General features: G+C 49.5%; 52 protein-coding genes and 2 tRNA genes (1 of these 54 running past the window's edge). 14 read left to right on the top strand and 40 right to left on the bottom strand.

Going from position 1 to position 57,671, the window contains the following annotated elements; all coding sequences use genetic code 11:
* The 6 genes from L4C36_RS07645 to L4C36_RS07620 form a co-directional block, all read right to left on the bottom strand.
* Positions 1-1,366, bottom strand: partial view of a coiled-coil domain-containing protein gene (locus tag L4C36_RS07645; protein WP_428477204.1) — the start only. Its footprint begins 1,574 nt before the window's first position; the window shows 1,366 of its 2,940 coding nt (coding positions 1-1,366); it begins with the start codon at positions 1,364-1,366; the stop codon falls past the left edge of the window.
* Between the two features lie 12 nt (positions 1,367-1,378).
* On the bottom strand, positions 1,379-2,149 hold the full coding sequence (locus L4C36_RS07640) for a Wadjet anti-phage system protein JetD domain-containing protein (protein ID WP_428477203.1): 771 nt from the start codon (positions 2,147-2,149) through the stop codon (positions 1,379-1,381).
* Between the two features lie 2 nt (positions 2,150-2,151).
* Positions 2,152-2,370, bottom strand: coding sequence for a hypothetical protein (locus L4C36_RS07635; RefSeq protein WP_428477202.1), 219 nt, complete (start codon positions 2,368-2,370; stop codon positions 2,152-2,154).
* 82 nt (positions 2,371-2,452) lie between these two features.
* A complete protein-coding gene (locus L4C36_RS07630) occupies positions 2,453-3,250 on the bottom strand; it encodes a hypothetical protein (protein ID WP_428477201.1) in 798 nt (265 codons plus the stop codon).
* A gap of 422 nt (positions 3,251-3,672) precedes the next feature.
* Positions 3,673-3,749, bottom strand: a tRNA-Asp gene (locus L4C36_RS07625).
* A gap of 44 nt (positions 3,750-3,793) precedes the next feature.
* Positions 3,794-3,884 (bottom strand) — tRNA-Ser (locus L4C36_RS07620).
* A 397-nt stretch (positions 3,885-4,281) separates the two neighbouring features.
* Between L4C36_RS07620 and L4C36_RS07615 the strand changes: the two genes are divergently transcribed.
* From L4C36_RS07615 to L4C36_RS07605, 3 genes are all read left to right on the top strand, one after another.
* Complete coding sequence (locus L4C36_RS07615; RefSeq protein WP_047876308.1) at positions 4,282-4,479, top strand: hypothetical protein; 198 nt, start codon at positions 4,282-4,284, stop codon at positions 4,477-4,479.
* 140 nt (positions 4,480-4,619) lie between these two features.
* Complete coding sequence (gene trxC, locus L4C36_RS07610; protein ID WP_428477200.1) at positions 4,620-5,054, top strand: thioredoxin TrxC; 435 nt, start codon at positions 4,620-4,622, stop codon at positions 5,052-5,054.
* A gap of 103 nt (positions 5,055-5,157) precedes the next feature.
* Positions 5,158-6,366, top strand: a complete 1,209-nt coding sequence (locus L4C36_RS07605) for a YcbX family protein (protein WP_428477199.1) — start codon at positions 5,158-5,160, stop codon at positions 6,364-6,366.
* A 164-nt stretch (positions 6,367-6,530) separates the two neighbouring features.
* Here L4C36_RS07605 and L4C36_RS07600 read toward each other — a convergent pair whose 3' ends face one another.
* Positions 6,531-7,082, bottom strand: coding sequence for a copper resistance protein NlpE (locus L4C36_RS07600; protein WP_428477198.1), 552 nt, complete (start codon positions 7,080-7,082; stop codon positions 6,531-6,533).
* Between the two features lie 552 nt (positions 7,083-7,634).
* On the opposite strand from L4C36_RS07600, the gene L4C36_RS07595 reads away from it, so the two are divergent.
* Both L4C36_RS07595 and L4C36_RS07590 read left to right on the top strand, forming a co-directional pair.
* A complete protein-coding gene (locus L4C36_RS07595; protein WP_428477197.1) occupies positions 7,635-7,835 on the top strand; it encodes a hypothetical protein in 201 nt (66 codons plus the stop codon).
* Positions 7,836-8,447: 612 nt separating this feature from the next.
* Positions 8,448-9,767 (top strand): peptidoglycan DD-metalloendopeptidase family protein, encoded by a 1,320-nt coding sequence (locus L4C36_RS07590; RefSeq protein ID WP_428477196.1) that lies wholly within the window; start codon positions 8,448-8,450, stop codon positions 9,765-9,767.
* Positions 9,768-9,848: 81 nt separating this feature from the next.
* Here L4C36_RS07590 and L4C36_RS07585 read toward each other — a convergent pair whose 3' ends face one another.
* From L4C36_RS07585 to L4C36_RS07520, 14 genes are read right to left on the bottom strand one after another with little or no spacing between them, the layout of a single operon-like run.
* Entirely contained in the window at positions 9,849-10,520 is a 672-nt protein-coding gene (locus tag L4C36_RS07585) for an OmpA family protein (RefSeq protein ID WP_428477195.1), read from the bottom strand.
* Between the two features lie 19 nt (positions 10,521-10,539).
* Positions 10,540-12,066 (bottom strand): TadE/TadG family type IV pilus assembly protein, encoded by a 1,527-nt coding sequence (locus tag L4C36_RS07580; protein WP_428477194.1) that lies wholly within the window; start codon positions 12,064-12,066, stop codon positions 10,540-10,542.
* A 1-nt stretch (position 12,067) separates the two neighbouring features.
* Entirely contained in the window at positions 12,068-12,637 is a 570-nt protein-coding gene (gene tadF / locus L4C36_RS07575; RefSeq protein WP_428477193.1) for a tight adherence pilus pseudopilin TadF, read from the bottom strand.
* Positions 12,624-13,148 carry a TadE/TadG family type IV pilus assembly protein gene (locus L4C36_RS07570; RefSeq protein WP_428477192.1) on the bottom strand — a complete coding sequence of 175 codons (525 nt, stop codon included), beginning with the start codon at positions 13,146-13,148 and terminating at the stop codon, positions 12,624-12,626. The genes tadF and L4C36_RS07570 overlap by 14 nt, the downstream gene beginning before the upstream one ends.
* Positions 13,135-13,920, bottom strand: a complete 786-nt coding sequence (locus L4C36_RS07565; RefSeq protein WP_428477191.1) for a tetratricopeptide repeat protein — start codon at positions 13,918-13,920, stop codon at positions 13,135-13,137. The genes L4C36_RS07570 and L4C36_RS07565 overlap by 14 nt, the downstream gene beginning before the upstream one ends.
* A 5-nt stretch (positions 13,921-13,925) precedes the next feature.
* Entirely contained in the window at positions 13,926-14,771 is an 846-nt protein-coding gene (locus tag L4C36_RS07560; protein WP_428477190.1) for a type II secretion system F family protein, read from the bottom strand.
* Entirely contained in the window at positions 14,771-15,679 is a 909-nt protein-coding gene (locus L4C36_RS07555; protein ID WP_428477189.1) for a type II secretion system F family protein, read from the bottom strand. Before L4C36_RS07555 ends, L4C36_RS07560 begins: the two co-directional genes overlap by 1 nt.
* Positions 15,680-15,684: 5 nt before the next feature.
* Positions 15,685-16,950, bottom strand: a complete 1,266-nt coding sequence (locus L4C36_RS07550; RefSeq protein WP_428477188.1) for a TadA family conjugal transfer-associated ATPase — start codon at positions 16,948-16,950, stop codon at positions 15,685-15,687.
* Positions 16,947-18,191: a CpaE/TadZ family protein gene (locus L4C36_RS07545; RefSeq protein ID WP_428477187.1), complete on the bottom strand. Its 1,245-nt coding sequence runs from the start codon at positions 18,189-18,191 to the stop codon at positions 16,947-16,949. Before L4C36_RS07545 ends, L4C36_RS07550 begins: the two co-directional genes overlap by 4 nt.
* Before the next feature lie 3 nt (positions 18,192-18,194).
* A complete protein-coding gene (locus L4C36_RS07540; RefSeq protein WP_428477186.1) occupies positions 18,195-18,695 on the bottom strand; it encodes a hypothetical protein in 501 nt (166 codons plus the stop codon).
* The gene (locus tag L4C36_RS07535; RefSeq protein WP_428477256.1) at positions 18,692-20,062 is read right to left on the bottom strand and encodes a type II and III secretion system protein family protein; all 1,371 of its coding nucleotides are present in this window, start codon (positions 20,060-20,062) and stop codon (positions 18,692-18,694) included. Before L4C36_RS07535 ends, L4C36_RS07540 begins: the two co-directional genes overlap by 4 nt.
* 59 nt (positions 20,063-20,121) lie before the next feature.
* Positions 20,122-20,976, bottom strand: coding sequence for a Flp pilus assembly protein CpaB (gene cpaB, locus L4C36_RS07530; RefSeq protein ID WP_428477185.1), 855 nt, complete (start codon positions 20,974-20,976; stop codon positions 20,122-20,124).
* Positions 20,977-20,986: 10 nt separating this feature from the next.
* On the bottom strand, positions 20,987-21,418 hold the full coding sequence (locus L4C36_RS07525; RefSeq protein WP_428477184.1) for an A24 family peptidase: 432 nt from the start codon (positions 21,416-21,418) through the stop codon (positions 20,987-20,989).
* A 30-nt stretch (positions 21,419-21,448) separates the two neighbouring features.
* Positions 21,449-21,673 carry a Flp family type IVb pilin gene (locus tag L4C36_RS07520; protein ID WP_428477183.1) on the bottom strand — a complete coding sequence of 75 codons (225 nt, stop codon included), beginning with the start codon at positions 21,671-21,673 and terminating at the stop codon, positions 21,449-21,451.
* Between the two features lie 481 nt (positions 21,674-22,154).
* On the opposite strand from L4C36_RS07520, the gene L4C36_RS07515 reads away from it, so the two are divergent.
* Positions 22,155-23,009, top strand: coding sequence for a LysR family transcriptional regulator (locus L4C36_RS07515; RefSeq protein ID WP_428477182.1), 855 nt, complete (start codon positions 22,155-22,157; stop codon positions 23,007-23,009).
* A 139-nt stretch (positions 23,010-23,148) separates the two neighbouring features.
* Here the strand turns inward: L4C36_RS07515 and L4C36_RS07510 are convergent, their stop codons facing one another.
* The 8 genes from L4C36_RS07510 to L4C36_RS07475 form a co-directional block, all read right to left on the bottom strand.
* Positions 23,149-23,640 carry a GreA/GreB family elongation factor gene (locus tag L4C36_RS07510; RefSeq protein ID WP_428477181.1) on the bottom strand — a complete coding sequence of 164 codons (492 nt, stop codon included), beginning with the start codon at positions 23,638-23,640 and terminating at the stop codon, positions 23,149-23,151.
* A gap of 62 nt (positions 23,641-23,702) precedes the next feature.
* Positions 23,703-24,341, bottom strand: coding sequence for a pyroglutamyl-peptidase I (pcp, locus tag L4C36_RS07505; protein ID WP_428477180.1), 639 nt, complete (start codon positions 24,339-24,341; stop codon positions 23,703-23,705).
* 211 nt (positions 24,342-24,552) lie between these two features.
* Complete coding sequence (locus L4C36_RS07500) at positions 24,553-25,128, bottom strand: TerD family protein (RefSeq protein WP_428477179.1); 576 nt, start codon at positions 25,126-25,128, stop codon at positions 24,553-24,555.
* Positions 25,129-25,226: 98 nt separating this feature from the next.
* Positions 25,227-25,805 (bottom strand): TerD family protein, encoded by a 579-nt coding sequence (locus L4C36_RS07495; RefSeq protein WP_428477178.1) that lies wholly within the window; start codon positions 25,803-25,805, stop codon positions 25,227-25,229.
* A 32-nt stretch (positions 25,806-25,837) separates the two neighbouring features.
* A complete protein-coding gene (locus L4C36_RS07490; protein WP_428477177.1) occupies positions 25,838-26,884 on the bottom strand; it encodes a TerC/Alx family metal homeostasis membrane protein in 1,047 nt (348 codons plus the stop codon).
* Positions 26,885-26,900: 16 nt separating this feature from the next.
* Entirely contained in the window at positions 26,901-27,356 is a 456-nt protein-coding gene (locus L4C36_RS07485; RefSeq protein ID WP_428477176.1) for a tellurite resistance TerB family protein, read from the bottom strand.
* Positions 27,357-27,366: 10 nt separating this feature from the next.
* Positions 27,367-28,608 carry a TerD family protein gene (locus tag L4C36_RS07480; protein ID WP_428477175.1) on the bottom strand — a complete coding sequence of 414 codons (1,242 nt, stop codon included), beginning with the start codon at positions 28,606-28,608 and terminating at the stop codon, positions 27,367-27,369.
* A 6-nt stretch (positions 28,609-28,614) separates the two neighbouring features.
* Positions 28,615-29,205 (bottom strand): TerD family protein, encoded by a 591-nt coding sequence (locus L4C36_RS07475; RefSeq protein WP_428477174.1) that lies wholly within the window; start codon positions 29,203-29,205, stop codon positions 28,615-28,617.
* Positions 29,206-29,511: 306 nt separating this feature from the next.
* On the opposite strand from L4C36_RS07475, the gene L4C36_RS07470 reads away from it, so the two are divergent.
* From L4C36_RS07470 to L4C36_RS07455, 4 genes are read left to right on the top strand one after another with little or no spacing between them, the layout of a single operon-like run.
* Positions 29,512-30,666 (top strand): phosphoribosyltransferase domain-containing protein, encoded by a 1,155-nt coding sequence (locus L4C36_RS07470; RefSeq protein ID WP_428477173.1) that lies wholly within the window; start codon positions 29,512-29,514, stop codon positions 30,664-30,666.
* A complete protein-coding gene (locus tag L4C36_RS07465) occupies positions 30,659-31,429 on the top strand; it encodes an HAD family hydrolase (RefSeq protein ID WP_428477172.1) in 771 nt (256 codons plus the stop codon). The genes L4C36_RS07470 and L4C36_RS07465 overlap by 8 nt, the downstream gene beginning before the upstream one ends.
* A 4-nt stretch (positions 31,430-31,433) precedes the next feature.
* Positions 31,434-32,504: a cysteine protease StiP family protein gene (locus L4C36_RS07460; RefSeq protein ID WP_428477171.1), complete on the top strand. Its 1,071-nt coding sequence runs from the start codon at positions 31,434-31,436 to the stop codon at positions 32,502-32,504.
* The gene (locus tag L4C36_RS07455; protein ID WP_428477170.1) at positions 32,501-33,436 is read left to right on the top strand and encodes an HpcH/HpaI aldolase/citrate lyase family protein; all 936 of its coding nucleotides are present in this window, start codon (positions 32,501-32,503) and stop codon (positions 33,434-33,436) included. The genes L4C36_RS07460 and L4C36_RS07455 overlap by 4 nt, the downstream gene beginning before the upstream one ends.
* Before the next feature lie 85 nt (positions 33,437-33,521).
* On the opposite strand, the gene L4C36_RS07450 is transcribed toward L4C36_RS07455, so the two are convergent.
* Positions 33,522-33,749 carry a hypothetical protein gene (locus tag L4C36_RS07450; RefSeq protein WP_428477169.1) on the bottom strand — a complete coding sequence of 76 codons (228 nt, stop codon included), beginning with the start codon at positions 33,747-33,749 and terminating at the stop codon, positions 33,522-33,524.
* Positions 33,750-34,200: 451 nt separating this feature from the next.
* On the opposite strand from L4C36_RS07450, the gene L4C36_RS07445 reads away from it, so the two are divergent.
* Entirely contained in the window at positions 34,201-34,947 is a 747-nt protein-coding gene (locus L4C36_RS07445; protein ID WP_428477168.1) for an Npun_F0296 family exosortase-dependent surface protein, read from the top strand.
* A 110-nt stretch (positions 34,948-35,057) separates the two neighbouring features.
* Here L4C36_RS07445 and L4C36_RS07440 read toward each other — a convergent pair whose 3' ends face one another.
* Positions 35,058-36,491 carry a pyridoxal phosphate-dependent decarboxylase family protein gene (locus L4C36_RS07440; protein WP_428477167.1) on the bottom strand — a complete coding sequence of 478 codons (1,434 nt, stop codon included), beginning with the start codon at positions 36,489-36,491 and terminating at the stop codon, positions 35,058-35,060.
* A gap of 250 nt (positions 36,492-36,741) precedes the next feature.
* On the opposite strand from L4C36_RS07440, the gene L4C36_RS07435 reads away from it, so the two are divergent.
* Complete coding sequence (locus L4C36_RS07435; protein WP_428477166.1) at positions 36,742-39,318, top strand: YncE family protein; 2,577 nt, start codon at positions 36,742-36,744, stop codon at positions 39,316-39,318.
* A gap of 504 nt (positions 39,319-39,822) precedes the next feature.
* Positions 39,823-42,813 carry an LVIVD repeat-containing protein gene (locus L4C36_RS07430; protein WP_428477165.1) on the top strand — a complete coding sequence of 997 codons (2,991 nt, stop codon included), beginning with the start codon at positions 39,823-39,825 and terminating at the stop codon, positions 42,811-42,813.
* A 115-nt stretch (positions 42,814-42,928) separates the two neighbouring features.
* Here the strand turns inward: L4C36_RS07430 and L4C36_RS07425 are convergent, their stop codons facing one another.
* Positions 42,929-44,734: an SgrR family transcriptional regulator gene (locus tag L4C36_RS07425; RefSeq protein ID WP_428477164.1), complete on the bottom strand. Its 1,806-nt coding sequence runs from the start codon at positions 44,732-44,734 to the stop codon at positions 42,929-42,931.
* A 285-nt stretch (positions 44,735-45,019) separates the two neighbouring features.
* Here L4C36_RS07425 and L4C36_RS07420 point away from each other — a divergent pair, with 285 nt between their 5' ends.
* Positions 45,020-46,414 (top strand): glycoside hydrolase family 1 protein, encoded by a 1,395-nt coding sequence (locus tag L4C36_RS07420; protein ID WP_428477163.1) that lies wholly within the window; start codon positions 45,020-45,022, stop codon positions 46,412-46,414.
* Positions 46,415-46,452: 38 nt separating this feature from the next.
* On the opposite strand, the gene L4C36_RS07415 is transcribed toward L4C36_RS07420, so the two are convergent.
* The 8 genes from L4C36_RS07415 to L4C36_RS07380 all read right to left on the bottom strand — a co-directional run bounded on the left by L4C36_RS07415 (position 46,453) and on the right by L4C36_RS07380 (position 57,501).
* Positions 46,453-47,871: a BatD family protein gene (locus L4C36_RS07415; RefSeq protein WP_428477162.1), complete on the bottom strand. Its 1,419-nt coding sequence runs from the start codon at positions 47,869-47,871 to the stop codon at positions 46,453-46,455.
* Positions 47,871-49,661 (bottom strand): vWA domain-containing protein, encoded by a 1,791-nt coding sequence (locus L4C36_RS07410; protein ID WP_428477161.1) that lies wholly within the window; start codon positions 49,659-49,661, stop codon positions 47,871-47,873. The genes L4C36_RS07415 and L4C36_RS07410 overlap by 1 nt, the downstream gene beginning before the upstream one ends.
* Positions 49,654-50,748: a vWA domain-containing protein gene (locus L4C36_RS07405; protein WP_428477160.1), complete on the bottom strand. Its 1,095-nt coding sequence runs from the start codon at positions 50,746-50,748 to the stop codon at positions 49,654-49,656. Before L4C36_RS07405 ends, L4C36_RS07410 begins: the two co-directional genes overlap by 8 nt.
* Complete coding sequence (locus tag L4C36_RS07400; protein ID WP_428477159.1) at positions 50,745-51,368, bottom strand: DUF4381 domain-containing protein; 624 nt, start codon at positions 51,366-51,368, stop codon at positions 50,745-50,747. The genes L4C36_RS07405 and L4C36_RS07400 overlap by 4 nt, the downstream gene beginning before the upstream one ends.
* A complete protein-coding gene (locus L4C36_RS07395) occupies positions 51,365-52,330 on the bottom strand; it encodes a DUF58 domain-containing protein (RefSeq protein ID WP_428477158.1) in 966 nt (321 codons plus the stop codon). Before L4C36_RS07395 ends, L4C36_RS07400 begins: the two co-directional genes overlap by 4 nt.
* Before the next feature lie 9 nt (positions 52,331-52,339).
* A complete protein-coding gene (locus tag L4C36_RS07390; protein WP_428477157.1) occupies positions 52,340-53,353 on the bottom strand; it encodes an AAA family ATPase in 1,014 nt (337 codons plus the stop codon).
* A 79-nt stretch (positions 53,354-53,432) separates the two neighbouring features.
* A complete protein-coding gene (locus L4C36_RS07385; RefSeq protein WP_428477255.1) occupies positions 53,433-55,778 on the bottom strand; it encodes a cytochrome c3 family protein in 2,346 nt (781 codons plus the stop codon).
* Positions 55,779-55,941: 163 nt separating this feature from the next.
* Entirely contained in the window at positions 55,942-57,501 is a 1,560-nt protein-coding gene (locus L4C36_RS07380) for an arylsulfatase (RefSeq protein ID WP_428477156.1), read from the bottom strand.
* Positions 57,502-57,671: the final 170 nt, after the last annotated feature.

Genomic DNA, 57,671 nt, shown 5'->3' with positions numbered 1-57,671 from the left:
ATTTTAGCCAGACCGGCTCAGATAACTGATTAAACAGCTTATATTCCTGATTATCCACCGACGCCTGATAACGCTGCACCAGCGTATCGCTGTGACTGATCGCCTGATTGAGCGCTTGTAACTCTTCTTGGCGCTTTACCGCATCCTGTTTAAGTGCCAGCTCCCGCTCTTTTTCCGCCAAATGCTCGCGGTGGCCATCAATGATGATCTCCAGGGTATCGGCTTCATCATACTGACTCACTAAAAGCTGCGTTTTCTGTACCACCTCATCAAGATGCTTTTGCTGCCGACGCAACGTTTTGCGCTGCCCTTCTAGGCGGTCCTGCTCTTTTTCTGTTTCTCGACACTCACGGCGCAAAGACTGGATCCGATTATCCTTCAGCTTGAGCTGGCTTTCCTCCAGCCCTACGTCTGTGGTTTCCTTCTCGATCCGACTTTGCGTCATCATCGCGAACTGCWTCAACGCCTCTTCGGCATTTTTATTTCGCATCAATGCCTGATGGCTGGCTGCCAACGCTTCAAATTCCGGGCGCAGACTGTCAATCTTTTTCAACAAACGCTCCCGACGGGCGAGCGCATCATTGTGTTCAATAAAGGCATCAATATCGAAATTAAGCGCATCTTTGCGCTCTTTTTTCTGAGATTCGATAATATTCGCCACTGCTAAACGTACAGTGTCCGATCCCGTTTTCATATCAAACAACAAACGAACCAGTGCGCGGAAAGCATCAACATTGGCATCATCTGTCGCGTTAAGCGGGAACAGACAAAAGCGCATCGCATCAATATCAAGCAGTTGATTGGCGTAAATCAGCTCTTTGATCGCTGCAGAGCGCACTAACGTCTTAAAGTACTTATCTTCGCGCTTTAAGAAAGCTTGTACTTTGGTGGGGCTAAGGCCTTCTGCTCGACCACCGACACCGTCTTCGCCAGCATTTGCATCCCAGAAGTGATGGCGGATCTGCTCATAGCGCAGGGAGGTGAACATCCGACGATAATCCAACTTATCAGCACTGCCACGATAAAGGATCTGACAATGCGGCAAGCGCCCGCCAAGGTAGTTATCACACTCAAGGATCAAAAAACTGCTGGCGCTGGGAAAATAGTGTTCAAAGCTTTCATCATCGGAAAAGAACTTGCCTTCTTTATCTGAAAAACCAAATTTCTTTGCTGAATTTTTGAAATTCTCTTCCGGCAGCAAAAATAGCCGAATGGCATTAAGCAACGAGGTTTTTCCGATATTCCCCCCACCAATTAATATCCCGCCCTCACGAAGGTCAATTTCAGCGATAGCAACACCGGCCGAGTCTACGGCAACCAGACGTGAAATACTGATCAGCAGGTTATCGATAGCGTCATTTGGCATGGTTTCATTCCATTATAATACTGGCAGAAAAGCTTCCTGCTCTAAAAAAGCGCGGGTTTGATTCATCAAATCCGCTTCCTGTGTGAGTGCCAACACCCTCGCCAGTTGAATGGCCTTGGCTAATTGCGTGGCATCTTTGGGTACCAGCCTAAATTTATCTCGATGCTGCTCCCACTCTGGCGGCGCTAACCATTGGCATTGTGGCAGGGATTTTTTAAGCGTCTGATAAATAGTCAGCCCGCCTAAATCGAGATCTTGCGCGCAGTAGATAATCTCATAGCCCGCAAGAAAGGGAAGATTGAGCCGATCACAAATTTGATTGCCAGACCCCAGCAAAATATCACAACTGTCAATGAGACTCTCATGCTCTATCGCCGATAAAAAGGCCTTATAGCGATAAAAGTTTTCAAGATTTTCGATGATCACAGCCTGCTTACCGACCCGTTTCTCTACAGTTTTAAATCCCCCCGCTTCAGACACCACCACAAACGGGATACCCATCTGACAGTGTTGATTTAGCAGCAAAATATGGGCAAAGCCAGTGGCGACATCATGTGAGCGCCCCTGCTTAGCTGCACTCACTCTGTCTTCGACTATCGGCGTATACAGTGCCTGATGACGGTCGGCATCAATAATCGTCAATTGATATCCACCACGGACACGCACTGCCTGATAGATTTTTCGCCACTCAAGGGGGTCTGAAAACGGCAGGCAGTCAATGAAACGGCTCAGGTTTATTGACTCCCCCTGTTCAATTTTCTGCAGATAGTGATTCAGCCTCATGACTATTCATCATTCCTTTCTCTGTCTGGTGATTCATCAATGTGTTCCCACATTTCATTTTCATGAAGCCAAATGGCACCAGCATTTTGATTTATAAATTCATCGACCGGTATTCCGTCTATCCATTCTTGACGCTTTACTCTTACCTGTTTGCCATTCATAAATACCATTTTGTATTTTTTCTGACGTTCAAGCTTTGCGCCTCTTCTTGCTTTCTTCATACGCTACCACTACACATACTCGACGCACACACTTCGGACAGGTATTGGCTGCGCAACACATATTCTTATCTGTTACCTGCGACTATTGTTGGCCTATGTGGAGATTTTCAAACTTCTCTGCATGTGTACCCATCGCTGCTAGTTTGAATGATATTTCAGATATGATTTCAGAAACAACATCGCCTTCAGGTAAATCACGAGCTTCATTCCAATAGCTATCAGAAATACCACCTTCTACATTTCTTCGAATGACTTCACGAGCTCGTTGCGGCACTTGTAAATAAAGTTCAAAAGCACTATTGAATAACTCATGCCAACACTTATCATTTGAGAAATACTTCATTAGAGCATCTTCAAGCCTTGCTGATATAAAATCAACACCTTCAACATCCCTTTCATAACGATCAAATATTTGTTGATTATCACTGATAAAAGCCCCCAATTTTCTTTTAGAAGCAAGAATCTCATAACTTAAATCGATATCTAATAATTCAGCGATCTTTAGCGCAAGAGTTCGTTGTTTTGACGTTGATGGTTGTAAATCCCCTGGCATAGCCGTACTGTAGGTTTTTTCGARGTCACTCGATAAAAATGAGTCTGTAACTAAATCATCAATTTCACTCTGAGAGTACATAGACAAAGTCGAAAGCGCTAAAGCTGGAATTTCAATATCAGCCTCCTTTCCATCAACTCGCAACGTCACAAATGCCGTTTTCTTTAACCTACTTTTTAAGTGAATCTCGCGGATAATAGATGTAATATTAATTTCTTTTTCACGACCGTGAATAAGAGCTTCTTTATAATTATGCATAACAAACTCAGAAACTGGAATCTCCTTTGTCAAACCGGTTTCAGGATCAACTATTTCCAACTTACTCAATTTGTCCTCCTAGCACGTAGCAGCGTATAAAGCACGACGACAACTCCCCTATTCGCCGTACGAATTCTCAGGCCAATCCTTTAAAGTCAGTACTTTAACATTGGTGCATATCATCGTGAACCCTTATTTTTCCGGGCACAAAGTAAGATCGCGGATTTAACGACACCTTATACATGAACAGAGAAATAAAATTAGATCAATAGCTTACGTATTACTCATCTGGATTAACGCGCTTCAGGGTCTCATTACATGCACTGTCGGTTATTGTTTTTTGAGGGAAATCATTATGCCGATGTACACACATCGCTATATTGTTTTGACGGGGATATTAAAACGCAAAAAGCCCGATGTTTTCGCATCCGGCTACTCAAATTCAACACATGCAAAAAAGCCCCGTCATTTCTGACGAGGCTTCGTTGTGTTGGCGGAGCGGACGGGACTCGAACCCGCGACCCCCGGCGTGACAGGCCGGTATTCTAACCAACTGAACTACCGCTCCAATTCTGTACGACACTCGGTTTTTACAACCCAACGTCTAGAATGTGGCGGAGAGATAGGGATTTGAACCCTAGGTGGGCTATAAACCCACGCCGGTTTTCAAGACCGGTGCTTTAAACCACTCAGCCATCTCTCCTGAGTGCGGCGATAATACGAGAGATCCGCAGGGCTGTAAATGCTTTTTTTTACGCACTGAATGCGTTTGTACATTATCCGCTCAACACGCACCGTTCTGTGACAAATCGTTCTATAAGTAACTGTTTGTAAACTTATTATCACATTAAGAAAGAATGACGATACGCGAGAAAAAATGGGAATGTTTCGTTGAGCAAAATATCGCCAACAAAGGGCGTATTTATTAGAGCGGGGAACCATCAACACTACTCCTGTTTGTGGCCCGCGCAAAGCAACATTTCATCGAAATTGCACTATTTTGCGACAAGTCACAAAGTGGAGTTTATCACCTTAACGCGGTGAATTTCGTTTGGTACACATAGATGGAATTCGATGCAAGGTTTCTTTAGGAGGTAATTGTGTCTATCAACTCTATCGACCATAACGAGATTGCAGATGTGTCCTCAAAATGGGACTTCAAAGATGAAACAGCATCCAATATCTCTCAGTACAAGCGCCAGCAGGCTGAAGCCCGCCGCCGTATTGAAATGCTTCGTGATATCAGAGCCAGCGGCCTGACCATTGAAGAAGCGAAAGAACTTGGGCTTATCCACTGATTGTGGCTGAGTGGCGTTATCTTACAGAGGAGTGGTTGAACGATAGATTATCTCTATCAATACAATCTATATTTCCGACTTTTTTATTCATCGGGTAGTCGTTACAGTAGTGCGTAATAACACTGAAATGGAACGCTACTATGACCACAATGACTACCCGTTGCCCACACTGCAAGTCGATGAACCGTATTCCGACCGAGCGCGTAAACGAGATTGCGACCTGTGGTGTATGTAAAGATCGTCTGCTAGACGGTATGCCTGTCGAAGGCACAACAGAGAATTTTCTCACCTTATTGCAGGGCGACAAGCCGGTGGTTGTCGACTTCTGGGCCCCATGGTGTAATCCATGCGTCGGTTTTGCCCCTGTGTTTGAGGATGTCGCAAAAGAGCGAAACAGCGATGTGCGCTTCGTGAAAATTGACACCGAAGCCCAACAGGCGTTGGCGGCACAGTACCGCATCCGTAGCATTCCTACCATTATGGTGTTCAAAAATGGCCAACTGGCCGACACCATTAATGGCGCCTTACCAAAAAGCCAATTTGATCAGTGGCTCAACCAAGCCTTGAGCAAGTAAATGTGATGCCACCACTGTGACCCACAGCGTGTGATAAAAAGGTGCCTTGGGCACCTTTTTTGTTATGCTGCGTGTCATCACATAATAAGAAAGGAAGAATCTTGTGAGTCACGCTACACCTCCAGCCCAGCTCAGTCAGATCAATGTATTCCCAATCAAATCCATCGCCGGTTTAAGCCAGTCGCAAGCCTGGGTTGAAAAGCAAGGGATCTGTTTTGATCGCCGCTTTATGGTCGCCAACCTTAACGGCAGAATGATCACTGCCCGTCAGTATCCGCAATTGGTCAAGGTGGCGGCCGCGTTACACCCCCATGGATTAGTTCTGACCCACCCAGACTGTGCGCCGCTTATCCTGCGCTATGCCGATTTTTCCCTACAACCGGCCAATGCCACCGTCTGGAACGACACCTTTTCCGCCCTGCAAACCACCGAGGCTGCTAACCACTGGTTCAGCACAATACTGAATGAAACGGTGCAGTTGCTGTTTACGGGCGAGCAATCGCAACGTGTGCGCCCGAAAATTCAGCAAAATGTGAGTTTTGCCGATGGTTATCCGTTATTGGTGATCAGCGAGGCCTCGCTTGAGGCATTAAATGCGCGCAGCCCGCAGCAACATACCATGGCGCAATTTCGTACCAACTTGGTGGTGACCGGTACTGAGGCATTTGCTGAAGACGGCTGGAAACGGATCCGCATTGGCGAAGTGACGTTTGAGATTGTAAAACCTTGCGCCCGCTGTGTCTTAACCACGGTTGACCCAAAAACCGGCACATTCAATCCACACAAAGAGCCGCTGCAAACCCTGACAACATTCCGCGCTGATGCCAATGGCAATGTGTTTTTTGGCCAAAACTTGGTGGCATTAAATGAGGGGATGATCCGCGCGGGTGATACGGTGGAAGTGCTCGAAATCCAAACGCCTGCTCACTACCCTGATCGCGCCATGAAAACAGAAGCGGCGACACGGGAAGCGGCACGGGAAGCGGCACAAGAAGCGACCCATCAAGAAACGAGCCCTCAAAAAGCTATCCCTCAAGAAACGAGCCGCCCAGCCACGCCAGTGATTATCCGTATCGATGGTGAGCAGTTTACGGGGGATAACCAATCTTCGTTGCTTGAACAGGCGGAAGCGGCTGGCTTTACACTGGCTCACCGTTGCCGTGCGGGGTTATGTGGCGCATGCAAAATCACACTGACAGCTGGTACGGTTGACCAGCCTGATATGCCCGCGTTACGTCCAGATGATCGCGAAGCCGGGAAAGTCTTAGCTTGTTGCTGTATTCCGCAATCGGATGTGGTGTTACAGCGTTAATGTTTCTGGGTGATGGATTCACAACCCAACATTAAAAACGGGGCTGTCGATAAGACAGCCCCGTTTCGTTTTTTATCGCCGTTTTATCGCATCACTGCCGCATTGATATCGCAGCAAAACGCACTTACTCAGCGAGTACGACCCGTTATTAACGACGGTGGGTATTATTGTTTTTTCAAGATGTAATGCTCAGCCAACTCACCCGTAACACGGTTACCGTCTTGATCTAAGCGGAATAGCTGACTTTCACCCACAAAGAATTTCGCCCCAGCACTACCTACCGCGGGTAACGCAATGGTATTGCCCGCAGTGTTCCAGTTGAACGTGCCTTCATATTCAAATGCATCGCCCGCTTCACCCAAGTAAAGCTCCGTCAGGGTGTAGGTGCCGTTTTTGTGTAACACGACTTCAGTTTTAATCCCTTCACAACTGGCACACGGTAAAATCCCGGTATAGGTGCCATTCCAATCTAAGGCGTTGCGACTGGTATGATCCGGATCGGCGACGACCTGATCTTGTTCAGTATTGGCCTGAACTGTATTGCCCTGATCGTCGGCGTTCTCATCCAACTGTGACAACATGCCATTATTCTTTGCTGGCGTGGCCTCGGTATGTGGCGCTTGCGCAGAATCGGGGGCCGATGGAGACGCAGGTTGTTGATCACACCCTGCCAAAAGCCAAACCGCCGTTGCACACATCAGTACGATTTTTTTCATTATGGTTCCTTCACCATTTTCATCTGATGGTTTTATTTTATGCCGTAATCGATTCTTGCTGCGTCAAGGCCGTGTGAGTTATTCGTCAGGGTTCCATTAAATGACCAATTTATCTGTTGAAACGATCTTCTTCACGCTTTTTTGCAAAAGAATGTATTTACAACGTTCTCAATTAAGGGTAGTGTTTGGCGGTCTGTGACTCAGACCTATAATGATTTTCGAGGAAATGACCTCACTTCTCGCCAAAGTAAGTAACCCTCCCAGAAGATTATCACTATTAAGATTTCCACTGTTTTCGCTAAGTTGCGAGTGATTTCAGTGATGAGTTAGCGAGTTGGTGAGCTCCTGACGCACAATAGGAAGGTCAATGAGTACCCTCGTTCCGTGTATAACTAACGGGCATGGGGGGCAAGACAAGCGCGTGTTCTTTTGAACCGCACATTGTATTTGTACTCAACTTGATAGCCACATACGCAAACCCCGTGGAGAAAATATCAGCCAACAGATTATGGCTCTCTTTACGATGGTGTGTATGTGCAAAAGGAAAAAAACATGCATTCAGAAACCGGTATTATCCGCAGCTTTAACCCAATGAACAACACTGGCCTTATCACGTGTGATCTTGGCGGCGACATCAGTTTTACTGCCGCTAACGTCATGACACAAGGTCAACCATCATCGGGTAGTTTGGTCGAGTTCATCATGGATGACTCAAGCAATAAACTGCAAGCGGTCAAAATTCGCTTCATCTGATCCATGAGAATGGCAAGGCTAACGCCTTGCCATTTTTTTATCTGCGCCATCACATCCCCTTCCCTCTTTTTCTTTCTTACATCCGCGTATCATAAGCATGCGCTCCGAAACACGCTCGCAGAAGCACTGCCTCATCCCCCTTTTCTCACAAGCACCGTCTTACCCCTCTGGTACGCTTTTACTCCCCTTTTATCACTCGCTTTTATCACCTTGCCGTTCGGTAATGCCCTGCTCCGTCATGTCCTACTTCGCCGTTGCTTGCGCCTGACTAACTGGCTGTTAAATAACGTATCTGTCAGTACGATCGCTTGGCCGTGCAGCCCGTCACGGGCAGAAATTCGCTTTATGGCACTTTTACTGCTGTGAACAATAAAAAAGCAGGTAAAATGATACCTAAGTCACAAATGCGACAGTTTTAACCTTATAAATCTGTTTTTTGGCATTTTGGGGAACCTTTTTACGCCATCCATTGTCTCCCTATGGCAAACTATTATCACAAAAATGTGGGGTGCCGTTGATACGTCATCCTAAAAAGCATCGGATGAACCAACAAAATTGTTCACACCGGTTACCGCTAAAAGTACACAGAATTAAAAGCGACGAGTTCTTTTTATGTTTACTCCAAAATCGGCCGTTTCACGCAAATGGATGTCGCCGAAATATATCGGGCTTGCGAGCTTGTCGTTACTGACAATGGCYGCCATTCTGACCCACAATACATCGACGCATCAAGCGACCCCGATCAAGCTGATCATCAATTCGACCCCTTGGACGCCCAAAGAGGCGGTGGATATTACAGACGTTAATCCACCTCGTTACGCTTACACCATTGAGAAAGGCGATTCACTGAGTCAAATTTTCGCCCGCTTAAACCTGCCTTATTCCACGATGCAACAGCTGATGGAAGCGGATCTCAACCACTTGAAAATCGATACCTTGCAGCCGGGTAACCGTCTGCGCTTTTGGGTCAATGATCAAAACAATCAGCTAGAGCGGCTAGAACTGCAGTTTAACCGCGCACAAAAAGTGGCGTATCAGCGTACTGATGAGACCGGTTTTGAAGTGCAAGAAATTTCCATTCCCGGTGACTGGAACGATGTGGTCGCGACGGGTGAAATTCACGGCAGTTTCTCAGTGTCGGCGCAAAAAGCCGGCCTGAACGCAACCGAAATTTATGAAATCACGACCCTGCTAAAAGATAAGCTGAACTTCACCCGCGATATTCGCGCTGGAGATGACTTTGAAATCGTGGTGTCACGCCAATCGGTTGAAAATGAACCAACAGGCACCCATGAAATCCGGGCTATTCGCATTCATAACCGTGGAACGGTCACGTCGGCGTATTTGCACAGTGATGGTAACTTTTATGATGCCCACGGCGACAGCTTACAACGCGCGTTCCTCCGCTACCCATATGCAGCGGGGAAAAAGTACCGTATCAGCTCTCAGTTCAACCCTAAGCGCCGTCATCCTGTGACAGGCCGTGTCGCGCCGCATAACGGTGTCGACTTTGCCACGCCAACCGGCACCCCTGTGCTCGCCACCGGTGACGGTGTGGTGATACAGACGGTCAGCCACCCGTATGCGGGGAAGTATGTCGTGATCCAACACGGTACCAACTACCGTACCCGTTACCTGCACAACAGCCGTATTCTGGTGAAGAAGGGGCAGAAAGTGACTCGCGGGCAACGTATTGCGCTCGCTGGGGCAACAGGCCGCGTGACAGGCCCCCATATTCACTATGAGTTCCTGATCCGTAATAAGCCGGTGAATCCGCTGAAAGCCAAAATTCCGATGGCTTCTTCGGTACCAAGCAAAGAGAAAGCGCAGTTTGAAGCGTCTGTGGCGCAATACAATGCCATGATGGACAAAGGGGAAAGCAACGAAAAAAGCCTCTTTGCCAAAACAGAGAAAAACCCACCCGATGCATAGAAAAACGCATCGACATATGACGTAAAAAAAGGGAAGCGCAATAGCGCTTCCCTTTTTATTTTTAGCCAGACACATTAACCTTTAAGGCGTTGCGCGGTACACATCTACACGGCGGTTTTCATCGCGGCCAATGGCGGTTGCATTGCTGCTGATAGGCTTAGCTTCGCCTTGGCTGGTATTGATCATGTGCGCTTTATTTACGCCATGTTCAGCCATGAAATCACCGGTTTGATTAGCGCGCTTCAAGCCCAACGCATAGTTGTACGTCTCACTGCCTTTGTTATCCGTGTTGCCTTCCAAACGCACAAACTGCCCTGTGGTTTCCAGTTTCTGTGCAATGCGCTTGAGGATCACTTTTGACATCGGCGTTAACGTGGCACGGTCAAAATCAAAGTACACGCGCGCAAGTAACGTATGTGTTGGTGCAGGTGCTTTTTCTGGCTCCGCCTCTGGTACAGGCTCCGTGGTAAGCAACTGCTTACCATCCAAAAATGCAATGCACTGCTCACTGATGCCCACCTGCTCGGCCAATGCCAGCAATTGCGCCTTGAGTTCAGCATCTTGCGAGGTTTGCGCGATCTGCATCCACCCTTGGCGATGGTTGCCCAACGCCGTGACATCACCAATGGTCACGGTATGTTCCACGGTATATGGCCCCGCATCACAGTAATCTGTCAGACCTTGATTAACTGCATCATTGGCCAGTGCCGTAAATGGAAGACAGAACATGACGCCCATAATTTTGTTTCGCATTGCGTAGTTATCCATGTTGTTAGCCATATAGCTTTGTCACTCCACTGGAGCGGGAGCCTTTTTTGATCAGCTCTTCAATTTTATCGATTAAGTCATTCACGTTGTTAACGTCAATAATGTCTTCTTTCGGGTTCAGCACACACTGCTTAAAGCCACTCTGCCCACTGGCACGGAAGTTAATCCCCACGACCCCGATATACAGCGGCATGTCGCTGTCACTGAACTGACTCCGAATACGGTCACACATGCCGTTATTCACGAGGTTGGGCAGAATGCTGGAATAGGGGGATTCCTGACCGTCACTCAAAATCAAAATCATTTTCAGACGTTCGTTGTACTCATCCATCACGGTTTTATCGCGGGTATGCGGACGTCCCGCGGCCATGACTTGTGCGCCCCGCAAAATGCCTTGATAAGCCCCAGTGCCCCCCGTGGCGTCCATGCGACCGACCGCGTCCAAGGCCGACTTATGACTGGTTAACCCAATGGTCCAAAATGCATCTCGACCGGTTGAACACATGGAGGCTTCCGAGTACAAACGGTTGTGGCTGCTGTTGTAATGAAAATGCTGGGTCGTGATCTTATTGGTAAATAAATCGCTGACTGACTTCCTGTAATCGATATAGTTAGGAATATCCAACAAGTGCCAGTTACGGTTACTATTAATTACGTTATAAACCTGACGCGCCTGCTTCTGATAATACTCTCTTTCATCACGGTTTCTGCCAGGGCAATAGCGAGAGTCCCGATTGCAATAATACACATCATTGCTTGATTCTTGCGCCCAAAACGTCCAGTCCACCGCTTCATATTCGGGATCCCAATAACCACTGTTATAGGTGTTATAACGCAACTGACTGTTACAGATCAGTGAACCGTCAATTTTGTCCTGCACGCGCAAGTTATACGGCACGAATGCCACCCGATTTTTGATGACATTATCGGTTTCATCTTTCACCAGAATTTTGTCGGTAATTTGGTTGATGGCTCTTTTCAGCCAATACAACTGTGAGTGACCTTGCCAACGGTTATTCATCGATCCAGAAAAATCCGACACAAACACAATATCGATATCGCGATCACCCAAATATTCCGGGTATTTCTTAGCAACCGACTCTCCGGCCAACGATTGCTTAGGCGCAAACGACGGGATCAGCGTACTGCTGAACCAAGACCGATGTCGGGTCGTCGCATCCACCGTGTATTGGATGTACTCATCCACATTGTGGTTAATGTTACCTTCTTCATGCTTACGCTTCACCGTGACCGAGATGCCATCAATATCTCGCACATACGCCCGAATATAATCTTCCGCCATGGCTTTGGCGTGATCTTCATCATCGGACATGGTCACTGCCAGCGAGGCCGCTTCCGTCGCGTCTTGTAAACGGCTGTGTGCCTGCACATAACGCGTCCCTTCTACGGCCCAAAACGTAAAGCCCATGATCGGCACCAACATCAAGGCCATCCACACGGCAGCGACCCCTTGTTGGCGCTGCAAGCGTAGCGGCCCCGTGCGTCGTCGGCACATCCTTTGTTGTTTCATGTTAGCGCCCCGCAATCACAGAACTGGACGTGATCGTTGCCGATGCGTCCCGCTCGCCTAAAAAGGGAAGAAACCAGCTTTCAGCCTGACTGCACAAGGTCACCTGATACAGCGGGAAGATTTTCCCCCCGTCGACAGGCGACAAATCCGTTAAGCGTGAAATCGGCGTGGTCGGTTGGCAATGCCACTGATCAAACTGCGCACTGGTAAACGCTGGTTGTGGCACATTGTTGATCAAGGCTTCAAGCTTAATCGCCACGTCATCGTGCGGCACATTCAGCATACGCGCCGCTAAAATCTGCATATCACGGCTATCGGCCTGATTCAGCGTGTAACGGGCTATCCGCTCACCGTCTTCTACTACCGAGTAATAACGAATGCGCTCTTTCAATATATTCACCAACGCAAAACTGGTGCGATCGAGCTGCGAGCGCAACAGCAACTTATGGGTGAGATCGGTGGTGAAAAGGAAGATGGCGCACAAGGCAAATAAAACAAACACCAACTCAATAGCGAAAGCGCCCCGTTGACGAGATAGACGAAATGGACGTGATCGATTACTTCTCATCATCCCACCCTTCATGCTCAAGGTTAAGTAACATCGTGCGGCTAACATCGCGCTTGCCGAGCGTAAACAGATCCATCATGGGGGTGTAATGGTAAGTCAGGGTGACTTCCGCCAGCACATAATTGGCCGGTACTTCATCACTGCTCAATCCGGTATTATTGACCAAATCACGGTAGGTTCTAAAATAAGTCGAACTCAGTTCAAACTGATCCTCTCGCACCAAAAAATGCCATAGAGCATCGTCATTTCGCAGCACGGCATCAAACTTGGCCTGATAATTCGCGTGAGAATGTTGACCCTGATAAATTTTGGTACCGCGAATGGTTTCACGCAACGCTGACTCAGTCACGTTCACCACATAGAGGTGGTAACACACTTCAAAAATGGCAAAAGTTGCCAGCATCAGCACAATGCCACCTAAAGCAAACTCAATCGATGTGGTACCGCGCTGCTGACGTCGGGATACAGGCAAAGCCTGGCGGCGAAAACTCGATATGACATTACGGCCTTTCATGTTGTGCCCCCTGACTATCCGGCAAAACAGGGCGTTCCGACGTCACAGTCATGGCTTTCACTTGCTGGAACAACACACGCAGTTGATCATCGGTATACATGTCTTTCAACACGTTATAGGCCTGTTGCTCATCCCCTTGTTTGATCAATGCAATCGCCAAGTTCACCGCTAACGTTTGATTGTCTTTGGCCTTAAAATCCGCACCAGTGTAAACCGGTATCAACATGTCCACCACGTGCTGAAACTGCCCTTGCGCGAGATACAGTACCGCCAAGTTGTTTTTGATCGCGATATCATCAAAGCCTTTCAAGCGCGCCTGATTAAACTGATCTTCAGCTTGTTGAAAGCGCCCAAGCTTACCCAAGACGATCCCTTGTGACATGTTCAGGGTCGCGGAGGTGTCCCCCAAGGTCGCGGCCTGCTCATAAGCAGATAAGGCGCCGGTTAAGTTACCCCGTGCATCGTCAATATTGCCGGCTAATACCGACAACGCAGGCGTCGGCGCCACTTGTGACTGCAAGTGTTCCACATAAAAAGCGGCAGATTCTATATCACCCGCGTGGTAATACACCTGTGCCAATTTTTGCAACAGCTCAGGGTCATCCGGCTGTTGTTGCAACGCCGCTTTGTAATACGCGATCATGCCCTGGTAGTTGTTGACCTTGGCCATGGCGGCAATGGGATCATCCGCCGGAGCAGTTGAACTCGCACAACCGGTGAGTGATAACGCCACACACAATGCCGAGGCTATCACCTTGATGGATTTGTTCATAAATCTTACCCAATGTTGATCGACATCTGCATGATGCCGGGAGCCAAAATGAGCACAACGATGGGGAACATGATCAGCAGAATAAGCGGGATACTCATTTTTGCTGACAATTTCCCGATCTTCTCTTCAATGCTTAACACCTGAATTTTTCGCATGTCTTCCGCTAAATCACTCAATACATTGGCAATGGAGGTGCCGTATTGCAGGTTTTGGATCAGCGTCAGGGTGAAACTTCTGACTTCAGGCGTCGGGATACGCAAACTCAGATCATAGAGGGCTTTTTCCAAACCATGCAGGCGTGCGCCGTCTGACGTTTTACGAATTTGGTAACACAAGTCTTTATCAAAGGTTTCCAATTCGTTCCCCAAGTAGGAAAGCGCCGCTTCGATGGTCATCCCGGTTTGCACACACACCGACATCATGTCGAGCATGTACGGCAACTGGCGCGACATACGGGTCACCAGTACTTTTTTACGCGATGCCAGTAGCATGTCAGGGGCCAGCAAAATCACAATAAAGCCAATCAAGCCCAGCACCAACTTGGTGTTTTGCTCAAATTGACTAAAGAACACCGCAGCACAAAACCCAGCGACGGTCAGCATTTTCAAAGGAAAGTAATACTTCGCCAGATGGGTGTTATAGATCCCGGCATCCACCAACTTTTGCTCTAGATCTTGGCGATGCTCTTTACCAAAGCGGACAATAAAATCATTCAAGCGCGATAAGCCGCTTCTGCGCTCGTGTGATAAATAAGCGTTGATATTGGCTTTGACCATTTTCTGTTGGTAATACTGGGTGATCAGCAACGCGATCACGACACCAAACAGCAAGCCAGAAATAATTAATGCCATTACTGCACTCCCTTCACGAGCCACCAGACAATCCCCAACCCTAACGCTTCACTGCCCAGTACGTAGTACAAGACATAGCGCCCGTCGGGATCAGTCAGAATAAAATCGACGTTGCCGGGGTTAATGAAATTAAGCAATACCATGAAAAGAATCGGAATGGCCGCGACAATTTTGGCCGAAATACGGGCCTCTGACGTCATCGCCATCTTCTTTTTATCCAAGGTGCGCGCGTCCACTAATACACGGATCAAACGGGCCAACACATTCTTGAGTTGACCACCGCGGGCCATGTTGGCGCGCACAGTAACGACGAAAAACAAAAAGGCCGGATACGGAAAGTTTTTACACGCACGCTGAAACACCACGTCAGAACTTTCACCCAGTTTCAAACGCTCGCCCATCACTTTGAATTCACGGCCAATCGCATTATCTAAGCTCTCGCCCACATAACTGATCGCCTGCATCAAACTGTCACCGGCGGTCACGGCGCTCATCAAAATATTCAATGCATCCGGAAACGCTTGTTCAAAGTCACTGCGGCGTTTATTCACCAGCCAATTCCAACTGACCCAAGATGCCAACAACGGGAACAACACCGTCAACCACTGCGATTCCATGTGTAATATGCGATTATTCAGGTACCACGCGCCACAAAGCATCAGGATTAAAAAGGTCACGATGATCACCGTGGCTTTGTCACCCAAAATAGCCAACACCGGCGTGGCTTGATCGCGCAGTTGTTGTAGCCGTGAACGCTGACGCAAGTTTTTCAGGTTAATCGCCTGCAACTCTTCTTTCAGCTCGGCATCTGTCTCGTCTTCAAAAAACGCACGTTTAAGATCGTTGGTTTTTCGCGTCCACAAGATAGCGGCGAGTCCAAACAAGATCAGAGAAAGCGATAACATCATCGGCATTAGCTCCTGAACGCGGCCATGAGTTCCTTGTGCAGCCCGTAGAACTGGGCTTTTTTGACCAATTCTGAGCGCTGCATGATCCCTTGTGTCACAAAGTTACCGTGCACTTTTTCGTCAAACGCCGATTCATCGGGTTGGAAACGGAAGATCTCTTCCATCACCACGTTGTCCCCTTCCAGCCCGACAATTTCGCAAATACTGGTGATCTTACGGGAACCGTCACGTAAGCGGTTAACCTGCACCACTAGCTGTACCGCACTGATAATGGTACGGCGAATCGCATCCAACGGCTGGTTCAAGTTCGCCATCATTACCATGGATTCCACACGGGCAATCGCATCACGCGGCGAGTTGGCGTGTAGCGTCGACATCGACCCATCGTGACCAGTGTTCATGGCCTGCAGCATTTCAAACGCTTCTGAACCACGACACTCCCCGAGAATGATACGGTCAGGACGCATACGCAGGGCGTTGATCACCAAATCACGCTGCGTCACCATGCCGGTATTTTCAATGCTCGCGGTACGGGTTTCCAAACGCACCACGTGCGGCTGTTGCAAACGCAATTCTGCCGCATCTTCAATGGTGATCACGCGTTCGTCGTTATCAATGTACTGTGACAGCGCATTCAGCAGTGTGGTTTTACCGGAACCTGTACCGCCTGAAATCAGCACGTTCAAGCGACAACGGGAAGCAATCATCAGTACCCGGGCAATCTCAGGCGACATGGCACCAAAGCCCACCAGCTCTTCCAAGCCGATTTTCTGCTCACGGAATTTACGGATAGAGATCGCAGTACCGTCCAACGAAATCGGCGGAATAACGATGTTCACACGGCTGCCGTCTTCCAAGCGGGCATCCACCGTTGGGGAAGATTCATCCACACGACGCCCTACGCGCGATGCAATACGTTTGGCCACTTCCAGCAATTGCGCTTCGTTAACGAAAGTAATTTCAGAACGCTTTAGCTTACCGCCGCGCTCAAAGTAGATATTGTCAGGGCCGTTCACCATGATGTCGGTAATGCTTTGATCTTCAATCAATGGCTGCAACGGCCCTAAACCTAACAGTTCATCCAGCAGGCTTTTCACCAAGCCCGCACGCATTAAGGCTGTCATCGGGCGAGAGGCCCCACGTGCAAGAATATCCACCGCGTTTTGGATTTGCTTTTCCAATTCTTCACGGCTCATCTGTTGCACGGCTTCCGCATCCAAGGCATCAAAGATCTGCTGGCGGAAGATTAAATAAAGAGACTTTGTGCTCATCGGTTAAACACCTTTTTAACCCAACTGATTGGCGTATTGCTGTTTGTGCTCGCCTGACCGTTAATTAAACGCGCCAGTTCATCAAACGCTTGTTGCATTTGCTTGTCATGTTTATGCGCGCGCTTACCTTCAATGATCAAACGGGCAATGTGGCGGTTATATTCCAGCTCAATCGCCACTGGCGTTTGCAGGTATTGCTCAACTTCTTGTTTGTTTAACGCAAACGAATTCAACGGACGATGAATGTTCAACAGCGGAATAACACGCACTTTACTGCGGTCAGAGATCTGCAAATTGTTCAGTTTTTCAATCAGCTTTCTCGCATTACGTACAGACGCCACCGACGGTTCCAACACCACGATCACCACGTCACTGCGCTCAACCAGCATCAAAGGATCCGGACGGAAAGCCACACTGGCGGAGTAGTCTTCTAAAATGAAGTTGGCATTACGGCTCAGTAACTGGCACAAGGTTTGGCTAAAACTCAGCACTTGCGCGTCCGACTCGCCCCCTTCCAATGCCAGCAAACGCAAATTGCTGCGCACATTGGTCAAAAAGCCCACCGCACTTTCATCATCCAACTCATGAAGCGGCATGGTCATTTCAGTCAGGTTATGGCGTTGTAGGTTTTTCAGGGACAACAGCACATCAATGTTACTGTCAGTATTTTGGTGATCGACCAAAATGGTGTCTGTCCCTTGTGAAGAAAAGACCGAGGCAAGCTCTGCCGTGATCAGGGTGTTGCCGATGCCGCCTTTGGTGCCAACAATCGCGACACGCTTGGCTTTACGCTGCTTACTGACCCCAGAAAACGTCTGTAGGTTATTGTTTACGTGCGTGATGAAGTCGGCCAGTTCTTGCTTATTCACCGGCCAAAACACGTAGTAGAAACCCATGTCTTTCAATGCACGCAAGGTTGAAATCGCATCTTCCTTGCCGATCACGATCACCCCTTTGTGCGGGGGGATCTGGCTGGCAAAACGACGGGCATCTTCCACCACATTGCTCGACTGATTCAGCTCCAGCAAGATGATGTCGTGCAAGTCTTCACGATCCAGCTTGGTCGATTTCAGTGCTTCTTTCTGAATCGTCGGCTCGTTCCAGCCTTCAAACAGAAAGATCTCTTCCACCAGCGACAAACATTCAAACGACTGATAAATCAACGTACAACTTTTCGGGCCGTTCACCACCGGGATGGCGGGCGCGACGTTTTTCGAAATGGCCTTAGCTAAATCAAACATACATTACTTCTCAATCAGTCGTTGTGGGTTCGCCACTTGCTTCATTCGCATGGTGTCAACAAAGCAATCGCGACGTTGAATCGGTTGCCCCATGACTTCTGGCTGGCATGTTTCGGTTAACACACGGAAATAGCGCAGTTCAACCGTTAAATCTGTCTTTGGCTGCGCCGCATAATGCGCGTTGTATTGCGAGGCAGACACACCCTGACGGTGCAATTGCGCGATCTGCTGCTGGGCAATACGTTTACCCTGTGTTGAGCTGTATAAATAGGTCACTCGAAATTGGTGATCCCGTTGCTGTGCCTGCGCCACAATCTTGGTCAACTGGGTGTTGATGGCAACGGCACCGTTCTGTGATTGCGAGTTATTCACCGTAAACTGGTAGGTGTGTGTTTCCGGGTACACCAAGGCTTCTGCGCCTTTCGCGACATACATTTTTTCGGCGCAGCCGCTGATGCTGCTTAATGCGCACAACGCCAACAGTGCGATCAAAACATTTTTCATTGCATGAATCCTCCGCGTGATAGCAAATCAATGCTCAAGGCTTCGTCGGCCTTTGAATCGCCATCAATGGGAATATTTAACCAGCGCGACAAGGTCGATGTTTTCTTCATATAAGGCAGTTGGACATCTTGTGACGAGACAGGACGTACAAGGTTTACCGTCGCGACAATCAATAATTCGGTTTTCTTACGTTGAGTGACGGATTTACGGAAGGCGGCGCCTAACACCGGAATATCACCTAGCATGGGTACTTTTTGCAGCTGTTCAAAATCTTGGCTGCTCATCAAGCCACCCAGCACAAAGCTTTCACCATCCGCCAGTTCAACGGTGGTCATGGCGCGGCGTGATGCCAACTGCGGCACTTCAATGCCTGCCGCTTGAATGTATTTTTCGACTTCGCTGACTTCCGGCGCTAACTGCATACGCACTTTGTCATCACTCATCACTTTGGCGGTCATTTCCAGCTTGATGCCAAATTCTTTGAAGGTGATATTGGTGCTGCTGTCGCTGGTCACGATCACCGGTACTTCACCGCCCACCAAGAAACTGGCTGACTCGCCAGATAACACGGTCAGGTTCGGCTCCGCCAGAATTTCCGCCATGCTTTCGTTGCCAAGCGCGGTGATCAAGGTGGTTAAATCCGCGGCTTTAAATTGGCTGAACGAGAACTGCCCCACACTAGCACCAATCGACCCCCAATCAGCACCAATGGTTTTGGCAAACGAGTCGGTCACTTGCGCCACCGAAATTTTGACGTTGACCTGCTGCACGCTGGTCACGACCAGATTTTCAATGATCCCTTCCCACGTATTGTTGCGGGCGAAAATCATGCTTTCTGGCGCTTCCATGCCAGAGTCTTCAAACGATAACTTGTCCGATTTTTCATAGCGATTGGTGGATTTACGCTTCAAGAACGTGGCCACTGTGCGGTAGATGTCATCACGCTGCTGCTCAGAGTCGACCGTGCCGCTCACTGCGACTTGCTCCCCGACCGATTCCAGCTTGATATCCAGAGTGGGGTATTGCAGTTTAAGTTGGCGGCGGATCTGCGTCAGATCGATATCCACCAAGATACGTTCAGACAACACCACATCACCTTGCTGGTTGTACGCAATCAAACGGGCTTGGCCCACTTGTTTGGCAAACACTACCAAGGTTTTGTCATTAATGACTTTGTAATCCACCAAGTCAGGCGCACTGATGAACACTTTGCTGATTGGCTGGCTCACACTGATGTGCGCAGCATCATGCAAGGTGATATAGCGATCCCCTGCCCAGCTAGACAACGACGTCAAAGCCAATGCCATGCCACCCACAGCCAGTAAAACCGCACGGAAAAATCGCATGCTAATAAAAGCACGATTCATTACGCCACTGTTTAGCGCACTACTGTTCAGTGCGCTATTCGTCATTACATCATTCACCATTAAAAGAGACCTCCAGCTGCGCTGGTTTCATTTGAGCCACGCAACTCTTCCACATCGGTAAAATTGCTGATGACATCATGCACATTCGCATCCAATGGCTGGGCATGCGCATGACTGCGGTAAATTTCAAGCTGCAAAGTACGCTGCGCCAGCGACAAACGCGCCAATTGATTGGGCGGCACTTCAATCACCACGGTGGTCATCCCATCGCTTTCATTGGCAGACTTAGCAGTAATGAAACTGTCATTGCCCTTATTCACCGACAATGCATGATGTTCGCCAATGTTCATCACTTTTACATGCTGAAGAAATACCTTGGCTTGCACCCCTTGAAACTGGGTTAAGGGTTCTGACTGAGCGGACAAATTGACATCAGGGGAGCTGATCGCGAGCAAGTCGATGTAATCACCCGGACGGATGAAATCGTTGATCAGGTTTTTGGTGGTCACTTGTAGGGGATAAAGCGTCATGCCGTCGCTGATCAATAAATCGATATAGCCCGGCTGATTTTTCTGGGTTTGGTATTCGGGATAGACCCATTGGCCTTTCTTGATTGCGGTGTTGAGCAAGGTGGCCGGATCAAAATCAAGCACCACATCGTCTTTTACGCCCAATTTCAGCGCATCATCAAACGGGACTTGTTCGCGCGTCAGATCACTGGCATTCAGCGCAATGCCTTTATCTACATCTTGGTTAGCACGCCATAGGGTCAGGTAGCGTACCGGTTTGTCAGCAATCAAATCCTCCATGGGTTCTTCGCGCAGTTCAGGTTCTTGACTGAACACGTCATACAGCCCATACAGGCCCGACACGACCGCCAAAAAGGCAATCAAAAAGATAATTTTCGAATTCATACACTTGCCTTTACAAGTAGTGTGCGAGAAGGGGTAGATAAAAGCCGACAGAAATCGCCAGCCCATAAGGTAGGCCTGGATCGTTTTCGTGTGAGGCGGTGTTTACAACGCGGTACTTCACCCAATAGAACAGGGCAATCACACCACCGACCATTGCCGTTAACCATAAGGCAAACGTCAATTGAGAAAGAGGGAGGGCAACAGCGAGCGCCGTTGCCAATTTGCTGTCACCAGCGGCCATTACGTGCAGTCTGACGAGCAATACTGTCAGAACAAAGACCACGATTGCACTGTAAAAACCGCTGATTGAGCCATACAGTCCGTTCAGCAGGAGTGAACTCCCCAATACAATGAGCACCAGTGCATTGGGAATGCGCCGCTTAATGACATCGCTCAAGCATACAGCGACTAACGCCACTCCAAGAATAAGTAGAAGGACCATATAAATAGTAACTACAAATTTTAAGAAAAATTAGTTGTATTTTTGGCCTGTGATAGTTTTCAGTGATTCTGTGATGTTAGTAAATGCGGCTTTAAGTTGACCAACAAAACCACCTTCACCAGAGCTTAGAACAACAGCCAGAAGACCTGCCATTGCAACCGCAATCAGACCGTACTCGATAGCCGTTACGCCGCGCTCATCGTTCTTGTAAGTGGTTAGGAATGCGTCTGCTTTTGCGTATAGTTTAGTAATCATTGTTCTTCCTTTATTAGCGTTGGAGCCATTACTCGAAACATGATCTTACTCCAAAAAAACAACCGCAAAAGATAGCAACTATTGATAAAACCGATAGAACAAAATACCAGCAACTCATCCCCTATTGGCATTAAATTACTGTAAAGCATGAAAAACCAATACAAAACATAGTGATATAGATCACTAAATCACAGGTCAAAACTCTTTTTATTGACGAAAACAATCGTCCCTCATGTCAAAACCACGTCAAAATTACGGCACCAATGTGACACAGGTCACACTTTTATGTATTTTTATTATCTAATTGAGTCGATGCTGGGTGGGTAAGTGGTATATTATTTGACAAGTTCAGCCCTAAAAGCGATGAAAATCAGACAACTACTTTTAACAATTATTGATCATGCACACTAATAATGCTCCCTTTATGGCGCATTTGTTGTGTCTTTCTACTGTTTTTCGATGCTTATACGCTATAAATATAATGAAATTACAACTTGATAATATTATGGCCTTCGTGTCGGTGGCTGAAGAAGGATCCTTCAGCGCGGCCGCGAGGCGACTCAACAAGTCGCAATCGACCATCAGCACCTCGGTGCAAAACCTGGAAACGGATATTGGTTATGCTGTCTTTAACCGAGATAAAAAACGTCCTTATCTGAGTGAAAAAGGCCATAAACTGTTTAGCTCATCAAAAGTGCTGCTGAAGCAGTACCATGAAGTGATTGCTGTCGCGCAGAAGTTGAGCAGCGCCAGTCCGATGATGCTCACTATCGGTATTGATCCGTTCCTCTATCACCCAACCGTAACGCGGTTACTGAATGATTTGGCCGACGCTTTTCCGCAACTGGATCTGCACTTAAAACAGTACCCAAGCAATGTGTTGAGCAAGATGATTCATGAGAATGAAATGGACTTCGCCTTTGGCTTTTTAAGCAATGAACAGGTGTATGACATTGATTATACCGACCTCTTCAAAGTGAATTGTGTCTGGGTACATGCAGCATATTACCCATTGCATGACCCCAACCAACACTTGCGCGCCTTGGTCTTAAACAATAACAGCGACATGTTTTTGCCTAATGTGGACATCAGTTACAGTACGTGGACGATGGACAATATCGAGACTTTACTCACGCTGTGTCAGCAAGGCAAAGGGATCGCATTACTGCCGGAGCATATCCATGCCCCTTACACAGACAGAGGTGCGTTAAGGTGCGTTCAGCAAGATCAGCGATTTTTTGGTCGTCAGTTGCAGGCATCACTCTTTCGTAGCCACAGCGTTTCTGCCCCCACGGTAGCGGATTGGATCGCAACCCATTTTGCGGCAACAGCGTGATGGGCTTATCGTCAACACGTCGATAAGCACGCCTCAAGCACAAGTCAGCAGACATAAAAAAACGCTGAGTATTCAGCGTTTTTTTATTAGAGGCAATGGGAGGTATTCGGATTAATCGTCCTCGCTTAATCTTCTCAGATCAATAAATCGCGGCAACGTCATAGTAAGCAGTATGGTGGCCCAGCGGGACTTCCACTTCATCCCCTTCTTCTAGCCCTAATAACGCATCGCCCAACGGAGAAGTCGGGGTAACCACAACAATCTCTTGGTCAGCGACAGTCAGTTTGATGCCCCCAGCCGTAGGGCCAAAAAAAACGCACTTTTCATTGTCATCTTCATCCACCAAATGCACCATGCAGCCGAGGACAATTTGTTCAGTGCCTGCCGGTAACGCAGTTTGCAGTTTGCGGTAAGCCGTCAAATCCGCCATACACTCAGCCACACGCTGTGATTGCCCATGGGCTAAGTACGCCGCTTCAAGTGCAAGGGTATCATATTGATTTTCAGGCGCATTTTCATCGTCTGTTGCCGTGCTATGGGCGCGGTCGGCGGCCTCTAATGCACCTTGGTAGGCTTTCTGTAGTTGCTCAAGGATTGTTTCGACCAGTTGTGCTTTATCGATGGTGACCATGGGAGATTCTGTAAATAGAAAAGAGTATACCTTACTTTTTATGCCGACTGTTCATTTAGCGATTAGCACTCGTGACCGCCGCCGATGACACTGTCCTGTTCATGATCAATGCAGGCTTGTGCCATCAACGTTAACCCCTGAACAAGGGTTACCAGACTCATGCTCGGTTGTGTGCCCTGCACCGCTTGCGCAGGTAATAACGGGATATGCACGAAACCATGACGGATCGCGGTGTCACGCAAATAATGCTGAATACCATAAAACAGATGGTTACAGACAAACGTACCAGCGGTATTGGAGATCTGCGCCGGAATGCCGTGATCTTGTAACGTCTGCGTGATGGCTTTAATCGGCAATGTCGAAAAATACGCCGCCGGACCCGCATCGACAATGGCTTCATCGATCGGTTGATGCCCGCCGTTATCAGCAATGCGATAATCATCCACGTTAATGGCGACCCGCTCTGGCGTGATCGCGGCTCGCCCCGCGGCCTGCCCGACCGTGATCACCACATCCGGCTGATGCTGTTTAATCGCGGCGATGACGGTATCAATTGCGGCATAGCGCACCACAGGTACCGTACACACCACCATCTCACCGCCCACTAACGGAACATCCGCCAATGCGCGCACCGCTTCCAGCGCGGGGTTGATGCGCTCGCCACCAAAAGGCTCAAAGCCTGTGATTAAGATTTTTTTCATACGCCTTCGTTCACTTCACTGTTATGACTGGATGACTTGCCCCGCCGCTTAACGCCCGCGTGACGCTTCCCTGAATGACAATATGCGATCATCTCGCATCAACGGCAATAAAAACAAAAAATGCCGCTCACCCCAGTAGGGTGAACGACACCGAAAACAGGCTTGCTGTCACGTTGGTGGCTATCACCACCCACGCAAACAAGGACAACGATTACACGTTAACGCCGTGCTCTCTTGCCAAGGCTGCTAGGCCGCCTGCATAACCCTGACCCACGGCTTTGAATTTCCAATCCGCATTGTGGCGGTATAGCTCACCGAAGATCATGGCCGTTTCCGTTGACATGTCTTCAGACAGGTCAAAACGGGCAATCTCACTGCTGTTATCGTTGTTCACGATACGCATGTAAGCGTTAGACACCTGGCCGAAATTCTGATTAAGGCTTTCAGCATCATGGATTGTCACCGCAAACACCAACTTCTTCACGTTGGCCGGTACGTTATCAAAGCTCACGGTGACCGTTTCATCATCGCCATCGCCTTCACCGGTTTTGTTATCACCATTGTGAACCACAGAGCCACAAGCACTGTGCGTGTTGTTAAAGAAAATGAAGCTAGTGTCAGACAATACTTTATTGTCATCGCCAACCATAAATACTGAACAATCTAGATCAAAATCCTGACCATCGGTTGCACGTGCATCCCAACCCAGACCCGCCAATGCGACTTTCATGGTTGGAGCTTCTTTGGTAAGAGAGACGTTGCCGCCTTTAACTAATGAAACAGCCATGTTCATTCCTTTTTGATGACATTAAAATCAACGTAATAATAAATACAGAGAATATGAGGGGAAGTCTCCCTCCCCGATTAATCACAACGCAACCACCATTAAGAGGCGTTGATCCCATATTGTGCGCACATAGCGCCGAGGCCACCGGCATAGCCTTGACCCACCGCACGGAACTTCCACTCACCATTGTGGCGGTATAATTCACCAAAAATCATGGCGGTTTCTGTGGAGGCATCTTCGGTCAGATCGTAACGCGCGACTTCTACATTGGTGTCTTCGTTCACAATACGCATAAACGCATTGCTCACCTGACCAAAGCTTTGACGACGCACAACCGCATCGTGAATCGTCACGATAAAAGCCACTTTCGTCACGTCCAGCGGGACATTGTTCAATTCCACAATCAGCGACTCATCATCGCCATCGCCTTCACCGGTACGGTTATCGCCAGTGTGCTGAACAGAGCCGTCCAGCGAGCGCAAGTTATTGTAGAAAATGAAATCACTGTCATTGCGAACACGGCCGCTGTCGTTAAGCAGGAACGCAGACCCATCAAGGTCAAAATCCTGACCATCGGTTGAACGCGTATCCCAACCAAGACCAATTCGTACACGAACCAATGACGGATCCGTTTTACTCAGTGATACGTTACCGCCTTTCGATAATGAAACGCCCATTAGCATCTTCCTTTTTCAATATTCATCATGGCTTAAGCCGGATTAGAAGTTTGTTCTTCGTCTTTTTTCTCTGGGAACACATAGCTGGCCAATACACCGGCAATCAGCACCACTACCACAACAACCAAACTGGTGGTGGCAGAAATGGTGAAATCATGACCAAAAATGTGCGAGGTGGCATTCAAACCCAACTTACCGGCAATGAAGAACAGCAACACGATGACGGCTTTTTCCAGGTGCACTAAGTACTGCTTCATGGCTTCAAGCACAAAGTACAACGTACGCAGACCCAAAATCGCGAACATCATGGCGCTATACACGATCAGTGGTTCACGGCTGACAGCGATGACCGCAGGCACCGAGTCAAACGCAAACATCACGTCAGACAATTCCACGACCGCCAAACACAGTAATAACGGTGTGGCGTAATATTTCGCTTGAGACGTCCGTCCGACGGTAATGTCGGCGTTTTCTGGTTTTGCCAACTCTTCATCGACGTCTTTCTGCTTGATCAAAAAGTTATTGCCTTTGATCTTTGGCCAAACAGGGAACAAACGCTTCACGGCGCGATAAGCCAAATGCTGAGAGTAATCTTCAACGTCGTCTTCTTGCTCACCGCTGCGCAGCATCATCACGGCGGTCCATGCCACCATCAGGGCAAACACCACTTCGACCCAGGGGCCCAACGCCAATAAACTGGTGCCAATCGCCACAAAAATACCGCGGAACACGATAGCGCCGATAATGCCCCAGTACAGGATGCGGTGACGGAACTTATCCGGCACCGAGAACCAGGAAAATATCGCCATGATCACAAACAAGTTATCGACGGAGAGCACTTTCTCCAGGGCATAACCGGTCACAAAGAGACTCGCGACTTCAAGTCCATGGTGGAGATACAAGAACCCAGCAAAAGCAAACGCAACCGCAATCCAAAAAATGGACCACATGATGGCGCTTTTAAGCGGGATCACCTTATCGTCACGGTGCATGTACAAATCGATTAAGATTGCGCCGACAGATAAGAAAACAAAGACCAATACGGTCTCAATGGGAAAGCCGATATGCGTTGTATCCATGTTTGACAATACCTAATTACAACTGATATTCAGAGGTTGAAAATCCTAATGCCACGCAGATTTCACGGGCGATGGCCTTTTCACTGTCATCAAAATCACCGTCGCTCTTCGCGACAGCAATCCCGACACGCAAGGCAAGCTGCGCCGCATCCGGTTGATCTTTCAGGCGCATCACATATTTCATGGCTTCGCCTTTACCGATATCCACATCAAACTCAAAGCCCGTTGCCAGTGTATTGAAAAAGCCAATCACTTCTTTCACATCAAACACCGCAAGCTCTTCTGATTGCTGGATAAAGCTCATCATTTTTTGCTTTTCTTCCGCGCTGGCACCGTCAGACGCCATACTGATACAAGCACAAACGGCGACCGTGCCTTCCATGAATTTACGGTTTTTAAAACGGCCCACTTGGTTTGTGAGTTCGGAATGCCCTGCATTGACGGCATCTTTCACTTTCTTAAAAAATGACATAATTCTTTCCTTATTTGTTGCCGGCTCGCCACCGGAATCCCCAACCAAACGCTCTGTCGAGCTCTTCATGACCCGCGAAATAGCGATCGATCCGCTGTACGGTCAATACCCCATTGTCATTGATCAATCGTGCCACGGCGCACATACAATTTGAGCGCCCGCCTTCGGTTAAGCGTGTTTCAACCGGTGGTTCATTGGGCACGGTAATCGTGACCACGCCATCGGTTTTCGTCCAATCTGGCACCCCTTGGTAAATGAAAGCAAACACCAAGACTTCTGTAATGTTGCGCCAGCTGTCGCCATTAATGTGTAACCACTCACCACTGTGTGAGGCACCCGTTCTGTCGTCTTCAAGCAAACGCACGTACGGTTGATGATCAAGGTGACCAAACCGATTTCCCAGCGCTTGGACAATGTCGGCATTACCATCTTTGAATCGTACAAATGCCCCTAAATCCAGATCGACCCCTGATGAGCCAAAAATACCGCTCAGAAAACCACTGCCCTTGTGCGTGCCACGGTTCCAATTCAAATTCACTTTGATCAGACCGTAATCACTGCGCTTGGTTAAGTTGACGGACGGGTTATTTTTGGTCAGCGAAATCTTGCTGAGATTGATCGTCGATGACGGTGCATGCCCCGAAGATGAAGAGGGGGAGGCCGATGGAGTGGGTGAAGATTGATGAGGCTGATACGGCGTTGATGGCCTCGCGGTAGAGGCAGGCGGTGGTGTTTGTGTCGGTGTTGGAGTTTGATCTTCATCGACCACCACACCATAAAATTCCGCCAACGGTTTTAAGCCACCAATAAAGCCTTGTGAGACAAAACGAAACTTCCATTGACCATTGCGGCGATAAAACTCGCCGAGGATCAATGCCGCTTCAGATCGCGCTTGAAGATCCACATTCGCCTGAATATGCACCTGCCCTGCCTGTTCGATCTGAATCGATAATTGCCCTAACGATGAAACCGTTTGACCCGGATTACACGTACAAGAAAAAGCGACTTTCTCAACACCGGCTGATAAGCGCGCAAGATTCAGTGAATACGTGGTATGGGCGCCTTCGCTGAGCAGCGATACCGCCTTATCACGGCAGGCTCGCTGACCATAAAAGATCATATCGGCGTCATGGGCGACTTTGCCGTTGGATTGCAGGCGGAATGCAGACACATCCGCCGGCTTTCCCGCGATCACCCTGACGGTTAACTCACCCGCAGGTACCGGTGAATTTCCTCCAGCAATCAGCATCATAATGGCTTACACCAAGGCGTTTTTAATCACAGGGATCATGTCCTGCACGGTACGGCCCTGACAAGGCAGACCATGCGCCTTAAATTCCCAGTCACCCGCCTGACGTGCCAAGGAGGCAATCAAAATACCGGAATGCGACCCTTGCTCATTCAATTTGAAGTGACACACTTCTTGCTCGCCCGTCGTGGTATTGATCACACGACAGAACGCATTCTCAACTTCATTAAACGTTTGACCACGGAAGCTATTGACGGTCACAGCAATAAACGCCACGTTACCCGGTAAGGCATTCAGGTTAACATCAATCACTTCATCATCGCCGTCGCCTTCACCCGTCAGGTTGTCACCACGGTGACGAACGGCGCCACAACGTGAAGCCAATTGCTGGAACCACACGAGATCGATCGGGTTACCTTGCGCATCAAACAATACGCAAGACGCATCGAGGTCGATCGAGTCAGAACCGCCAAATAGGCCGCCGAAAAAACCGGCTTTCTTTTTGATAGGATCCCAACCAAGACCAATGGCAATAGTCGAAAGCGTCGAACCCGCTGTTTTTGCTAGCGAGACAGATTGATTTTTACTTAATGAAACCAAGTGAAACTCCCTATTACTGTTGTAATAACGTATATTCCATATATCGAGAAAACTATCACTAACTTTTAGTTCGCTGATAATTATAAAAAATCACTTAGCCACGCATAACCATCTATTATGGTGTGGTTGCTGAGCAATATGAATAATAAAGCAGATTCGTCAACGTGTATCTTATCCTTTTTAATGAAGTCTGAATTTGTGATTATTCACGCAAATAATCTGTATGAGGTGTGACAAATGCGTTGGAGTATCGATAATTCCATCATGCACATTGTGCCCTCTAATACGACGTTATAAGCCGATTTTATGAATAAGCGCAAACAAGAACTTTCGACGGGCACCATTCGCATGGAGATCGTCAAAGGAAAATGGCAAGCAACTGATTTATTTGACTTTGCAGAAAGAAAAAACCCAAAGCGTTCTTTCTTATTTGTCAGTAAGATTCTCGGTAAGCATATTCCTGTGTCGCCTAAAAAAATGCGAGCCACTTATCAATATTTGGCACAAGAAATACCCAAAGATATATCTAGCCCTATTTTATTTATCGGCATGGCAGAAACCGCCGTTGGGTTAGCGGGCGGTGTATTTGAAGAAGCTCAAAAACAACACCCTGACAGTGTATTATTAACCACGACCCGTCATCCTGTTGAGGGTGAATTATTGTGTGAATTTAAAGAAGAGCATTCTCACGCCACCGATCACATTATTTATTGTCCACCCAATGAAACGAAAGATGCCTTTTTCAATAAATATAAGACGCTGGTCTTAATTGATGACGAGGCAACCACAGGCCGCACCTTTAATAATTTAATTTCATCATTATTACATGCTGGTTTACGGGGCATCACACAGATTATTACTATCACGTTAACCGATTGGTCTGGGGAACGCCTATCTACCCTGCGAAGAAGTACACCGCGTGTAAGCACACAGCAAGAGATCCCCATTGCTTCAGTGGCCTTAATGAAAGGGCAATGGGAATGGCAACCGAACCCGCTCGCCCCTCTTCCCGACATGCCGAATGTCAACGTAACGGCTAAAGGTGCCGCAATGCTGTCCAGCCGGCAAGATTGGGGACGACTGGGCATGACACATTACAACGGCAAGGGCTGGGTTGATCGTTATCACGCCCACACCGGTGAACGTATTTTGGTGCTCGGCACGGGGGAATTTCTGTACCCGCCGTTTTTAATGGCTGAATACCTTGAACAACAAGGGGCAGACGTCGTGTTTAGCTCGACCACCCGCTCCCCGATTGCTGAAGGGCTCGCCATCCAGTCCCGTTTGGCCTTTACCGATAACTACGGGCTAAACATCCCTAACTTCTGTTACAACGTGGCGCATCAATCTTTTGATCGGATCATCGTGTGCGTCGAAACCCGTGATAACGATATCGATCCCGCCTTTCTCGACGCACTTGCCCCACTCGCTCACACTGTAGAGGTCGCCGTCTATGACTAAGCCGCTTTTTTTGGTTGATCTTGACGACAACCTGTTTCAAACCCAACGCAAACTGAACCTAAAAGGACAAGTGCCCGCTGAAACCGCTGCCCTTGATCGATCACTCAAACCGCGCAGTTTTTTCTCGCAAGAACAGGCCCATTTCGTGCACTGGTTGTTAGCGCATGCCGATGTTATTCCGGTAACGGCACGAGGCACCGAGGAAACCGCACGCGTCACTATTCCGTTTAGCTCATGGAAAGTAATGACCCATGGTGCCGTGATCACCATGCCGGATGATCAACCTGATCCGCAGTGGCAAGATCAGATCCTAACCGCGTTGATCCCTTATCAACAGCAACTGCACGATCGTCAAGCCGCCCTCACCGCGGCCTTTGAGGCGGCCAATATCGAGGCATGGGCGAGGATCAACTATGAATACGGTGATCATGCTATTTATCTTGTCGCGAAACATACTGATAGCAGCAAAATCGATGAGCTATATGCCATCGCCGATCAAGTGGATGCAGAGCTGGGTATTGAAGGCTTCTACATTCATCGCAATGACAACAACATTGCGTGGTTACCGCACTGCATTGAAAAAGGCAAAGCCACCCGTTACCTCATCGATAAAATCCGTGCGGATGAGCCTGACAAACCCATTATCGGCCTTGGCGACAGCCTTAGCGATATGACGTTCTTACGTCAATGCACCTGGTTTGGCATGCCACAGCAAAGCCAACTGTCCGAGCCTTTGCTGGCCCACATTGATCAGGCGAAGTAACCCTATGACGACGTTTTCTGGGGCTTATTCGCCCAACGACATTACGTTTTTACTCAAACCGATTGCGCTCGACATGACACCGGTTGAGGAAAAAGAGAGGCTGATTCAATCAGGACAAGCGCATTACTCTGACATGCTCAGCCAAGAGCCGGCTCCCTCTGACGAACATTTGTCGATTTATGCCCAAGCCTTAGCCGATGGCGAACAACGTTTAGCAAAAGAAGTCATGGTGCTTGCGCTACAACTGCGTGAGCAGTTGTCTGACCGACCAATTGTGCTCGCCAGCTTAGTGCGCGCCGGTGTGCCGCTTGGCGTCATGCTACATCGCGCATTACAACAGCTCGGTCATGCATCCCATCATTATGGGATCAGCATTGTTCGCGATCGCGGTATTGACGACAAAGCCTTGTCAGACATTGAAGCGAAACATGGTGCTGAAAGCATTGTGTTTGTCGACGGTTGGACCGGTAAAGGTGCAATCACCCGTCAGCTCACCGCCTCGTTGTCACAACGTAACGGCTATCCGGCCAAACCGCGCTTAGTGGTACTGGCAGACCCGTGTGGCATGGCATGGTTAAGTGCGTCGTACGAAGACTGGTTGATCCCGTTTGGCATTTTAGGCGCACCGGTATCAGGCTTGGTGTCGCGTTCCGTCTGGTCGAGCGATGACTATCACGGCTGTGTGATTTGCGATCATCTAGCGGACTACGAATGCAGTAGCGCATTAGTGGACCGCATTAGCACCCTACAGCAAGACATCCAAATTCAGACTCTGACATGGCAGGCTCCGTCAGAGACAACCCACACCGCATTGGCCGATCTGTCACAAGCGGTGTTGACCCATTTGCAGGCTGATTATCAGGTTGATCACATCAACCGCATTAAGCCCGGTATCGCAGAAGCGACCCGCGCGGTACTACGCCGTGTACCGGATCACGTACTGGTCAGAGACATTAATGATCCAGACGTCAAACTGCTGGTGCATTTAGCCCATAAGAAAAATATCACCGTGATTGAAGCCGGTTCACGTCTTGGGCAATACCGTGCCACGACGATCATCAAGAAGGTATTATGATGATGAAACTTTCTCCTTATTCATTGGGGGCAACCCTGTATATGCCGGCGACCCGCGATGACATCGTGAACGTAGCGCTACGCAATAAGATCCCCAATCTGCGTTCGATGGTGATCTGCCTAGAAGATGCAGTGGCTGAGCAAGATATCGAGCAAGCCTTGATCAATTTAAAAACGATTACCGCAACGCTAGCCAAAAAACGCCGCAACCATGAACAACCGATCATTTTCATTCGTCCACGGCACTTGGAAATGGCCGCGCACATTGTGGCCCATTATGATCTGACAGGCATTGATGGATTTGTGTTTCCTAAATTCACCCTCGATACGCTTGCGGAGTGGGAGGCGATCACGGCACCGACGCATTTAATCTGGATGCCAACCCTAGAGACGCAAGATGTGTTTGATGGGCAGGCGATGCAGCAACTGGCCAATGCCTTGGTCAACAGCCCGATGCGGGATCGGATCATTGCCCTGCGGATCGGCGGCAATGATCTGATGAGTATTTTGGGGATCCGCCGTTCACGCACCGCGACTATCTATGAAGGGCCACTGAATTACGTGATTAAAATGCTCACCTGCACCTTTGGTGCAAAAGGCTTTGCCCTCACCTCACCGGTGTTTGAGTTGATTGAGCAAGGTGAGTTACTGGAGCAGGAGCTGCAGCAAGATTTGATCCACGGGTTAGTCGGAAAAACCGCCATTCACCCGAATCAAATTGAATACATCCATGAAGCGTGGATGGTGGAGCCGTCAGAGTATGAAGATGCGATTCGTATCATCAACAGCACGCAAGCCGTGTACCAGCACGGCGGTGCAATGTGCGAGCCGGCCACGCACCGTCAGTGGGCGATGAACATCCTTGAACGTCGCCAATTGTTTGGCTTACGTACGCCAGAGGCGGCCAATGCCAAAGAGTTTGTGCACCTCTAGCCCACAATGCCATGTAACGAGATAACGCAGAGTCAGTGCTTCTTTCCTCTCTTGGAACGCTGGCTCTTTTTCCTCCTAGCCGTGACTACGACCTACGATGGAAATAACGGCGACAGGTTTTTGCCAACCACATATACCCCAACGTCACACCAAGCACATACACCCCCAGCACGATAGCCAAGGGGATGGTCTCGGGGATCTGTTCGATTAACCAATAAATGCCGTATATCGCTAAGCCCCAGTACAGTATCCCCGCCAGTTCATCCAGCAGCGTCATTTTCAGTAATCTAGAAAAGATAATTTTTCCGTGCATTTTTGTCGTCTTCCCTGATTCGACCATTTTACGCCGTGATTATGGCCAGAACGGTAAGAAACATCACACCGATAACCGCACCTTTTAATTCAGTTTGCGACGTTCCGCAAAGCATCAGCAGAGTGACAGAGGGTAAACCCGACACTTATAAACAGGTCAACAAGCAAAAAAAGCCCCATCATGTGATAGGGCTACGTGTTAAACAGTCGGTAAAAAGTTACACGATGCGCACGCCGTTTGGCATCACTTACTCTGACGTTAACAACACACTGCGTGGCTCATCATCTGTTTCCTCGCAAAACACAATGCATATCACGACCATTGCAGTTTGCAATTCTAATACACGATACTTTTTGCTCATTTTCAATAAGATAAGGAGTGGCCTATTCTTTGCTTTACCTTATTCATATCACCATTATCTGTTGACTAACACACACGTAGGGAAACGGTTATGACCAAGTCCATTATCACGTCTCTTTTTACACTGCTGCTGGGCTGCTCTACGGCACAGGCATCACTGCTGTTTACGATTGAAGATGCTTATATTGAAGAGTCGCAAATCTCCGATCCCAAGCAGGTCGAAACCTTTGATGACTGGAACACCGGTATCTTCAACGGCACCATCACCGCAGAGTTTGGCGAATATGAGGTATTGAGCGGCGTACCACAGGTAAAACCTGCAAACGTCTACGGAGGCGCAGGGGGTGACGGTAAATACCTGTTTGTGTCCCCTCAGCAGAACACACAAGTCTTGTTGAACTTTAATGATCCTGTCGGCTATTTCGGCTTTTGGTGGAGTGCGGGGGACGCAGGTAACAAACTGCAAGTTGAGACCGCTACAACGACTTATGAATTTACCACCGCAGATGTGTTTCAAGGGGATGCTCTGACCATGAACCACTACGGCAACACCAATTTTGGTGGCGGTAATGGTGGTGAACCTTATGGATTCTTGAACTTGTATGCGACATCCGATGAATACAAAATCGAATCCATTAAGTTTTACGGCTCTAATTTTGAAAGTGACAACCACACCGTCGCAGGCACACTGCAAAACCCGACCGGTACGGTTATCGCGACTGTCACCGTACCTGAACCCGCCCATCTTGGGGCATTGGCGCTGGCACTATTACCCTTGGTGTATGCACGTCGTACACGCAAAACCAACCCCCACGGAATTGAAATGCAATCAAAATAACGGCGAGTAGCGTTATGCCTTTGTCACTCTTTACCCGTCAAAAAGCGCGAAGAACAGGATGATCTTCGCGCTTTTCTTTTGCTGATTGCAAATGACTCACTCTGAGTGGGTTACGCCATCATTGCCTTTTCTACTTCAAACGCGGCCAGGATTTTTTCCACAGACGTCAGTACATCCTCTTGGCAGGTGTGGTAATTCAGAATTGAAATCAACATGGTTTTTACGCCTTTGTAGCCGGATGTCGACGGATACACATACCCTTCTTGTTGCAAGCGATGCACCACGCGTTCTGTCAGCGCATCACGGGAAGCCGTATCACCTGTGCCAAATTGCACAGAGAATCGGTTCGACACGACATCATTCAACACTGTAATGCCTTCCACTTCTGCTAGCTGTGCAGCCATCAACTTAGCCAAATCCGTACAGTTATCCAAATGCGCAGCGATACCGGCTTTACCTAATGATTTAAAGGCAGCATATACCGGTACGCCACGAGCACGGCGTGATGCTGAAATACCAAAGTTAATCGCATTGCGATCAGGCTTGGCCATCGCATCATTGAGGTAATCGCCCATATTGCTACCGCCCATGGCTGTGGTGATCGCAGAGGGATCTTTCACTATCACCATGCCGCAGTCGTACGGCATGTTGAACCACTTGTGGCCGTCAGTATCGATGGAATCGATGCGCTCGATGCCTTTCAATAAATAGTTTTGTTTCTCACTGGCAGCGGCCCACAGCCCAATCGCACCATCCACATGGCACCACGCATTCGGGTGTGCGGCGACACAATCGGCAATCTCATCGAACAAATCAAATGCGCCGGAGTCAATGCAACCCGCTTGTGCACAGACTAAGGTCGGCCCTTCACAGGTGGCCATAATGTCACGCAGTGCGTCTGGCAACATACGAAGGTTGTCATCGGTCGGGACTTTGATAATGTCGTTCAGGCCGATACCGATCATCGATAGTGCACGCTTAATGGTGGAATGGATTTGATCGCTGAGAACGACATTGATACGCGGCGCACCGTATAAGCCTTGCGTAGCGACATCCCATCCTGCGCGTTGAAGCAGGGTGTTTCGTGCCGTAATGAGCGCGGTATAAATCGCTTCTTGCGCCCCGGAGGTAAAGCCCACCGCTGAACCTGGCGTTAATCCCAACAATTCCACCATCCATTCTGCGGCGGTTTCTTCCACCACCGCCATCGCTGGGCTGGAAACATAATACGGCACGTTTTGATCCCACGCGCTCACCAACCAGTCAGCGGCAAGGGAAGCTGGCAAAGCGCCACCAATGGCGTAACCGAAGAAACGCGGGCCACCTGATGCAATCAGCCCTGCATCAACGTTTTTCACCATCTCATCAATCACGGCAGCCGGATCGCTACCTTCCAGCGGCAATGGTCCCCCAAGCGCATGACGTAGTTGCTCTGACGTTACTACCTGATCGATTTTGCGTTCAGGTAGAGATTCAATGTACGAAACGGCGTGCTCACATGAACGCTGAAGCGGGGATTGATACTGATTAAATGCGTGTCCCATGGGACTGTCCTCCGGTCTTTATTGATGCCTCCATCCTAAGTGCAAAAGATATTAAAAATTTACCATTTCACGCCACGCGTTATTTATTTTCCCTCTCTTCGTACCGCGCATTTTTTCACCCTTCCTTCATAGGCGTAGAAATACCTATAAAGGATTTCTGTGATCTTAAGCCATGAATCCTCACGACCCATTTTTTTATTTACTTTCAATGCATTACATTCACATCAACTCAACAACAGAGAATAAAACCATGAAAAAAACACTCCTTGCCTGCCTGCTAGGCGGTCTATTGGCGGCCCCATATGCCGTTGCTGCATCGACTCAGAACGCTGTTGATGAACAACAATATGTGGTTGAGATGCAGACCATGCACCGCATGATGAACGAACGTATTGAAGCGCTTCGCGCTTATGCCAGCGATGAGAAAAATGTTATCCAACGCGATGGACGTCGCTTTATCATGGTTGAGGACCGTGAGTACGAAATCGGTAAAGATAACTATCTGTACTTCGACATTCCTCGCCCTTTCCATAACGAAGAGATATTCCGCCACATCTTCGGCTTCTTCAATGAAGACTGGGAGTTAACCCTGTACGAACGAGGCATGGTGGCAGTGAACCGCATTTACGGTAACTACGACTACGGCAACGGCTGTTTGATGGAATACAATCCATCTCACCCATTTACCTCTGCAGAGGGTAGCAAAACCCCATTTTCACTAGAGATCAGCACCTGTCAGGTTGACGAAGGCCGCTCTCACCAAACTTTGCGTTATCTGGGCAAAGGCACACCACTCACCCATGAAACCTTCGGCTATGCACAATCAGGCGATTTCGCGCCAGAATCTGTCGCACTACACGGCGACAAGGTGTATGTGGGTAACACCAACAGCGGTTTCTCCCGCATTGACCGCTACGACATGCGCACACAAAAAGCTCTGGCGCCGATCACCGGCTTTACGCTGAATGGCAAAGAAGAAACTTACCGTGTGGTAAGTGACGTAACCGAGCACAACGGTCGCCTGTTCGTGGCGTCTCTGTCATCAAACCGCGTCGACATTTACGACCTGAATAACAACGATCAAATCATCATGTCACTGGGTACGGGTGTGTACTGGGGCGACACGTTCTCTACCGCACTGACGCACCCATACAGTGTGGCCGCTAACGATGACTACATCTTTGTGGCCGACATTACCGGTAAAATCTCTATCTACAAGCAAAGTGATGCGACACTGGCGAACCACAAACGAGCAGTAAAACATGCCTTCTTTGATTTACCAGAAAGCAACAGCATCTGGCGTAATATCAAAATGGAAGTGGTGGAGAACGAGCTGATTGTGAGCTTCGACAACAGCAACACCTATGTGTTTGCCTTAGATAGCATCGAACCGGGCCAAACCTTGACGCCAGCCAAACAGATCATTCATCGCTCACAGCGTCGTAACGTGTATGAAGCACAAGACGGCAGTGTGCTCACTGGCACCAGCCAAGGTAAAGTAGAAATCTTTAACAAAGGTGAATTGCAATTTACCGAGAATGGGGTTGCACAAGCGCCAGCATTTGAATTGAACACCTACTTTGACGATCTGAACAATAAAGAAGTGTCGACCAAGGCAAGCTTTGACTTAGCCGCCAACAACAGCACACTGGCAATGCTACAAGGCAACACCGTACTGTTGGCCGATATAGAATCACTGAACGTTTACGTGAACAATTACGCGGCATGGGATCCCGCTCCAGAGCTGGATCTCAATGGTTCTGATGTGGTAAAGCAGCCACTTCTGACCAATGAAGAAAGCTGGGAAAGTTTAACGCAAAACCACGAAGTACGCGTGAATCGCCTGCTATCAGGTAAACAGCGTTTGGATAGTCTGGAAATCATCAGCTACGCCGCACAACGTACGCATGATCTGGACGTAGAAGCACGTTTCGGCAAGACCGGCCCATGGGTCAAGCTGGGTACCATCAATGAATTGGAACCTTTTACATCATTCAAACTGGATCAGGTACTGGAAGAGAACAGGGTCTACCCGACGGTAAACGATGAACAGTCTGTAACCATCATGGGTCTGAAGGGGATGGAATACATGCCCGCGAATTTGATCGACATTCGCCTGACATCAGACACTGACACTTTTGTACAGAAAATTACCGATCTTAAACCGAACTGGCGACTACGTTTTGGTACCTACAGCCCAGAAACCCACGGAAACTGGGGACGCATTACCGGTCCTTACGCCCGTGAGTGGATGATCATGATGGCGAACTTTGCCTACATCATGAACAGCCCTGAATTTGAACATATCTGGTTCAACTACAAAGAGACGTTCGGCCGCGGTGAACAAGAGTTCTACGGAAATGCCGGTCCGGTAGATGCACCTAACGGTAATTTCTCAGCAGACGATTACCAACGCGTTTACCAACAGTTCATGGATCGCGACTTGATCAATTTGGGCGTATCCACGATTGGCGGTGGCTTAGGCGGCGGTTCCGTACTGGGCATTGATACTTGGTTATTCTACGGTCATTACTACCGTTCGGGCTTTGGTATCTTGGCTCATGAATTTGGTCACGGCTTTGGTAGTCACGACAGTGCTTACGCCAACGGTGGTGCGGGCTTCCAGCCTCTGATCACCGATATGCACCACATGATGTTGCTGGACAAAACGCTGCCATATATTGATGACAACATTAACGCCTTCTACACGTCACCCCGTGAGTTGCTGCACAACGGCATTGCTGAGCACCTTCGTGTACCGTTCCCAGAAGGTCACACGAACTGGGCGATTGAGTACTTCAAAAATAACCCAATCAGTACGAAATAATGGCATTTCTTCATGTTCGTGCTGATGATGATTAACACACGAACAGAATAATAAAAGGGTCGCACACGCTAAAACGTAGCGACCCTTTTTTAATTGCCTTATCGTCTCTGTGTTATTTCAGGTTATTCTCTCTGCCATTTCAAATAAATCCCGAACGTTTTCCGAACTTATCAAACTGACGCAGACGGCTGAGACTTGCGCGATACAGCGCTCCATGCCCCCGCGGACTACCAGATACGGCACATTGCCATCGACAAAATTTTGACAGGAAAATTAAAAACAATGTTGTTAACGTCAAAATATATTATTAGCCACATTCATTTTATTATTAATGTTTTTTTTGGACTGCATGTCACAGAGTGATATTTGTTCCTTTAGGTAAATTTAATTATTATTAAAATAACTCGAGTGATTACACATTTAATGTATTAATAAATAAGCACAACATGATTTATTAATACATATCCTCCTATATCCACGCATTTATAAAATAGACAGTCAGCCATGAAAATTAAATTATTACCGGCAGTGATAGCATCTCTGCTATCTGTCAACGCATACGCATCAAACAACGATGCGGAACAGAACTATTTCAAAGCAACGTCGGAAGCAGTACACCAGAGCATCGTCAATAAGATTGAAGATCTGCGTCGTTACGCCTCAGATGATAAGAATGTGATCACTGAAAATGGTGTTCGCAAAATTGACGTCAATGGTGTGAAATACGCGCTAACTGACGACAATTACCTCTCGTTTGATCTTCCAAAGCCATTCCTTAATGAAACTGCTTTCCGTAATGTTTTCGACTTTATTGATAGCGATTGGGAATTAACCTGGTACCAAGGCGGCATGGTCGCGGTTAACAAGGTATTTGGTAACTACGATTACGGCAACGGCTGTTTGATGGAGTACTACCCGAAAGGTACTGTCGATGCCAACGGCCCGACCCATGTGTTGCTAGAAACCACATCATGTAGCGTGAATGACTTTGAAACCACGCAGCAGTATTTCAGCAATGGCACATTCATCACCGCTGAGCAGTTGGGTGGGGATGCTCTAGCCATCACGGCCATTGAACGTTACCAAGATAAACTGTACATCACGCAAGATACCAACCCTGCGTTCATCACCATTTTCGATATGACGACACAAAGCGTGATCGGCCGTATCAAAGGCATTGACAGCGATCGTGGCTTCCAGGCGTACAACCGCATTAACGAGTTGGCTATCCACAATAACCTGCTGTACGTGTCTTCGCTGTCTTCGAACCGTGTTGATATCTTTGATCTGGACAATAACAACAGCTTGGTGCTGTCACTGGGTTCTGGCACCGGTTCATGGGGTGGCGCAAACGGTCTGGTCCACGCTCAATCGTCAGCGGCTACTGATGACTTCGTGTTTGTGACCGATGCACAATCGCGTATTTCTGTGTACCGTCAACACGATCTGACACCAGAAAACCCTGACTTTGCAAAACGTGCGGGCTTCCTTGCCTATGAAGGGAAATACACCCACCGTAAAGTACAAATGCACACCCTTGGCGATCATCTGATCGTGGCCACGGCGGATCGCGGCTACTTCGTCTACGACATGACGAAGGTCGACCAAGCTATTGCTGATGGCGTGGATTTGGCCGCAGAGAAAGTGGTATCACTGAACCTGCAAAAAGTGGATCTGGACAACAATACACTGGTTGTCAGCTTTAAAGATCGCATTGAATGGCATGATGCTGCCACGTTTGCTGCCAATGGTTTTGTATTCGGTGAACCACTGCGCACCGTACGAGCCATCAATGGCCAACCTGTTTCTGCACTGAAAGATCTGCACTTTGCCAACAATGAGCTGATCACGGCAAACAGTGAGCGCATCGCGATTAACTACCTGCTGAATAACGAAATCACGTTTGTGGCAGATACCTCTGTTGCACAACCAACGATTCAGTTTGATCAGTTAATGCCAACGTCTGTCACACAGATTCTGGGCAATGATGAACCGCACCACGTGTTAATGGACCGCGAGTTGCGCTCCGTTAACATTAACTCATTAGTTCAAACGAAACTGTTGAACAATGACACCGTACAGATCACCAACTATGCAGCAAAAGAACTGCGCGATATCACGCCAGAGCTAAAACTGAACGGCATCAACAAGTGGTTCAAACTGGGCACGCTGGATCGCATTCCAGCGTATGCACAGATCACCCTGCCACTGTCAGCATTCAGCACGGATTTCCAATTCAACAGTGCCAATAACGACGGTGTGTTTGATCTGGCTGAACTGTTCGCGGCTGACTTGGAAGTGAAAGACCTGTTTGAACACCGCTTCAGCTCTGAAAGTGATGCCTTTGCACAAACGCTTTCTCGCCTGAAACCAACGTGGGAAATCCGCTTTGCTGGCACCGCTGACCACAAATGGCGTGACATGAACGGCCTGTATGCCCGTGAATGGTTGATCATCATGACCAACTTCGCGCACATGGTGTCATCCGATGAATTTAAACACGTGTGGTTTAACTTTGAAGACATCATGGGCTACAACATGCACTCGTACGCGGGTCAAGTGCATGAGCCAGGCGGTTACTTCACCGCTGAAGATTACGATCACTACTACCACAGCATGCTGAAGCGTCCGTTTGTGAACGTGGGTATTACGGCGATGGGTGGCGGTCTAGGTTCTGGCGGCATTACCGGCGTGGATACCTGGATGTTCTACAGCCACTATTACGGCCAGTGGGGCATTATCGCGCACGAATTCGGCCACGGTTTTGACGGTAAGTCTTACGGTCACGGTACCAGCTTCGCGAACGGCGGTAACGGCTGGCAGCCACTGATGACCATGGTTGCTAACTACCACATTCGTAAAGGCGATATGCCTTACATGGATGACAACATCAATGGCTTCTACAAGCAGGAAAACGATGCCTACCAGTATGCAGATATCAGCCTAGGTAAGCGTCACTACCGTAGCGACAACCACATGTACCTGCTGGACGAGTACTTCATGACCTTCTCTGACATGCCTCAGGGTTGGTTTCAGCATGAAGATCGTTTTGTACCTGAGAGCCTGAACAATCAGGAACGTATGATGCTGGCGAAAATGCCCATTCACGGTGATGACCCGTACCTGTGTCGCTTCGACTACACCACAGAAACAGGCACCACTCAGCTACACGGCTACGTAGAGCAGTTGGATGACCAGCAGTACCGTTGTACCGGTGGTGATGACATCAGCTACCGCCTACCAAGTGGTGAGAAAGTGGCATTTGCTTCACCTGTGGGTGAGTTTGAATGGCTATCTCTGTACTCTCCAGAGCAAAAAGGTGAACGAGCCACAACGCTAGATGGACAGGCACTGTGTGCAATCAACAAAACAGATTTCTACGGTGTCGGTTTTGTGAACAGCGGCAGCCAGTGTACCCAGCAGTCTGAAGTGTACTGGTCAAATGGCAACCAATGGAAATTCACCAACGGTTGGATTGACTACAAGTTCCGTTAATCATACCCGTTGATATGAACATCGATGCCACTCAAGCGATTGAGTGGCATTTTTATGCGAGCGCGTTCTGGCAATCCCCTCACCTGCGCGGAGGTCATTTCGTTTCCCTTTCTGTTTACCCTTCCACCCAGACATTTTTAAAGTCCGGCCACGACCAATCGGTCATTTGTACGCCATGCAAGGCTCCTTGCCAACGCAGGGTTTGACGATGATGGAACAACGGCGTCACCCAATGCTCGGCTATCATGGTGGTTGCCAGCGACTCCAACCTTAGCAAATACCCATTGACCTCGCACTCTGCCCGCATCGCGGCTAACGCTTGATCTAACCAATCATTCACCGCCGCCGGTAATACACAGCGCAGCACCGTATTGGAGCAAAACCACCGATACAGCGAGACCGGCAAGTTATCATCCACATGCAGGCTGGTGATGACGATGGCTTCTGTCAGTGGGTGGTTTGTCGCTCGTGCCTGTAACGCCGCTAAGGTATACACGTGTACCTCACTGGCGACACCTAACTGACGCAGTTTCTCGCTCAATACCTGGGCGCAATCCATGATCACTTGATGATCATACACAGCGATATCCATGCGAGCAGGCAACGGAACAATCGCCTCCTCATCCCCCCAAGCCGACGGTGGCATGACTTTGGTCCAACTCGGCAGCAAATTATACGCCGGCACCGCGACGCGCAATAATTCGGTCAGTGTCTCACCTTGTTGCTGAATCAATGCGGGCGACAAAATGCGTGACAAATAGCGACGCTGCGCACTGCTTAACGCGGGTGTTTCCACATCTGTGCTATCGTCGTTCTGTAACCGTGTCCCTTGATTGAACAGTAAAAAGATCCCGCCATTCTCGACCCGTGTTTGCACGGATGAAGATGACACAGAAACCTCCTGACGATCCTGCTCTCGACGGCCAAACTCAATACGCTCACTCGGTGGTTGCTCAAACTGCCAAATGGTGACGCTATCGGTCAGCGAACGCAGCGCAAAATACTGATCGAAAGCGCGCAGACGCAAACAGCGTTCAGAGTGCGCTTCGATCTGGAATGGCCCACACCCCTGCCCCGTACTTTTAAATGCCGCACCTTGAGATGCAGCATCTTGAAACGTATTGTCTTGGCACTCAGGATGCACCTGCTCTGGCGGCTGAATGGAATAGCGCAGATCCGACAGCAACGCTGCAAAGCTTTTATCCGGGCTCGACAAGGTGACGGTGAGACACAAACGGGTTGCCGTCATGTCACGCACGTGCGCCAACTCTTGCGCGTATTCAGGCAACGTTCGTAAACGAGTCAGTAATGCTTTAATGAGTACCGCATCTATGGGCTGACCCGAATGAAAAGTCAGGTTCGGGCGCAGGAAAAACTGCCAGACTGTGGCCTCGTCATTGCACTGCCAATGGTGGGCGAGCTGCGGTTGTACCAGCCCATGCGCATCGCACTGGGTCAAACAGGCATACACCTGACGCACCAGAAATCGCTCGCTATTACGCAATGGCAGGTGGGGCAACAACGGCTGCAACACGCGCGGGTAGGTCAATTGAATATGCAGTTGACCTTCACGTACTGCCACGCCGGAGGTTTGTTGTAACAGTGAACGAAACTGACGCTGATCGCCCGCCAGTAGCGTTAAGGCTTTCTCATACCGCCCCGCTTCAATCGCCGCGTGAGCTAACTGTTGCTTCAGCTCTGCCAAGGTGTAGCGCAAATGCAGGGTGGAACGTTGATTACGCCCCACTTTCGGCAGCCAGGTTAACCAATCGCGCGCGGCTAAATCTTGCAGCAAGGTTCGACTATGGCGCGATGACGTACACAACCGATCAGCAATCTCCTGTTGTGATATCGCCACATCCTGTTTCACCGGCAACGTCAACAGACGGGCATAATGGCTCAGCGCTTTTTCTTCTTTCAATGTCGGAATCCGCCAACAACAAACACTTCCTTATTTTACGATTACCCTGTCATTTCGTACATCAATCAGGCCAAAGATTCCTAAAAAGGCATGCTGATCGACAATATGCGGAACAAAATTCAGATGGATTCCGCTCTTTTTCTTCCGCTTTCTCTAATGAATACTGAATGCACATTTTCTTTGCCTTGTTGATGAGATTCAAACAAGGCGCGCTATTCACACAAGACAATTCATTCACGCAAAACCATTCATTCACACAAGCTAAGACAGACGAGGTTCATCACGATGACCGCTTTTCCGCACGATTTTCTCTGGGGCGGCGCGATTGCTGCTAATCAGGTAGAAGGCGCTTTCAATTTAGATGGCAAAGGCCTATCCACCTCTGACATGCTGTCGAACGGCATTTTGAGCCCGCACCAAACCCGCGAGGCTCGCACACCGGGCATCAAAGATCTGGCGATTGATTTCTACAACCGCTACCCGGAAGACATCGCGCTATTCAATGAAATGGGCTTTAACTGTCTGCGCCTGTCGATTGCCTGGACACGCATTTTCCCGAACGGGGATGAGGAAACGCCAAACGAAGCCGGATTGGCCTATTACGATCAGATCTTCGATGAACTGGCGAAATATAACATGACGCCGTTTGTCACCTTGTCTCACTACGAAATGCCTTACGCGCTGGTGGAAAACTACGGCGGTTGGGGCGATCGTCGCTTAATTGCGTTCTTTGAACGTTACGTCACTACCGTGTTCGAGCGTTACAAAGACAAGGTGAAACTGTGGCTGACCTTCAACGAAATCAACATGTCACTGCATGCGCCGTTTACCGGCGTTGGCTTACAGGAAGACGCGTCTGAACAAGCGATTTATCAGGCCATTCACCACCAACTGGTCGCCAATGCCGTTGCCGTTAACGCCTGCAAGCGCATCATTCCTGACAGCAAAATCGGCAACATGCTGCTGGGTGCCATCAACTATCCGTACACCTGTAACCCGGATGATGTGATTGCCGCCATGCATGAAAACAACAAGTGGTTGTTCTTTGGTGATGTGCAAACCCGAGGCAAATACCCGGGCTACATGCTGCGTTACTTCCGCGAAAATGACATCACGATTGCAATGGAAGACAGAGATCTAGACACCATTGCGCAAGCCTCGGTCGATTTCATTTCGTTCAGCTACTACGCCAGTGGCTGTGCAAGCGCCGATCCGAAACAAAAAGAAGTCGGCAACATTGTCGACAGCGTGCCGAATCCGTATTTGGAGAAAAGCCAATGGGGTTGGCTGATCGACCCAAAAGGCCTGCGTATTTTGCTGAACTTCCTGCACGATCGTTACCAAAAGCCGCTATTCATTGTGGAAAATGGCTTAGGAGCCATCGATGAGTTGGATGAAAACGGCGAGATTCAGGACGATTACCGCATTCAGTACATGAACGATCATTTGGTACAAGCCCGAGAAGCCATGCTGGATGGTATCGAACTGATGGGCTTTACCAGCTGGGGGCCGATTGATTTAGTCGCCAACTCCACCGCTGAAATGAAAAAGCGTTATGGCTTCATTTACGTGGATCGCCACGACGACGGCACAGGCACACTGATCCGTAAACGCAAGAAGAGCTTTTACTGGTACCAAGATGTGATTAACAGCCGTGGGCAATCACTGACGGTGAAATAACCTCGCCTGTCACGTTCGCGCATAACGCAGCCAATGGTTTACACCTTTGGCTGCGTTTTCTTTTTCGACGCAATAGCATCTGACGCTTTGGCTAACTCAGGCAAAGCTTTGGGTAATCGCCACTGCCGAAGACGCGTGATGATGGTTTCACTCTCACCGCTTTCTACCGTGCCTTTTGTCATACTTCCTGTCTTGCTTTTTCCAGAAACATGTCGCCATAGACGTTGAAAACGTGCGGCGTTATCACGATTTTTCTGGTGTTCTGCCACTCCTTCCTGTTGAAAGGCTTCGCTGTCTTGCTGCCACGTGGGTAGCTCCTCGCCAACGTTGGCTTTGGTGATTTCCACCTCGCCCGCATTTAAGCGCAAACGGCGGTAAATCAAGGTACGTGCTTGCACCCATTGCCCTTTTCGTAGCCGTTGCCATAACTGCCACCGCTCCGGTTTGGGATGCGTCTGAAAATACCGGCGCAATGCCCACAAAATAACGACAAGCACCAACAGGGTAAAAATCACGCTCGCTAAAATGGGCCAGTAATAGGCCAGCCACGAACGCCAGGTATGGGCAATATGGAATGACTTGCCCGCAACCGTTTCTGTCTGCAAAGTTTGATGCTGGGTATCCCACCAATAAAAGGTGTAATCCGGAAACTGAATGTCCCCGCCCATTTGCAGGATATACACCGTCTGCTCGGTACGGCTGGACTGATAATCCCCTCGCGTTTGGGTATCGCTGAGTTGGTGCGGCTGAGCATAAGCCTGATAATTCCGTGATGAGGCAGCTACATGATCACCGCCGGTGTCTGCCGCCATTAAATCGGGCAATAATACCGACAAACTGTCTTTTGCCGTGATTGTTATCGTACGGGTCACCGCATCGCCGACATGCAATGTCTCCGTCGATGACTGCCATGTCTGACTGACATCCGCCTGACTGGCGGTAAACCAAATGCTGTCTTGGGTGAGCAAACCTGACGGTAAGCGGGCGTCAAAGGTTACCGGAGCCGTCTGCACCGTGCCACGTACCGACTTGCCATCCTCTCCGGATACCTGCGCATTCACGGCAATCGGCGGGATGGTAAACTGGCCGGACTGCTGCGGGTACAAGGTAATTTCCCACCGTTGATGAGACCATGTTTGCCCTTGCTCCCGTGTCGTGTAATTAGTGGCTAATTGATTACGTTGCTTGGCAATCACATTGGGGATATCGACGCGGCCGATGCGAGTACCACCAGTAAACCAACGCGGCGTAGAAACATCAATCGAGAGGATCACCTGCTCATTCACGCTGAAAGCCGCTTTCTCGTTTTCATCCCCCACCCACGCTTTCACCCGCACACCGGTCTTATCGGAAGCCGCGTGGACACTGGCACTCATCAATACCAGAGTAAAGAACGCCAACACGGCAAACACCCTGACCATCAACGATCGATCCGGAACATCTGTCATTCGTGCCATTACGGATCACCTCCGTCGTTAGGATCCCCTGCCGTATTCGAATCGGCTTGCTGATCGCGATCGAGCAGCTGAAGCTGGAATTTCGCTTTAAGGAAATACTTGGGATCCGCCTCTACCCGCTTTAGCCATTTATCCGCCAAGTCATCACTGCCCAGTAATTCACTGGCACTCAAATGCGCTTTCACCATCAATTCGGCCGAGGTTTTCTCATCCGCCCCTTCTGCGGTTTGTGGCTCATCCCCCAATTCAAATGACTGCTCCGGCCCATCGCTTGAACCCGCCTGACTTTCACTGAACTGATTGATGTCATCCACAATGCCGCTGAGTACCCGATAGTTATGGGCAACGTCGCTTTTTAACGCCGGATCTAAACCGGGTTTATCCAGCAGGGTTTTGAGCAAATCACGCGCCGCCACATACTCACGCTGACGGGCTAACGCACTGGCGGCGTAATACTGACCACGATCAGAATCCACCTGAATAAACGCGGTATGCGCCAGTTTAAATTCCCCCGCATAGTAATAAGCGATGCCTTTGCGTAGCGGATCCTCAAAATGCTGCCCTGCCGCCAGATACTCGTTGTGATTAAACAGTCGTTGCCCTTGCTGATCCGGCGTGAGCCATAAGTCCCACCACCACTGCGTCGCTTTATCTAACGCGGTCAGCGTCTCAACAGGGTCGGTTTGTTTGGCTTTCATCTCTACCGGTTGGGCATTCACTGCAGGGGCATACAAGAGCGATGCGCTGAACACGGCAGACAACAGCAACGAGAGTGACACCATCGCCACCCAACTCCACTGCACCAGCCACCCTCGGCGGAACCACAGCAGTAAAATCAGCGCAATCGGGAGCAACAAACCATAGCCCATGTCTTTCCACGGCATGGCCGATTCCCCATTGAGCTGCATATTGCGCTCGATATAGCGATTCAGCGCCTCCACATCCGAGCTGTCCACCGTCACCGTCACTATCCGTCCGTTACTGGCACTGGCGAGTGCTTCCAACGCCTTCATATCAACCGGATCAGGACTGGCCACATCGGGGTTACCCGCCGCCAGAATCAGTAACTGGTAGGGATTATTCGCGAAATACTCGCCATAAGCGTCAATGGTGCGTTGACTGCCCCCATCAGTGACCAGCAGCACTGTGGAACCCGGCGCCGCTTGTAATTGATCCGCAATTAACGGCAATGCCTGCTCAGCGGCCTTACCTTCAACCGGCATAATATCTGGCACGATGGCAGCTAAAAACGGGGCAAACACGCGGCTGTCTTGTGTCACCGGCATAGCGATATGGGCCGTGCCCGCGTAGACCACCAATCCGGCTTTTCCTCCGTCACGCAAGGCCAATAAATCGCGGATTTTCTGTTTGCTTCGCTCCAGCCGACTGGGCGGTAAATCGGTCTGTAACATGCTTTCGCTGTTATCCAACACCACCAGCATCGAGGCTTTATCTTCCCCAAACGGTGAAGCTTGCCGCTGCCATGTCGGCCCGGCACACACCACAATCGCCAACGTCATGATTAACGCCAATACTTTCAGTGGCAGTTGTTTGCGCCAGCCCTGATCGCCCACCGTTAAGGCACGGCGTAAATGATCGGGCAATATCGACTGCCAACGCGGCTGGCTGTCTTCTCGCCAGCGCCAATACACCACCGCACACAGGGGCAATAACGCCAACAACCAGTAGGGACGGATAAAATGAAATTGGGTGAAAAACGCCTGGAGACTTTGATTATCAAACAGAGCAATATCAAAAAGAGCCGCATCAAAAAAAGAGCCATCAACCATGCTGGCCTCCCGTCTCTTTCACTGACTCAGGCTTTGCGATACGGGCACGATGACGCTGCACCGAAGCGAGAATAAACGCCGTCAGATAGATAACCACCACCAGCGCAATCAGGTAGTAATGCACACTCTGTTTCGGCCGATAGGTTGTACTCTCATAGAGTTGGGGTTCCAACTTACCGACCTGCTCGTACGCCTGTGCCAGCTCTTGCCGATTCAGTGCCGAGAACGCTTTACCGCCGGATAACGCGGCGACCTGATTAATGGTGTCCATATCTAACGCGCTTTCTCCCACCGTGCGCGGATCCCCCATCGCAATCATATAAATGCGCACGGATTTCGCCGCTGCCACCTTGGCCGCTTCCACCGGCTCGACAAAACTGCCGGTATCGTTGCCATCTGTCAGCACAATCGCCACTTGCTCACGGGGCTCAGTGTCACCGGAGGCGATACGCGATTGCGCGCTTTGCTCAAACACCTTGATGGCCAAGCCCATTGCATCCCCTAAGTGGGTACTTTGCCCTGCCATTGCCACATCGGTTTGTTGCAACAGCGCGAGCCACACTGCTTGGTCTGCGGTAAACGGGGTTTGCACAAAAGCCGCATCCCCAAACAAAATCAAACCTAAGCGATCCCCTTTGCGGGTTTTGGCAAAATCGGCCAGCACTTGCTTAGCCGCCGCGAGACGGGTGATTTTCGTGCCGCTATCCGAGGTGAAATCTTTTTCTGCCATTGAGCCCGACAAATCCACCAACACCATGAGGTCGCGCCCCATGCGCTCCCGCGTCTGCGGTTTTCCCAATACCATGGGCTTAGCTAATGCCATCACGACCAATAGCCACGATAAGGCTAATGCTGCGCGCTGCCACCAACGGGGAGATAATTGACTGGCCCCTCGCGTGGGTTTGGCGCCTAATGCCTCCGACAATTGGCGGAAAAACGGCACTTTGGTTGCCAGCTGGCGGGTGCGATACGCGGGGATCAAAAAATGCACCAAAAAAGGGAGCGGCAAAATCAGCCACCACCACGGATGGGCGAACTCAAACTGCAGTGTCGTGAGCGATGACAAAGATGTTAACCCACTACTCATCGCGCCTCCTTCGTCGGATCCGTCTGTGTTTCAGAGGCGTGCTCATCAGAGGCCGTATCGACACGACCTAAACGCGGTTCATGCGCTTTAATCCAGACGCGACTGCAGGCAAACAACGCCTTACATTCTGACGCATCTAACGTGATGGTAGGGTTGACTAAAGACTGCATCCACCGCTGCCCCAATGCCGTATTAAAACCGCCTTGGGAATGGGGCATATAGCGTTCCAGTTGCTGTAAAAAAGGCACACCAAACAGTGAAGCATGACGACTGTCGAGATAAACCAACACCGTTTTCAACACCCGAAACAGCGCCTGACTGCGCTCACTGGGCGTCATATTTTGCGTATTGCCGAGCGTGTCCAGCGCCGCTAAGGCTTCCGTCCGGTAACGGTTTTGCCACCAGACCCACACGCGGCGATAGATCATGTAAGCCAGCCATAAGACCACTATCACCCCAAGCACTTGCCACCCCACGGTTTGTGGCCACAGGCTGACGCTGTCCGGCACCGGTACTTCGTGCATCTCACGCAACATGTAACTACTGGGTGGTGTATGTTCCGATAACTGCGCGATAGCCTTCGATACACTGAATGCCATTATCAGAGTGAAAAGCTTCATCCGCGCTCTCCCACCGCTTGGCGAAAACGGTTTAAATGATCGCCACCCGTCTCTAATTCAATGTGTGGCAAGCGTTTCATTGCCATCAGGCGCCGTAAAGCATCCCGCTGCTGCTCCGCCTGCGCCGTCAGGTACTCGCTGGCTTGTTCCACTTTTTCCTTCGAGTCGAGATTCATTTGATATTGTCCATCCCCAATCACCCAATTGGCTTTTGCCAAAGACGACGGCAACGCCTGTTCAAGGGGATCGCTGATCTGCACTGCCAACACATCGTTATGCTGCTGCCATTGTTTCAGTTGCTCTAACATGGCTTCATCGCAGTCATGCCAGTCACTGATGATCACCAAGGTCGACTGCTTCAGGCGCATCCGCCCCAGCTGCGTGAGCCAATGTGAAAAACTGACGTGTTCACTGTCTTGCGAACGCACATTGAGCGCTTGATTGGCTTGGCTCAGCACCCGCAATTGTCGCAGGACTTCATGTTGGGTGCGCTGAGACGGACTGATATGCAGACGCTGGCTGTCGGCTATCAGAAAACCCACCCGATCGCCGTCTTTGAGGATCCGCCACGCGCACATCGCCGCAATGTCTGCCGCGACCACAGATTTCATCACCGAGGTGGAAGAGAAAAACATGGTGCTGCGCTGATCCACACAGAGGATCACATTGCGATCTTTCTCCTCGGTGTAGCTGCGCACATGGGGCTTACCCGTACGCAACGTCACTTTCCAGTCCAGATTGCGAATGTCATCACCTTGCTGATAATGGCGCAGCTCTTCAAAATTCAATCCTCGGCCACGAAACCGTGACTGATGGCGGCCAGACAACACACTGCCGGCCTTCAGGTGCGGCAACAAACTGAATGACATCGCCTGCGATTGCAGACGCACCAGCCGGGCATAATCACAATACAAACGCGGGTCGAGATCTTGCGAGCGTGGCGCTATCGTAGGTCTGGCCATATTCTGCCCCTAGCCTATCTGCACATGGTCAAGCAAAGCATTCACTACCGCCTGATGCGTTACACCTTCCGCCAACGCATCGTAAGACAGGCTGATACGGTGCCCCAACACCATGGATGCCATGGCGCGCACATCATCGGGCAAGACATGATCCCGCCCCTGTAACCACGCATAAGCACGGGCACATTTGTCCAACGCAATGGAGGCGCGAGGGCTGGCACCAATTTCGATCCAACGGGACAAGTCGGTATCGGGGTAACGATCCGGATGACGGGTCGCCATCACCAGTGCCACGATATAGTTTTCAACCAAATCAGACACTGCAATGTCCGGCAGCGCACGGCGAGCCGCAAACACCACCTCGGGATTGATATGGCGGTGCTCATCATGCTGCGTGTCTCTGGTGAGCTTTTCTTCATGTTCTGCGTGGCGCTCTTCACTACGCTCTTCGTTACGAACCAGCCGCACAATGTCCCGCTCGGCACTGTCGTCCGGGTAATCCACCGTCACTTTCATGATGAAGCGATCCATCTGCGCTTCCGGCAATGGGTAGGTACCTTCTTGCTCTACGGGGTTCTGCGTCGCCAGTACCATAAACAACGGCGGCAAGGCATGGGTTTCGTTACCCACGGTGATCGTTCCTTCGGCCATCGCCTCTAATAACGCCGCCTGTACCTTGGCTGGCGCACGGTTCACTTCATCCGCCAGTACAATGTTGTTGAATATCGGCCCCGCCTGAAAATGCAATTGCGGCTTACCGTCGACCTCTTGGTAAACCTCCGTCCCCGTCACATCCGAAGGCAGCAAGTCTGGGGTGAATTGAATTCGGCCAAACTGAGTATCGAGCAAATTGGCCAAAGATTTCACTGAACGGGTTTTCGCCGTGCCCGGCAAGCCTTCCAGCAGCACATGACCATTGGTCAGCAAGCCAATCACCAACGCCTGCACCACGTGGCTTTGACCAATCACGCTGCGCTCGGTCTGCGCAATCAGGTCGTTCATTGCTTGTTGGGTCGGATTCATGAATGCTCCCTTAACAGGTTTTCGTTCGCTTCACGCTCACTCGCATTGGAATACGCAAAACGGGATCAATACAACAGGATCAATGAGGCTGACTTCGTGCCTGCCCTTTCAAACGATCAATCGCTTCTGCGGGCACATACTGACTCAGTGTATTCAAACACTGGGTTAATGCCTTCGTGACCGCCGCGTCTTGCTGGTTTCTTGCCAACACATCACACTGCGCATACAAATGCTGCGGGTTGCCACTGACTGCAAAGGCTTTGTGCAATGACTCGCTCGCCGCCATCACATCCTGAGGCTCCAGCGCCAAGCCATATACATACCAATACTGGGCGTTTGTTTCAGCGCGCTCTGCCGCTTGCTGCAAATACGCCAACGCCTCTTTTTGGTGACTACCGCTGTGTAATGACGAGCTTTGTCGCAGTAAGGCCAACCCGGCACTGAACGGCAATGCTGACGACTTAGGCTGCGCTTTCATGCCAGCAATCAGGGTTTGCAACGCTAATTGCTCGTTACCCTGCTCACGGTACAGATCCGCTAAGTTGACGTAGCTGTTCTCAAAATACGGCTCTACCGCAATGGCGCCCTGATAAGCCGTGATCGCCGCTTGTGTGTTGCCCTGTGCGCGATAGACGTTGCCCATATTGGTTCGGCCAAAGCCTCTATCGGCGTTGTAACGCTGAATCTCCATGTATTCGGCCAACGGTGCTGTTAACCGCTCTTTCTGTGCCTCTGACAAGGCTGACCACCCCGTAACTAATGCCCCTGCCGCTTCACTGCGCACAGACAACACCGGATCCACCAACAGTGGGCTAATGATTTGCCAGCGTTCTGCCGGCCCAAATCCCTCCGATCCTGCAATGGCCCCTAATCGGATCATTGCACTGTCATGCTTCACCGCACGCCCCAATGCCACCACCCGATTTTGCTGACGGGCACTGAGCGCACGGGGATCACCAGCATTGCCCGCCAAACGCGCCAACGCAGAGGCACGAATAATGTCGCTTTCACTGCCGTCTTGCGCGGTGTATGCCAGCGCGTCCATCGCATCTTGGTGACCAATGGCGTTGGCATAAAAGGCAATAGAAAAGTGGCGGGGGTTCTGATGCTGAGACTGCGGGAACCACTCACGTAATTGTTTTGCCGCCCATTTGTCGTCTTGATCCTCATGGCACTGGGTACACGCATTCGGTGCTCCGGTGTACTGGCTGAGATCCGGGCGCGGCACTTGCCAGCTATGGTCACGGCGGAGATCCACTTGCATGTAGACCGTTTCCATCATGTGGCAAGAGGTACAGGTAGAGGCGTCGGAGTCCGGCGCGTGGAAGGTATGCTTTTGTGGCGAATAGTCACTGGCGTTATGGCATTGCTGACACAGTGCCGGCTCGGGCATTTTGAGTTTTGCCGTGTGGGGATCATGACAGTTGGTGCACGTCACCCCTTTTTTCGCCATTTTCGACTGCAAAAATGAGCCGTACACGTAATCTTCATCGAAGATCTGTCCATCAGGATAATAAAGCGCATCCGTGATCAAGCTGAGTCGGTATTGTTCAAGGAAAGCATTAGCACCGGATGGTTTCTCTGCTGATGCATTGGACGTTCCCTGCATCGCGCCATGTACGGAATGCGGTGACTCAGTTAATTGCGTGCGGCGACTGTGGCATTGCGCACACGCCACCACTTGATCTGTCTGTTCAATGGCTTTGGGTTGCAGAGTAGGATTGCCCTCGCGGTGTACCCACTGGCGTACCGCTTGTTTTACATCGCGGGTCAGCCCAAAGTGATACGTGCTCTCTGTACTCACCGTCTGCTTAGCCCAATCAACGTGCGTTTTGCCAGGGCCATGGCACGCTTCACACCCCACATTGATGTCCGAATACGTTGTGTCATAACGATCCTTATCGGCATCGTAGTTTTTTTGCAGGTTGGTGGAATGGCAATCGGCACACATGTGATTCCAGTTCTGACCTGTATTGGTCCAGAAAAACGGATCGGTCGCGGTTTGATCAGGATAGAGGTGGAACCAACGTTGCCCGCCTTCTGACTCGGGGCGCGTATCCCATGCAAAGGGGATCAACTGAATACGGCCATCGGGAAAGGCCACCATGTATTGCTGCAACGGGAAATAACCGAAAGTATAGCGGATTTGATAATCTCGATATTGGCCATCACTGCCCGCGATATACACCCAATATTCCTCACCTTTACGAAAGAAACGGTTCTCGCCCCCGTTAAACGGCAACACGTCGTTATTAAAGTTGCCTAAAACACTGTCGACCGTCGCATGCTGCATCGCCTTGTCATGGTGAGACCCTTGCCAGGCTTCGGCAGCGTCTTGATGGCAGCCCACACAGGTTTGGCTACCGACATAGTCCGTCGAGGCTGCCTTAACCGTGCTGATAGCAACCATCAGCCACATCATCATCCACAGCCAATATCGTCGTTGTGCATTCCTTGCCACGTTGCCTCCTTGGCCTACCTGCCTGATGTTGGGACTTTATTTAACTGTATAACCTGAATAGCCATATCGGTAATCGCAGATAAAAAAGAAGCGGCACCCAATCGGATCCCGCTTCTTTGATGACGCCTTATTTATTCTGCGATTCTTTCAGCTTATCCATCACCTGATCGAGGCTAAAGCTGGCCGCTTTCTGACGCGGTGGGAACTCTTTGAAGGTTTCCAGATACTGCGCCACATAGGTTTGTGCCGGTACCAGCATGTAYGCACGATCGAGCATCCAGTCATAGTAGGTATTTGACGTGATGTCCGCGACTTCGTACGGATCCATTCTCAGGTTAAAGATCTTAGGCACACGCAATGGGGTGAACGGTTCCGCCCAAATACGCAGTGTCCCTTTGGCGCGCTGCTCAAGGAAAACAATTTTCCACTTGTTGTAACGCAGTGACGATAAGTCGCCATCATCAGTGAAGTAGAAAATTTCCTTGCGTGGCGATTTCTCTTCCTTACCCGTCAGATAAGGCAGGAGGTTATACCCATCAAGATACACTTTGTAGTCCGTATCCCCGACTTTGGTGCCTTCTTTTAGCTTCTCTTTCACACTGTCATCACCGGCTGCCGCCAAGAACGTGGGCATCCAGTCCATGTGGTGCATGATCTCATTAGAGACCGTCCCCGGTTCAATGTGGCCCGGCCAACGCACCATAGCAGGAACTCGGTATGCCCCTTCCCAGTTGGTATTTTTCTCACCACGGAACGGGGTTAAACCGGCATCTGGCCACGAGTTCATGTGTGGGCCATTATCGGTCGAATAGAAAACAATGGTGTTATCTTTAATCCCCAAATCATCCACTTTCTTAAGCAGCAATCCCACATGGGTGTCATGTTCAACCATCCCGTCGGCATAGGTACTGATCCCGGTGGTGCCTTGCAGCTCCGGCTTCACGTGGGTACGGAAGTGCATACGCGTCGCATTCCACCAAATGAAGAAAGGCTTATCCGCTTTGACGGCTTTTTCCATAAAGCCCATCGCGGCATCAACGGTTTCGTCGTCAATGGTTTCCATGCGTTTACGGGTCAGAGGACCGGTATCTTCTATTTTGCCATCAGCATAGGAATGAATAACCCCACGAGGGCCGAACTTCTTACGGAACTCCGGATCTTTCGGATAGTCGACATTTTCCGGCTCTTCCTCTGCGTTCAAGTGGTAGAGGTTACCAAAGAACTCATCAAAACCGTGGTTAGTCGGTAGGTGTTCATCTTTATCACCCAAGTGGTTTTTACCGAACTGGCCGGTCATATACCCCAAGGGTTTGAGCAATTCAGCAATGGTGACATCTTCTGGCTGCAAGCCCAAATCTGCGCCCGGCAAGCCCACTTTACTCAGGCCAGTACGCAAGACACTTTGCCCGGTAATAAACGTTGATCGCCCTGCCGTACACGACTGCTCACCATAGTAGTCGGTAAACATCATGCCTTCTTTGGCAATACTGTCGATGTTTGGCGTTTTGTAGCCTACTAAACCAAAGGTGTAAGCACTGACGTTGGATTGCCCAATATCATCCCCCCAAATCACCAAAATATTCGGCTTACCTTCAGTGTCCTCTGCTGCGTAAACATTACCGACCGTTGCAACGCCTAATGTCAGCGCCATTGCAGCCAGCCGTACCACGCGGTATTTCCCTGCCATATAAACCCCTATCGGTTGTTTTCTATCGAATGGAAATAAATGGTTGAAGGTAAACGTATAGCTTACAACAGGGGGATTATCGACCAAGGGGAGACATTATTGATAAAAAAATCATGAGAAATGCAATAGCCAAATGCAAATATAATAGCTATTTATCAAAGGCTTAATCT

It is taken from the genome of Photobacterium japonica, assembly GCF_050337005.1.
GTDB lineage: Bacteria > Pseudomonadota > Gammaproteobacteria > Enterobacterales > Vibrionaceae > Photobacterium > Photobacterium japonica.
The sequence above is the reverse complement of the archived record's forward strand: the minus strand, read 5'-3'. Positions and strand labels throughout refer to the sequence as shown.

Coding starts and splice junctions, on each gene's coding strand:
- L4C36_RS07445 (WP_428477168.1), top strand. CDS start 34,201: ATGACCAAGTCCATTATCACGTCTCTTTTTACACTGCTGCTGGGCTGC.
- L4C36_RS07495 (WP_428477178.1), bottom strand. CDS start 25,805: ATGGGCGTTTCATTATCGAAAGGCGGTAACGTATCACTGAGTAAAACG.
- L4C36_RS07470 (WP_428477173.1), top strand. CDS start 29,512: ATGAATAAGCGCAAACAAGAACTTTCGACGGGCACCATTCGCATGGAG.
- L4C36_RS07490 (WP_428477177.1), bottom strand. CDS start 26,884: ATGGATACAACGCATATCGGCTTTCCCATTGAGACCGTATTGGTCTTT.
- L4C36_RS07500 (WP_428477179.1), bottom strand. CDS start 25,128: ATGGCTGTTTCATTAGTTAAAGGCGGCAACGTCTCTCTTACCAAAGAA.
- L4C36_RS07385 (WP_428477255.1), bottom strand. CDS start 55,778: ATGATGATGTGGCTGATGGTTGCTATCAGCACGGTTAAGGCAGCCTCG.
- trxC (WP_428477200.1), top strand. CDS start 4,620: ATGACCACAATGACTACCCGTTGCCCACACTGCAAGTCGATGAACCGT.
- L4C36_RS07570 (WP_428477192.1), bottom strand. CDS start 13,148: ATGAAAGGCCGTAATGTCATATCGAGTTTTCGCCGCCAGGCTTTGCCT.
- L4C36_RS07420 (WP_428477163.1), top strand. CDS start 45,020: ATGACCGCTTTTCCGCACGATTTTCTCTGGGGCGGCGCGATTGCTGCT.
- L4C36_RS07455 (WP_428477170.1), top strand. CDS start 32,501: ATGATGATGAAACTTTCTCCTTATTCATTGGGGGCAACCCTGTATATG.
- L4C36_RS07390 (WP_428477157.1), bottom strand. CDS start 53,353: ATGAATCCGACCCAACAAGCAATGAACGACCTGATTGCGCAGACCGAG.
- cpaB (WP_428477185.1), bottom strand. CDS start 20,976: ATGAATTCGAAAATTATCTTTTTGATTGCCTTTTTGGCGGTCGTGTCG.
- L4C36_RS07525 (WP_428477184.1), bottom strand. CDS start 21,418: ATGGTCCTTCTACTTATTCTTGGAGTGGCGTTAGTCGCTGTATGCTTG.
- L4C36_RS07440 (WP_428477167.1), bottom strand. CDS start 36,491: ATGGGACACGCATTTAATCAGTATCAATCCCCGCTTCAGCGTTCATGT.
- L4C36_RS07415 (WP_428477162.1), bottom strand. CDS start 47,871: ATGGCACGAATGACAGATGTTCCGGATCGATCGTTGATGGTCAGGGTG.
- L4C36_RS07550 (WP_428477188.1), bottom strand. CDS start 16,950: ATGAGCACAAAGTCTCTTTATTTAATCTTCCGCCAGCAGATCTTTGAT.
- L4C36_RS07555 (WP_428477189.1), bottom strand. CDS start 15,679: ATGATGTTATCGCTTTCTCTGATCTTGTTTGGACTCGCCGCTATCTTG.
- L4C36_RS07515 (WP_428477182.1), top strand. CDS start 22,155: ATGAAATTACAACTTGATAATATTATGGCCTTCGTGTCGGTGGCTGAA.
- L4C36_RS07600 (WP_428477198.1), bottom strand. CDS start 7,082: ATGAAAAAAATCGTACTGATGTGTGCAACGGCGGTTTGGCTTTTGGCA.
- L4C36_RS07580 (WP_428477194.1), bottom strand. CDS start 12,066: ATGAAACAACAAAGGATGTGCCGACGACGCACGGGGCCGCTACGCTTG.
- L4C36_RS07480 (WP_428477175.1), bottom strand. CDS start 28,608: ATGATGCTGATTGCTGGAGGAAATTCACCGGTACCTGCGGGTGAGTTA.
- L4C36_RS07520 (WP_428477183.1), bottom strand. CDS start 21,673: ATGATTACTAAACTATACGCAAAAGCAGACGCATTCCTAACCACTTAC.
- L4C36_RS07595 (WP_428477197.1), top strand. CDS start 7,635: ATGCATTCAGAAACCGGTATTATCCGCAGCTTTAACCCAATGAACAAC.
- tadF (WP_428477193.1), bottom strand. CDS start 12,637: ATGATGAGAAGTAATCGATCACGTCCATTTCGTCTATCTCGTCAACGG.
- L4C36_RS07400 (WP_428477159.1), bottom strand. CDS start 51,368: ATGAAGCTTTTCACTCTGATAATGGCATTCAGTGTATCGAAGGCTATC.
- L4C36_RS07510 (WP_428477181.1), bottom strand. CDS start 23,640: ATGGTCACCATCGATAAAGCACAACTGGTCGAAACAATCCTTGAGCAA.
- pcp (WP_428477180.1), bottom strand. CDS start 24,341: ATGAAAAAAATCTTAATCACAGGCTTTGAGCCTTTTGGTGGCGAGCGC.
- L4C36_RS07585 (WP_428477195.1), bottom strand. CDS start 10,520: ATGCGAAACAAAATTATGGGCGTCATGTTCTGTCTTCCATTTACGGCA.
- L4C36_RS07560 (WP_428477190.1), bottom strand. CDS start 14,771: ATGGCATTAATTATTTCTGGCTTGCTGTTTGGTGTCGTGATCGCGTTG.
- L4C36_RS07640 (WP_428477203.1), bottom strand. CDS start 2,149: ATGAGGCTGAATCACTATCTGCAGAAAATTGAACAGGGGGAGTCAATA.
- L4C36_RS07460 (WP_428477171.1), top strand. CDS start 31,434: ATGACGACGTTTTCTGGGGCTTATTCGCCCAACGACATTACGTTTTTA.
- L4C36_RS07435 (WP_428477166.1), top strand. CDS start 36,742: ATGAAAAAAACACTCCTTGCCTGCCTGCTAGGCGGTCTATTGGCGGCC.
- L4C36_RS07540 (WP_428477186.1), bottom strand. CDS start 18,695: ATGAAAAATGTTTTGATCGCACTGTTGGCGTTGTGCGCATTAAGCAGC.
- L4C36_RS07430 (WP_428477165.1), top strand. CDS start 39,823: ATGAAAATTAAATTATTACCGGCAGTGATAGCATCTCTGCTATCTGTC.
- L4C36_RS07465 (WP_428477172.1), top strand. CDS start 30,659: ATGACTAAGCCGCTTTTTTTGGTTGATCTTGACGACAACCTGTTTCAA.
- L4C36_RS07410 (WP_428477161.1), bottom strand. CDS start 49,661: ATGGTTGATGGCTCTTTTTTTGATGCGGCTCTTTTTGATATTGCTCTG.
- L4C36_RS07450 (WP_428477169.1), bottom strand. CDS start 33,749: ATGCACGGAAAAATTATCTTTTCTAGATTACTGAAAATGACGCTGCTG.
- L4C36_RS07485 (WP_428477176.1), bottom strand. CDS start 27,356: ATGTCATTTTTTAAGAAAGTGAAAGATGCCGTCAATGCAGGGCATTCC.
- L4C36_RS07565 (WP_428477191.1), bottom strand. CDS start 13,920: ATGAACAAATCCATCAAGGTGATAGCCTCGGCATTGTGTGTGGCGTTA.
- L4C36_RS07545 (WP_428477187.1), bottom strand. CDS start 18,191: ATGTTTGATTTAGCTAAGGCCATTTCGAAAAACGTCGCGCCCGCCATC.
- L4C36_RS07395 (WP_428477158.1), bottom strand. CDS start 52,330: ATGGCCAGACCTACGATAGCGCCACGCTCGCAAGATCTCGACCCGCGT.
- L4C36_RS07535 (WP_428477256.1), bottom strand. CDS start 20,062: ATGAATCGTGCTTTTATTAGCATGCGATTTTTCCGTGCGGTTTTACTG.
- L4C36_RS07405 (WP_428477160.1), bottom strand. CDS start 50,748: ATGAGTAGTGGGTTAACATCTTTGTCATCGCTCACGACACTGCAGTTT.
- L4C36_RS07635 (WP_428477202.1), bottom strand. CDS start 2,370: ATGAAGAAAGCAAGAAGAGGCGCAAAGCTTGAACGTCAGAAAAAATAC.